The following is a 52,367-nucleotide window of genomic DNA, read 5'->3' on the forward strand; positions in this document are numbered from 1 at the left end:
GATGGGCGGCGACCTGTGCCCGCCGATCCCCCCGGGCACAGGTCGCCGCCCATCGGCTGAACAAGACCAGCTGAACAAGACCAAGGGGCACGTGGGACCCCCGGTCTGTCGGCTCGACGTACGCGGTCGCGTACGGGTGCCGCCTTCGCCTCGGCGGGGCGCGGGCTGCTCCGCCGCGCTCGTCGGAATTGACCTAAAGTTGGCGTTGACATATTGATGTGCCTGACATAACTTTCGCCCCCGTCAGCGCCGGTGCGGCGTGCCGACCGTGAAGGAGCCCCTGCTTGACGACCGATCCGAAGACCATCGACGCGACGGCCGAATTCGACCGGCAGGTCGCGAACCTGGAGCCCGCGGTACCGGACGCCGGACGGCTCGGCGCGCTCGTCGCCCCGCTGCGGGACGTCGCCGCGGGGCTCGGCGCCGTCGAGGTGGACGCGGCGGCCGGACGGATCCCGTTTGTCCTCGTCGTGACGCGGAACGTCGTCCCGATCGAGGAGTCGATGCCGCGCACGACCCTGCACGGGAAGAAGAAGCCCGGGTTCGTGGACCGCTCCTTCGAGCCGGGCTCCCTCGAGCGGTTCACCGCCGTCGAGGAACTCCCGGACCCGGACGCCTACCTGCTGCTCGACGTCGAGCGGGGCGAGGAGTTCTGCGGCGAGGTGCCGAACGACGCCATGGACGTCATCGCGAAGCGCGAGCGGACCCTGCTGACGATCGAGGAGGGCATCGCGCTGGTCACGCACTTTCCGGAGGTGCTCGTGAAGAACAAGTGCTTCTCGCTGGGCGGCTCCCGGTGCGGCGACCGCCGGGTCCCCGCGATCTGGATCAGCCAGAACGCGCCGAAGCTCGGCTGGTGCTGGGCCGGGAACCCGCACACGTGGCTCGGCATGGCCTCCGGGGGCGCGCGCCGCGCGTGACGGGCGCTCCCGCGCAGGTGGACGGGGTGGGCCGGGTCCGATCCCTGTTCTAAGGTGGTGTGATGGCCAGCACATCGTCGCGTCGGCTGCCGCGGGGGCGCCACGCGCTCGCCCCGGAGGAAGTGGCCCGGATCCAGCGGGAGCGGCTGTGCCGCGCGATGGCTGAGGTCATGTCCGAGAAAGGCTACGCCGCGACCGCCGTCGAGGACGTGCTGAAGCACGCGGGGGTGTCGCGGCAGACCTTCTACCGGCTCTTCTCCTCGAAGCAGGACTGCTTCATGGCGTCGTTCGACACGGCCTGGGCGTCGCTGACCCGGAAGCCGGTCCCGGCGGACGGCGAGAACCCCCTGGAGCGGTGCGAGCGCGCCCTCGACCACTACCTGCGGACGGTCGCCGCGGAACTGCCCTTCGCGCGGCTGTTCCTGGTCGAGGCGTTCGCGGCGGGCGCGGAGGCCATCCGGCGGCGGGCCGAGCGGGAGGCCGCCATGGCCGCCGCGCTGGCCGGGCTGCTGGGCGTCGCGGACGACGCCGGCCGGTTCACCTGCCGGACGGTGGTGTCGGCGGTCTGCGCCATGGTCGCCCCGCCGGTGGCCCGCAAGGACCTGGACGCCCTGTACGCGGTCGGGCCCGCGATGACCGCGCACATCCGGCGCCTGTGGAACGCCGGCGCGTTCGGCGCGGGCACCGGCCCGCGGGAGTGAAGCGCTCGGCGTCCGTTTGTTACCCGGGTCACAAAGCGGGGCCGCCGGATCCGCCGTCCCGCCTATTGGAGTAAGAGTCTACTTGCTTTAAGGTCGGGAGGCCGTCACCCGGACGGCCAGGCCCGTCGGGGGCTCTGGGGGCGATCCAGAGGGGCCGGAGCACGACGAAGGGTAGCTCCATGTCCACCACAGTCCGCCGGCTCCTGCGCACGGCGGTCGCCTGCGGGATGGGGATCGCGCTGACCGCGACCGCCCTCCAAGCGCCCGCCGCGGCCGCTCCGCCGGCGTTCGCGCCTCCCGCCGAGGACCCGTTCTACACGCCGCCGCGGCCGCTCCCCGACGGGCGGCCCGGCGACGTCATCCGCTCCCGCCCATCGCTGTTCACCCTCGACCCGTTCGGCCGCGCGCCCGTCGACGGCGTCACCTCCACGCAGGTCCTCTACCGGACGCAGGACGCGCAGGGCGACCCGATCGCCGTGTCCGGCACCGTGCTCGTCCCCGAGAAGGAGTGGGGCGGGCCGGGCGAGCGCCCGCTCGTCACCTACGGCGTCGGGACCCGCGGGCTCGGCGACGCGTGCGCGCCGTCGTACACCCTCACGCAGGGCCTCGACTACGAGATGTTCTTCATCTCGGACGCGCTCAACAAGGGCTGGGCCGTCGCGGTCACCGACATGCAGGGCCTCGGCACGCCCGGCCTGCACACCTACGAGGTCGGCCGGGCCCAGGGCGCGGCGGCCCTCGACATGGCGCGGGCCGCGCAGCGCCTCCCCGGGACGGGCCTCGCCGGGAGCCCCGTCGCCGCGATGGGCTACTCGCAGGGCGGCACGACCGCGGGCTGGGCCGCCGAACTGGCCGCGACCTACGCGCCCGAACTCGACCTGAAGGGCGTCGTCGCGGGCGGCGTCCCCGCCGACCTGCGGGCGGTCGCCGCGAACCTCGACGGCAACCTGTTCGCCGCGTTCATGTTCATGTCCGCCGCCGGCTACGACGCCGCCTACCCCGAGCTCGACCTCGCGTCGTTCCTCAACGACGCGGGCCGGACCCTGATGGAGACGGCGTCCGACACCTGCATCGCCAGCGTCGACGGCATCGCCACCTTCGGCGAGACGGCGTTCAAGAACGTCGGCGACTTCACCACCAGCGACCCGCTGGCCACGCCGCAGTGGCAGGCGCGCCTGGACGGCAACAGGCTCGGCTCGACCGCGCCGGGCGTCCCCGTGCTCCAGACGCAGGCCGTCTACGACCAGATCATCCCGTTCGAGCAGGCGGACACGCTGCACAAGGCGTGGTGCGCGAAGGGCGCCAACGTCACCTGGAAGACCTACACGATCGCCGAGCACGCCACCGGCATGCTGTGGTCGTGGCCCGACGCGGTGGCCTTCCTGACCGACCGGTTCGCCGGGAAGCCCGCGCAGGGCAACTGCGCGGCCTGACCCGCCGGACGCGCCGGGACCTGGGCCCCCGCCGGGGGCTCAGGTCTCGCGCCGCCACGCCTCGGTGATCAGCCGCCGGACCTCCGGCTGCGTGACGGGGGAGAGGCCGCGCCGCTCCCGCTCCCGGCACACCGACGTCATCTCCACGTCCGGCATGCCGCACGGGACCGCCCACGTCCACGGCTCCGGGTCGGCGTCGACGTCCATCGCGAAACCGTGCGCGCTGACGCCCCGCGAGATGTACATCCCCAGCGAGACGATCTTGCGGCCCTCGGCCGTCCAGACGCCGGTCAGCAGCGGGCTGCCCTTCGGGGTGTCGCGCCGCTCCGCGGGGATCCCCAGCTCGCCCAGCACCGCCACCAGGATGTGCTCGATGTCGCGGATCAGCCCGACCACGTCGGCCGGCTCCGCCAGCTTCAGCACCGGATACCCGACGACCTGCTCCGGCGAGTGGTACGTGAGCTTCCCGCCGCGCCGCGTCTCCACGACCGGGATACCGTGCGCCGGATCGGGGCGCTCGTGCGGCGGCGTCCGCCGGCCCACCGTGTAGACGCGGGGGTGCGACAGGAGCCAGAGGGTGTCGTCGATCCGGTCCTCCTGCCGGTCGCGCACCATCTGATCCATCGTGGCGATGGCCTCGGTGTACTCGACGGCTTCGCTCTCGATCACGCGCAGCGGGTGGTCGTCCCGCCGCCGCGCCGCCAGCCCGCTTACCAGTTGTCCGTGCACGCCGGGAAGCCTATCCGCGGGAACGGGCGATGGAATGCCCCCTGGGACCGCCGGGAAAGCCGGGGCCGGACTGACAGACCGGCGTGTCGCGCGGTACTGTCGATGTCAGGCCGAGAGGCGCTGCAACGGGTGGACGCCCGCCACGCTCGGCCCCACCGGATTCCGGTTGAAACAAGGGCGCCTCCCACGAACGACCGGGAGGTGGCAGTGAAGACGGTCCCGACGACGAGCGAAGCCCTGCGGAAGCTGCTCGACGAACGCATCGCCGTTCTCGACGGAGCCTGGGGCACGATGCTGCAGGGGGCCGGCCTCACCCCCGAGGACTACCGCGGCGACCGCTTCGGCGGGCACCCGCGCGACGTCACCGGCGACCCCGACCTGCTGAACCTGACCCGCCCGGACGTCATCCTGGACGTCCACCGGCAGTACCTCGCGGCGGGCGCCGACATCACCACCACCAACACCTTCACCGCGACGAGCATCGGCCAGGCCGACTACGGTCTCGAGTCGCACGTCCGCGAGATGAACGTGCAGGGCGCCCGGCTCGCTCGGCAGGCCGCCGACGAGGCGGGCGGGCGGTTCGTCGCCGGCTCGGTCGGCCCGCTGAACGTGACGCTGTCGCTGTCGCCCCGCGTCGAGGACCCGTCCTACCGGGCCGTCACGTTCGACCAGGTCCGCGAGTCCTACGCCGAGCAGATCGCGGGCCTCGCCGAGGGCGGCGTCGACCTGCTGCTGATCGAGACGATCTTCGACACGCTGAACGCGAAGGCCGCGATCGCCGCGGCCCGCGAGGTCGCCCCCGAGCTGCCGCTGTGGATCTCGGTGACGATCGTCGACCTGTCCGGGCGGACGCTGTCCGGGCAGACCGTCGAGGCGTTCTGGCGGTCGGTCGAGCACGCCGACCCGCTCGTCGTCGGGCTGAACTGCTCGCTGGGCGCCGAGGAGATGCGCCCCCACGTCGAGGAACTCGCCCGGATCGCCCCCACCTACACCGCGTCGTATCCGAACGCGGGCCTGCCGAACGCGTTCGGCGGCTACGACCAGACGCCCGAGGAGATGGGCGGGCTGCTCGGCGGGTTCGCCGGGGAGAGCCTGGTCAACGCGGTCGGCGGCTGCTGCGGGACGGGCCCCGACCACATCGCCCGGATCGCCGAGGCCGTCCGCGGCACCGCGCCCCGCGCCGTCCCGGACGTCCCGTCCGCGCCCCGGTTCAGCGGCCTCGAACCGTTCCAGATCGGCGCGGACACCGGCTTCGTCATGATCGGCGAGCGGACGAACGTGACCGGCTCGGCCCGCTTCCGCAAGCTGATCGAGGCGGGCGACCACCAGGCCGCCGTGGACGTCGCGCTCGACCAGGTGCGCGGCGGCGCGAACCTCCTCGACGTCAACATGGACGCCGACCTGCTCGACAGCGAGCGGGAGATGACGACGTTCCTCAACCTGATCGCGACCGAGCCGGAGGCGGCCCGCATCCCGATCATGGTGGACAGCTCGCGGTGGAGCGTCATCGAGGCCGGGCTGAAGACCATCCAGGGCAAGGGCGTCGTCAACTCGATCAGCCTGAAGGAGGGCGAGGAGGCTTTCCTGGAGCAGGCCCGCCGGATCCGCGACTTCGGCGCCGGCGTCGTCGTCATGGCGTTCGACGAGGTCGGGCAGGCCGACACCGCCGACCGCAAGGTCGAGATCTGCGGCCGCGCCTACGACCTGCTGACGCAGCGGGCGGGGTTCCCCGCCGAGGACATCATCTTCGACCCGAACGTCCTCGCCGTCGCCACCGGCATCGAGGAGCACAACGGGTACGCGAAGGCGTTCATCGAGGCGCTCCCGCGGATCAAGGAGCGCTGCCCCGGCGCCCGCACCAGCGGCGGCATCTCCAACCTGTCGTTCTCCTTCCGCGGCAACGAGATCGTCCGCGAGGCGATGCACTCGGCGTTCCTGCTCCACGCGATCCGCGCCGGGCTCGACATGGGCATCGTCAACGCCGGCCAGCTCGCCGTCTACGAGGACATCCCCGCCGACCTGCTCGAACACGTCGAGGACGTGCTGTTCGACCGGCGCCCCGACGCCACCGACCGGCTCGTGTCGTTCGCCGAGACCGTCAAGGGCAGCGGGACGAAGCGCACCGTCGACCTGTCGTGGCGCGAGGGCCCGGTCGAGAAGCGGCTCGCGCACTCGCTCGTCCACGGCATCGTCGACTTCGTCGAGGAGGACACCGAGGAGGCCCGGCAGAAGGCCGCCCGCCCCCTCGACGTCATCGAGGGCCCGCTGATGGACGGCATGAAGGTCGTCGGCGACCTGTTCGGCGCCGGGAAGATGTTCCTGCCGCAGGTCGTCAAGAGCGCCCGCGTGATGAAGCGGTCCGTCGCGTACCTCGAGCCGTTCATGGAGCAGGAGAAGGAGGAGGCGCGCAAGGCGGGCCTGCTCGACACCTCCCGCGGCAACGGCAAGGTCGTCATGGCGACCGTCAAGGGCGACGTCCACGACATCGGCAAGAACATCGTCGGCGTCGTGCTCGGCTGCAACAACTACGACGTGGTCGACCTCGGCGTCATGGTGCCCGCCGCGAAGATCCTCGACACGGCCGTCGAGGAGAACGCCGACGCCGTCGGGCTGTCCGGGCTGATCACCCCGTCGCTCGACGAGATGGTGTCGGTCGCGGCCGAGATGCAGCGCCGCGGGATGGACCTGCCGCTGCTGATCGGCGGCGCGACCACGTCCCGGCAGCACACCGCCGTGAAGATCGCACCGGCCTACGGCGCGACGACCGTGCACGTGCTGGACGCGTCCCGCGTCGTCGGCGTCGTCTCCGACCTGCTCGACCCGGAGCGGGCCGCGGCGCTCGCCGAGTCCAACCGCACCGAGCAGGACCGGCTGCGCGCCGAGCACGAGACGAAGCAGCGGCGGCCGATGCTGACCATCGAGCAGGCCCGCGCGAACCCGGAGCGGGTGTCCTTCGACGACCTGCCGACCCCCGAGTTCACGGGCGTCCGGGTCGTCGCGCCCGACCTGGCGACGCTCCGCGAGATGATCGACTGGCAGTTCTTCTTCCTCGCGTGGGAGCTGAAGGGCAAGTACCCGGCGATCCTCGACCAGCCCGTCGCCCGCGAACTGTTCGACGAGGGCAACGAACTGCTCGACGACATCGTCAAGAACGACTTGCTGAAGCCGCGCGGCCTCTACGGGTTCTGGCCGGCGCACTCCAGCGGCGACGACATCGTCGTGACCGCCGGCCCCCGGTTCCCGATGCTGCGGCAGCAGACGCAGAAGCCCACCGGGCGCCCGAACCGCTGCCTCGCCGACTACGTCGCCCCGTCCGGCGACCACATCGGCGGGTTCGCGGTGACGATCCTCGGCGCGGAGGAGCTCGCCGCCCAGTACGAGGCCGACCACGACGACTACAAGTCGATCATGGTGAAGGCGCTGGCGGACCGGCTCGCCGAGGCGTTCGCCGAGTACATCCACCTGCAGGCCCGCCGCGACTGGTTCGAGCCCGACGCCGACCCCGCCCTGGAGGACCTGCACGCCGAGCGGTTCCGCGGCATCCGCCCCGCCCTCGGCTACCCGGCGAGCCCCGACCACAGCGAGAAGCGCGACCTGTTCGGGCTGCTGAATGCCGAGCGCATCGGCATCGGCCTCACCGAGTCGTACGCGATGACGCCCGCCGCCAGCGTCAGCGGGCTGATCTTCGCGCACCCCGACTCGCGGTACTTCACCGTGGGCCGGATCGGCCGCGACCAGGTCGAGGACTACGCCGCCCGCCGCGGCCTGCCCCTCGCCGAGGTCGAGCGCTGGCTCGCCCCGAACCTCGCCTACGACCCGTCCTGACCGGCGGCCGGCGCCCGTCCCCGTGCGGGACGGGCGCCGGCCGTGCGGCATCAGAGGAGCCCGGCGGCGTCCAGGAGCCGCGTCCAGGAGTCGCGGGGGCGGCCCTTCCGGTCCCGCTCGGTGACGGCGCGGGGGCCGAGGACGCCCTCCACCAGCTCCGGGTAGCGGGGGCCGAGCACGAACGAGTCGAAGAACTCGACGGCGTTCGGGGCGAAGTCGACCGTGTCGATCTCTTCGACCTCGACGTGCTTGTAGAAGAAGATGTACTCGTCGGGGTCGCGGTAGTAGACCTCCCCCGTCAGCAGGTCCAGGCAGATGGGTGCGCCGCCCTCAAGGTCCTCCAGCACTTCCGGGGGCATGCCGTACCGCTCGTAGCCGATCTCCAGCGGCGCGCCGAGCGGGCAGTCCGGGTCGGCGCCGCGCTTCTCCCAGGCGTCCGGGCCGGCGATCTCGGCGGGCTGCACGAAGCTGAAGTAGTTCCCCGCGAGCTTGGAGAAGAGGCCGAACACCTCGGTCACCCCGTCCGGTAGGCCGGGGACAGGCTCCAGCGCGTTCGGCTCGCGGATGTCGACACCGAAGCGGTGCTCGTCCTCGACCCGGCGGATCAGGTCCAGTTTGGCCCGCAACGTCTCCATGCCCGCACCTTAGAGCCCGCGTCGGACACGCCGGCGCCGGACGCGCACCGCGTTCGGCTCCCGCAGGAGGCGGGCGAGGACCCGCAGCTCCGTGCCGATCCGCGGGTCGGGGACGTCCAGGTCGTCCGGGACGTCCGGTGGGGCGCCCGTGCCCGCGGCGGCCGCCGCCAGCCCGGCGAAGCACGCCGCGGCCCCCGCGCCCGCCCGCCCGGAGGCGTCCGGCGGGAGCGCGAGGATCAGGTACCCGAGCCGCTCGGTCGCGATGAGCTCCGGCCACAGCGTCTCGACCTCCGGGTGGTCGCCGACCGCCCGCCCGTAAACGTCCCGCAGGTCGAGCAGGGCCGACTGCGCGGCGCGGCGCGCGCGGACCACCTCGTGCCGCGGCCGTCCGGCCGTGACGGCGGCCAGCAGCCGGCCCTCGGACCGGAGCGCCGCGGCGAGCGCCGCGGGCAGCCGGCGGCCCGCCGCGCGCCGCCACAGCAGGTACCCGCCGAGGACGCCGAACGCGCAGCCGAGCAGCGTGTTGCCGAGCCGCGCCGCCACGAACGGCAGCGGCGACGCGCCCGGGTGCCCGGCCTCCACCAGCAGCAGCGTCAGCGGCGTGATGAACACGACGGCCAGCGCGTAGTTCCGGGCGACCAGCAGCTCGACGGCGAACTGCAGGACGCCCACGATGACCGCGACCGCCGCGCCGTGCGGGTGCAGCGGCAGCAGCAGCCCGGCCAGGGCGATCCCGACGACGGTGCCGGCCGACCGGTTCAGGGCCCGCTGCCACGTCCCGGCGAGGTTCTGCCCCATCAGCACCGCGCACACCGCGATCGCCACCCAGTACGGCTGCGCCAGCCCGGCCGCGTACGCGACGGCGAGGGCGGCGGCGGTGCAGACCGCCGTGCGCGCGGACGACGCCAGGACGAGCGAGTGCCGCGCCCCCGCCAGCGCGGTCGTCAGCGCCCGGACCGGTGAACCGGGCGGCGCGTCCGCGGGACGCTCGGCGCGGGCCGCCTCCACGGTCGCCCGCAGCGCCCGGAACGTCCAGTCCGTGCCGGTCCGGTCGGCCGGGTCCGGCTCGGGCCACGGGCCCGCCGCGGCGCCCGGATCGTCCACGGCGGCGGCGAGGCCGCGCAGCGTCGCGGCGACGGACGCGGGCGGCGGCCGGTGCGCGCCCGCCGCGACCAGCGCGCCGAACATCTCGCTCAGCCGCATCACCAGCGCCCGCAGCCGCCGGACGTGCGCGGTGCCGCCCCGGTCGCCGACGCGGCGCGCGGCCTCGTCCAGCGCCCGGGCCGCGTCGTGCCGCGCCTCGTCCTGGCGGCCGGTGCCCGCGGCGTCCGCCAGGTCCGCCACCGCGTGGAACGCCGCGGCCACCGCCGTGTTCTCCGGGCGCCGCGGGTGCAGCGGGAACCCCGACATCATCACCAGCCAGGTGAACGCGCCCCCGGCCAGCACCAGCCCGCTCCGCAGCGCCCACGCGCGCGGGTCGTGCGGCAGCCCGGTCGCCGACGCCGCCACCAGCATGATCAGCAGGGCGCCCGGCGGCCGCGACGTCACGACCCCCACGACGTAAGCGCTGAGCCCGGCGAACGCCCCGAGCGTGAGCACCACCGCCCACGCGTGCGGTGCGGCGAGCGTCCCGGCGGCCATCCCGAGCGCCAGCGCGACGACCGCGGCGGCGAGCGCGGCCGCGCGGCGCCGGTACGGGACGCCCCGCGCGTACGGCCCCGCGAACGCCCCCATCGACGCGAGCATGCCCAGGTCGGGACGTCCGGCGAGGGCGCCCGCGAGGAACGGCAGCCCCATCGCGAGCCCGACCGCGGCCGCCGACCCGGCGGGCACGCCGCCGCGCCGGACGGTGAACGCGGCCCGCATCCCCGGCGCCCGGATCGCGGGCGGCTCCGCCGGCCGCGCCCCCGGCTCCCGGCCCCGCGTGCCGTCGTCCCGGTCGGTCATCGCGCGCACGGCCCCCTCCGGGCGGCCGCCCCCGGACCGCCCCGTCCTGGATATCAGGAGGTCAGAGCGGCCTCACGCACCGACCGGCAGGTCAATCCTCGAGGGTCTCGCCGTCGATACCGAGGACGAGCGCCTCGAGCCCGTCCCGGTTCGCGCCCTTGACCTTGGTGAAGCCGGCGAAGAGGTAGATCAGCCCGTCCTCGTCCATGCCGAACGTGCTCATCTCTCGTTCGAGGCCGCCCAGCGGGACGATGTTCTTCCCGAGGTCCCGGGCCCACGCCTCGATGAGTTCGTCCTCGCCGCCCGTCCGGGTCGGGTCGACGAAGAACGGCTGCCGCGCCACGGAGACGCCGGGGCCCGACCCGTCGAAGCGCAGCCCGCCGAACTCCTCGAGGAACGCCTCGCCCGCGGCGTGCGGCTCGTACCCTTCGGCCGCGTACCAGGCGCGGTACGCGGAGATGTCGACCTTGCGGCCGGGACGCCATCCGGCGCGGCGGAGCGCCCGGTCAAGATCCTGGGCGGACGACGGTGACACCGGACTGCTCACGGAGGTCCGGGATCCTTCTGCTGCTTGGGTGGCGAGGAAAGCGAGGAAGCTGGAGTGTAAGAAGGGTGAGAAGGAAGCCTCCTCATGGCCTCGCCGAAGCGATCGTAACAGCCGAGCGGGAAGCTGTTCTCGCCATTTTCCAGCCGGACCCGGCCATCCAGGGCGACGAACTTCCCTCGGTATGTAAACCGAAGCAACATGTATAGGCGTCGTGTATTCAGGCGTCGTAAAGTGTTCTCCGGTCCCGACCCGTCCCCATCGGCGAGTCCCCGGCACCGTTCCGGTGTGCTAACAAGTATCGCCAGCTCATCACTGCAATAAGGAGTGCCCTCCCGGTGACTGCGACCGTTGAGCGACCCACCCCCGGCGCCCTCGTGCAGGTCCGCGGCCAGCGCTGGGTGGTGGGCACCGTGGACGAGCGTGCCGGCAACACCCTCGTCACGCTGCAAAGTGTCGAGGAGGGCCGGTACGGCGACACCCTCTCGGTCATCTGGGAGATCGAGCCCGGCGGCCGCACCCTCCCGTCCGGGTCCCTCCCCGAGGTCGCCAAGGACCGCTTCGACCCCCCGGGCCGGCTCGCCGCGTTCCTGGACGCCGTCCGCTGGGGCGCCGTCGCGTCCGCCGACGTCCGCACCCTCCAGGCGCCGTTCCGCTCCGGCGTCGCCACCGAGGACTACCAGCTCGAACCCGTCGCCCGCGCCCTGGACGCCCCGCGCGTCAACCTGCTGCTCGCCGACGACGTCGGCCTCGGCAAGACCATCGAGGCGGGCCTGGTCGCGCAGGAACTGCTGCTCCGCCAGCGGGGCCGCCGCATGATGATCGTCTGCCCGGCGGGCCTCACCGTGAAGTGGCGCGACGAGATGGCCGAGAAGTTCGGCCTGGACTTCACCGTCATCGACTCCGAGCGCTGCGCGGAGGTCCGCCGCACGCACGGCAGCGCCGCCAACCCGTTCGAGGTGTTCCCCCTCGCGATCGTGTCGCTGCCGTGGCTGCGCGGCGCGAAGGCGCAGCGGCTGCTGGACGAGGTGCTGCCCGCCGACGGCCCCGCCTACCCGCGCACGTTCGACCTGCTGATCCTGGACGAGGCGCACCACGTCGCCCCGGCCGCGCCCAAGCAGGTGTACGCGATCGACTCGCAGCAGACGAAGCTGATCCGCCGCCTCGCCCCGCACTTCACGCACCGGCTGTTCCTGTCGGCGACCCCGCACAACGGCTACCAGGCGAGCTTCACCGCCCTCCTGGAGATCCTGGACGACCAGCGCTTCGCCCGCGGCGTCCCGCCGGACGACTCCGCGGTCCGCGACACGGTCGTCCGCCGCCTCAAGCGCCAGATCGTCGACGCCGACGGCAACGCCCGGTTCGCGGCCCGCGACGCGTCCGCGATCCCCGTCGCCTACCCCGAGGACGAGCGCGAGATCCACGCCCTGCTGCGCCGGTTCGCCGACGTCCGCCGCGCCCGCCTCAACAAGACCCGCGGGCGCCGCGCCGCCGACCTGGTGACGCTGCTGCTGAAGAAGCGCCTGTTCTCCAGCCCCGCCGCGTTCGCGCACACCGTCGCCGTCTACACCGACACCCTGAAGTCGCGGGGCAGGGGCGCCCTTCCGCCCGAGGACGCCTGGATGGAGGACTTCTTCGACGACACCGCCACCCTCGACGACGAAGCCCTGGACGAGGCCGAGACCGACGCCCTCGCCCGCACCGAGCCGCTCGTCCAGAGCCAGGAGGAGGAGCTGGACCTGCTGCGCCGCATGCACGACTGGGCGGCGGCGCACGAGGCCCAGCCGGACGCCAAGGCCGCGAAGCTCATCGAGTACCTGACGTCCGTCTGCCGCCCCGACGGCACAACGTGGACGGACGACCGCGTCATCGTCTTCACCGAGTACCGCGACACCAAGGACTGGCTCCTCGGCCTCCTGCGCGACCAGGGCATGGGCGGCGACCGCGTCGCCGAGCTGGACGGCACGATGAGCACCGACGACCGGGAAAAGCTCCGTCTCGCGTTCCAGAAGGCGCCCGGCGAGCACCCGGTGCGGATCCTGCTCGCCACCGACGCCGCCAGCGAGGGCATCGACCTGCAGAACCACTGCCACCGGCTCGTCAACTACGACATCCCGTTCAACCCGAACAAGCTCGAGCAGCGCATCGGCCGCATCGACCGCTACGGGCAGAAGCACACCCCGCAGATCCGGCACTTCGTCGGCACCGGCTGGGACAAGACCGTCGATTCCTACGAGGCCGACCTGGAGTTCCTGTCCCGCGTCGCGCACAAGGTGTCGCAGATGGAGGCCGACCTCGGCTCCGTCAACGCGGTCCTCGCCGACGCCGTCCAGCGCCGCCTCCTCGGCGAGCACATCGACGTGGACGCCGAGACCGCGAAGGCCGCCGGCCGCGAGCGCGTCCCGTCCGAGTCCGACGTCGGCGACCAGGTCCGCAAGCTCCGCGAACGCGTCGACACGACCGTCAAGAACCTGCACATCACCCCCGGCAACGTGAAGCGCGTCGTCGACACCGCTCTCGAACTGGCCCGCCAGCAGCCGTTGCAGCCCACCGCCGACCCGGGCGTGCACGACGTGCCCGTCCTCACCGGCTCCTGGGAGCGCGCGTCCGCCGGGCTGCTGGAGAAGCTGCCCAAGGACGGCGGCCCGCCCCGGCAGCTCCCCGTCACCTTCGACCGGGAGGTCGCGCGGGGACGCGACGACGTGGTCCTCGCCCACCTCGGGCACCCCCTCGTCGCCATGTCGACCCGCCTGCTGCGCGCCGCCGTCTCCAACGAGGGCATCGACCTGCACCGCGTCGCCGCCGTCGTCTCCGACGACCCCGAACTGGAGACGACGCTCGTCGCCGCGTTCTCCCGCTTCGTCCTCGTCGGCGCGGACGGCGTCCGCCTGCACGAGGAGGTCCTGCACGCGGGCGGCTGGGCGCCCGACACGGGACGGTTCCGCCGGTGGGAGAGCGTCGGACGCCTCGGCGACCTCCTCGACCGCGCCCTCACCTCCGGGACGTCCGCCCCGCCCCGCATCCAGGCCCGGCTCGCCGGCCGCTTCGACGAGCTGCGCCTCGGCCTGGAGGGCGCCGTCAAGTGGCGGACCGACACCCGCCACGAGTCCCTGCAGAAGCAGCTCGTCCAGCGCAAGGACGCCGAGACCCGCCGCATCACCGCCAGCCTGGAGCAGTTCGCCGAAACCCTCCGCCGCCAGCTCGCCCGCGGTGACGAGGAGGGCGCGCTGTTCTCCCAGGCCGCCGTGGCGTCCGCGGAGGAACGCCGCCAGTACCAGAACGACCGCAAATCCTGGGAGGAACGCCTCGCCCGCCTGTCGGACGAGCGGGACCTGGAGCTGCGCCAGATCGAGGCCCGTTACGCGGACCCCCGGCCGCACTCCTTCCCCGTCGCGGTGATCTTCGTCGTGCCGAAGCGAGAGGCGATCTGACATGGCCCCCGTGAACAAGCGTTTCCCCAAGCACAAGGACGGCACCGACCACGCCGACTGGCTCGACCTCATCGACGTGTCCGGGCCGTTCCTCAGCGTGCCCGTCCTCCGCCGCATCTGGCCGACCCTCGACACGCTCGACAAGCCCGCCCGCGAGCGCCTCCGCCGCGAGCACGCCGCACTGCCCGGACGCCCCTGGATCGACTACATCCTCGGCGACCTCCTCGGCTGGGGCGACCTCCTGCAGACCGAGGGCCTGGACGCCCTCGCCATGGACGTCCCCGAGCACGACACCACGGTCACGCCCTCGTTCGTCCTCCGCGAGCCCGGCGCCCCCGCCGACGACGGCCCCAAGACCGTCCACGTCCTCGGCCTCATCTGCGACGACCGGCCCACCCAGCGCGTCCCCGGCTCCGGCTGGGCCGCCACCCCCGCCGACCGCCTCGCCCAGCTCTGCCGGCATCACGACGTGCAGCTCGGCCTCGCCACCGACGGCCGCTGGTTCACGCTCGTCTGGGCACCCCGCGGCGGCGTCACCACGACCGCCTCGTTCGACTCCGTCAACTGGCACGAGGCCGCCGAACGCGACGTCGTCCGCGCCTTCCTGTCGATTCTCCATCGGTCCCGGTTCTTCGCCGTCCCCGACGACGAGACCCCGGTCGCGCTGCTGAAGGCCAGCCTGGACAACCAGGAGGACATCACCGAGGCCCTCGGCGTCCAGGTCCGCCAGGCCGTGGAACTGCTCGTCGCCGCCATCGGCCGCGCCCACACCCTTGATATCGCCCGCGGCGGCCCCGGCATCGGCGACGTCCCGGCGTCCGAGGTGTACCGGGCGTCGGTCGCCGTCATGATGCGGATCGTCTTCCTGCTGTTCGCCGAAGAGCGCGGACTCCTCCCCGCCGACAAGGAGCTGTACCGGACGGCCTACTCCGCCGGACGCCTCTGCGCCGAACTCGAACAGCGCGCCCTCGACGGCAGCGAGGACGACCTCGAGCACACCTACCACGGCTGGAACCGGCTCCTCGCCCTGTTCAACGCGGTCTACTACGGCGTGGACCACCCGGACATGCCGATGCACCCCCACGACGGCTCCATCTTCGACCCGTCCCGCTTCGAGTGGCTGCCCCTCAACATCGAGGACCGGACCGTTCTTCACATGCTGAAGGCCGTCCAGTACGTCGAAATCGGGACAGGAAAGAGCCGCGAGCGCCGCAAGCTGTCCTTCCGCGCGCTGGACGTCGAACAGATCGGCTACGTCTACGAGGGCCTACTGTCCTTCGAGGGCCTGTACGCGGAGGACACGGTCGTCGGCCTCATCGGAAAGGCCGGCCTCGAGGAAGAGGTACCCCTCAGCGTCCTTGAGGGTTTCGCCGCCTCCTGCCCGGACGTGCCCGCGCTCGCGTCCAAGCTCGCCACCGAGTACAAGGACTCCCGGATCGGCTCCGCCAAGGCCCTGGAGAAGCGCCTCGCGAAGTTGACCGGTGCAGGCGAGAAGGAGGCCCGCCGCAAGCTCCTCGCCGTCACCAATGGGAATGCCCAGCTCACCGAACGCCTGCTGCCCTTCTATGGGGTCATCCGGACGGACCTGCGCGACCTCCCCGTCGTGATCCTGCAGGACGGCCTGTACGTGACGGAGTCGTCCCTCCGAAAGAACACCGGCACCCACTACACGCCCAAGTTCCTGGCGGAACAGGTCGTCGAGGGCGCGCTGGAGCCGCTCGTCTACTCGCCCGGCCCCCTCCAGACGGCGAACAAGAACGAGTGGAAGCCGAAGTCGTCGGACGAGATCCTCTCGCTGAAGGTCGCCGACATCGCCATGGGCTCGGCGGCGTTCCTCGTGGCCGCCTGCCGCTACCTCGCGGAGCATCTTGTTGCCGCCTGGCTCCGCGAGGACGACCCCCGCGCCACGGGCTACGAGGAGCAGACCACCGACCAGTCGATTGACGCTGACGCGGACCCGGTGGTTATCAACGCCCGCCGCCACATCATCGAGCACTGCCTCTATGGTGCGGACATCAACGAGATGGCCGTCGAGATGGCCAAGCTCTCGCTGTGGCTGGTGTCGATGGACCCGCACCGCCCGTTCACGTTCCTGGACGACCGGCTGATTGTTGGCGACTCGCTCCTTGGCATCACCTCGATCGACCAGCTTGAAGTGTTGCACATGGACGCCAAGCGTGGCCGTCAGATCCACGAGCGCTTGGACGTGAGGCTCACGGCCGGCGTCCGTGAACTCGTCTCCCGCGTCGCCGAAGACCGCCGCCGACTCGTGGAAATGGACGGCTCGACCTTGGAGGGGCTGGAGGCTAAGCGGGATGCTCTGGCGGCGACGGAGCTGCAAACCAAACGCGCCCGCTTCATCGCCGACCTCACCGTGGGTGCCACCCTTGCCCATGTGCGAGGAGGCGATACCAGCCTTCGGGAGGGCTCGATCCAGGTCGGCGACTTGGCCATGCGCATGTTCGATGGTGATGCACGGGTCGAACTTCAAGCCACTGACCAACTAAAGACGTGGCTCCGCACGGACCTGCCCTCCGGAAACTTCGACCGGAATCCGATTCACTGGCCTCTGGCCTTTCCTGAGGTCTTCGATAATGGTGGATTCGATGCCATAATCGGGAACCCGCCCTTTCTGGGAGGTCAGAAGCTCACTGGTGCTCTCGGGACGGCTTACCGTGAGTACGCGGTCGACGTTATTGGATGTGGAGTTCGGGGGAGCGCTGACCTGGTCGCCTACTTCCTTCTGCGTGCCCATGCCATCCTGAATCAGGCTGGCCAGAGTGCCCTCATCACGACCAACACCATCGCACAGGGAGATACTCGCGAGGTTGGTCTTGAAAAACTGGTGGACCACGGTGTCACGATTCGGCAAGCTGTAAAGTCGCAGCCCTGGCCATCGAAGAGCGCCGTGTTGGAGTATAGTGCTGTTTGGACTAGCAAGGCTGCTCTGGGCGAGGGGATCAGTCGTATAGCTGATGGTGTCAAGGTTTCGGGGATCACCTCATCGCTCGACCCAGAATCTCGGGTGACGGGCCCTGCTCGGAGACTCGTGGCTAACGGAGGAATCTCATTTATTGGATCCTATGTGCTTGGCATGGGATTCACGATGGATCCGCGTAAAGCGGAGAAGCTTATCGAGAAAGATCCGCGCTACTCTGAAGTCTTGTTCCCGTATTTGAATAGCCAGGACTTGAATAATAGTTCAGATTTCTCGGCTAGTCGTTTTGTTATAAACTTTCATGACTGGCCAGAAGAGAAGGCTAAAACTTATGTTGACTGTTATGGGCAAGTCCTTCGTCTGGTAAAGCCTGAGCGGGACGCCAATAATCGGAAAGTATATCGGGATCATTGGTGGCAATTTGCAGAAAAACGCCCAGCGATGCTCGAAGCCACTGCTGGCTTGGATCGCGTCATTGTACTCGGTCGTGTCAGTAAAACTGTAATGCCTGCCATGATATCTGCTGGCTGCGTGCTCAGTGAGGCTGTCGTGGTGTTCGCTATTGACGATCTGGCGATGCTCGCACTCCTTAGTAGTGCCCCCCACTATTGGTGGACGTTCTCGCGGGCATCGACAATGAAGACCGATATTCGGTACACGCCATCCGATGTGTTCGAGACGTTGTCGTTGCCGCGGTTGACGCAAGAGATGCGCGAGCTAGGGGAGCGGCTAGACAGCTTCCGGCGGAACGTGATGCTGACGCGGCAGTTGGGTCTGACGAAGACGTACAACCTGCTCCATGACCCGATCTGCAAGGACGACGATATCGTCGAACTACGTGCCATCCACAAGGCTGTTGATGAGGCGACATGTCGGGCGTATGGGTGGAATGACTTGATCCCGCAACTCGACCACGGGTATCACCCAGTCGGCAGGGAGGTTCGGTACACCGTGGGCTCTGCCATACAACGCGAGTTGGTCGACCGGCTGCTTGAACTCAACCATGAGCGGTATGCGGCCGAGGTTGCTGCTGGCCTGCACGACAAAAAGGCCAAAAAGGGGCAAGCCAGGCCGGTCGGTGAACAGGGCGGCCTCTTTTAAGATGAAAGCTTGCGGCGTGCCCTCTTCGCGCACGCCGCAAGCCAATGTATCGGGTTCGGCTACGGACTGAGCCTGGCCCAAACCCATTTTCCCCCGTGCGGGTCCCTTGTGACGCCGCATGTGGTTGAGAGCGTCTGAATGATGGGCAGGCCCCGGCCGCCGCTGTTGTCGAACGTGTCCTCGTCCATGTCGAGGTCTTCGAGGGTGAGTTCGAAGAGGGGCTTCGGCTTCGGGATCTCGGGGCTGGAGTCCCAGACCGCGATGATGACCCCGGCGGCGTCCCGGCTGATCTGGAACCGGAGTTCCTCGTGCGGCGTCTGCCGGGCCGCGTTGGTGACGAGTTCCGAGACGATAAGAAGTGCATCGTCCAGAATGCGGTAACAGTCCCATTTGCGCAGCCGTGCGCCCGCGAGTGTGCGTGCGATCCCTACTGCGGCCGGCGTCCCCAGTAGGGAAATGATCAAGTCTCCTGTCGCGGTGATCGGCATCGTCCCGTCCTTGCCTCGGTTTCCGAATTCCTGTGACAAGGGTCACCGGTCGACGTACCGTTGACCTGTACAGGAATAAAAACCAAACAGGAGGCTCCGATGCCCATCGTCCGCGACCCGATCGAGCCGAAGCTGTCCATGTACCACTTCCTGGCCTTCTACCTGCGGTTTCTTCGGGAGAAGGAGGGGCTTTCGCTGACTCAGATCGGCAAGATCATTGGTGTTTCGCGATCATCGGTTTGCAACATGGAGGCAGGCCGTCAGCGCCCGCAGGAATACCAGATGGCGAAGCTGGACGAGACTTACCGGACGGGACGGCTATTGCAGCTTTTGCTCTGGTTTGCCCGAATGATGCACAATCCGGACTGGGGGCGGCAACTCGTCAAGTACGAGGAGGAAGCGCATCTGATCAAGACCTATCACGGGCAGGTGATCCCGCTGGTCCTCCAGACAGACGACTACACATGGGAGTACGTCAAGGAGGGTTCGCGTAAGGAGCGGGAGGCCGAGATGGCTGAGCGCGTGGCGAGGAAGGATGCCCTCTTCGCGCGGGGTGAAGACGTCGAACTGTGGGCGGTGATCGACGAGAGTGTGCTGGCTCGTGTGGTCGGCAGCACTGCGATCATGAGAGCCCAGTTGGAGCACCTGAAGAAGATGATCGACCTCCCGCAGGTCAGCGTTCGTGTCGTCCCGTTCTCGTCGGGGGCGCACGTTGGTGTTGACGGCGCCATGCAGGTCCTCAGCCTGGAAAGCCGTGATATCGCATACTCGGCTGCCCAGAACGGAGGGCGCCTGATCGAATCGCCTGGCGAAGTCCGCGAGGTGTCGGTTATGTTCGACCGTGTCGGCGCGAAGGCCGTATCTGAAGGCCTCTCGCGCGAGATCATCAATCAGTACTTGGAGCGCTTGTCATGATGGTGCAGTGGCGGAAGAGTTCTCACAGCGGCGGTGCGAACGACCAGCACTGCGTTGAGCTGGGGCGTCTTACGCAGGGCATCGGGGTTCGGGACTCGAAAGCTCCTGAGGCTGGTCACCTCAACCTGACCGTGTCCGAGTTCGCGGGGCTCGTGAACGAGATCAAGCGACTCCCGACGGAGTAGCCGTGGTCGTCCAGTGGCGCAAGAGCTCCCACAGCGGGGGAGTGGACGACAAAGCCTGCGTTGAGCTGGGACGACTCGACAACGGAGCCGGGGTTGGGGTTCGGGATTCGAAGCGGACGTCCGGTGGGTCCATCCGACTGACACCGGCGGAGTCCGGGGCGCTGGTGGCAGGGCTCAAGGCGCGTCCCGTCAGGTAGTTCGCGCCCGGCCCGTCGCCTCGCCCGGCGCCCGTGTCCGCGCCGGATGCCGCACGCCGGTGAGGCAGCCGATGTGGGCGCCATGCTCCGTACGGCAGGGGGCGCGGCGGTTCGCCCGGGGCTGGGCGCGCAGCCGGCCGCGCTCCGCCGCCGGTGCCCGCGCCGCGCTGGGCACGCCGTCCGTCCACCGCCGTCGACCGTCCCGCCGGGTCCCGCTGATCTCCGGGGCGCCACGCGGGTCCGGTCAGCGCCCGTCACCGGTCCGCGCTCTGCCTCCGGCCGGTCGCATGGCCCGGCGCCGCGCTTGTCCGCGCGGACCGTGTGCCCGCGCCCGCCCGTCCCGCGTCCGCCCCATACCTCGGACGCGGGACGGACGAACAGGGCACATCACGCGCCCGCCGTGCCACGTCCCGCACGCCGGACGGACACGCCCGTCCCGCCCTGCATACAGGCGACTATTTACCCTCGCCGATCAAGGGGTCGACAAGGTGAGCCCTCGCATCGACTCGACGAAGTCGATCATCTCCGTGTGGAGGTCGCCTTTGGCGGGGTCGGGAAAACGGACGTTGTGCCGGTAGTAGCGGTGGAACGCGATGATCAGGGCGGCGTGCTCGATCTCTTGGGGAAGCGCGACAAGCTGCTCGGCGGACAGAGGCCGGTGCTTGTTGTAGCCGGTGACGATGAGGTCCGCCCGGTGGCGGTCCAGGGCGCCGTTCACGTTCGCGAGCCCCAGGATCGTCATGCCGAGATCCAGCAGCGCGCCGTCCAGCGACACCGTCTCCCAGTCGATGACGGCCAGCGTATCGTCGGGGCGCACGATCAGGTTGTCGGTGAATACGTCACCATGGCAGACGACCTGGTCATCGTGGAGCCGCCGCTCGCGGGCCTCCACTCCCGCGAGACCGTGCGTGAGCCAGTCGGCGAACGCCTTGTCAGGGAATTCCTCGATGGTGGCCCGATGTGCGGGTGAGAGACGGCGGGTGCCGGTCGGCAGGTCGGGTACCTGCGCGGGCGGCACGCCATGCAGGTGTGCGAGCAGTTCGCCGGCCGCTGTCAGCAACTCGTCGGGAAGCCGGTCTACGACCTGGCCCGGGATCCAGCGCTTGAGCAGGACGGGACGGCCGGTGATGATCGAGACGTCCGCGCCTTCCACGTTGCGGACGACCTCCGCCGTGGGGACACCCAGGCGGAACATCGCCTCGGTATGGGCGGCGAGCGCATGAGCGCTCGCCTGATCGTGATTGTCCAGGATGGTCAAGACGAACGACCCCTGGTCGGCGGTCGCTTTGAAACTCGAATTTGCCGCGCCGCCCTCCAGCGGCCGGAGCGTCAGCCCCTCCAGGCCGTAGAGGTCTGCGACCGCCGCTGTGTCGACGTCGTGAACCTTCGTGTACGTGGCCATCCGCTCAACCCTCCCCGCCTATGTCCCGGCGCCGCTCCGCCACAAGCCCGCTCCACTGTGCTCGCACACGCGCTTCCCCGCCGATCCAGTGTGCGCGGGGCAAGCCGTCGGGAACGTCCTCACCGGTCAAGAAGTACGTGATCTCCATGAGGTAGGCGAATTCTTCACCGCGGACGCTCTCGTCGAGCCGTCGGCGGGCCGAGCTCATCAGCTCGGGCGACTCGCGTGCCGCCGCGTGGAAGCAGAGCGCGAGCCGGGCGTAGGCGGCGCAGGACGAGACCCCGTTCGCCGCCGCGAGCGCGGCGACGTCGTCGACGCGTTCGGCCATGTCGTCAGCGCGCCCGGCGGCCAGGAGGAGGCGGGCGTTGCGGACCTGCAGGTCAGCAAAGCCGACGTTCACGCCATCGAGCATCCGTTCCGCGCGGGCTATCTGCTCGAGCGAGCGGCCGCGGTCCTGGAAGGCCGAAGTGAACGCCAGGTATGCCTGACAGAGGGCGGCTTCGCCGTGCTGTCCGGCGGCCAGGGCGTCTTCACGCGCTCGGGTGAGGGCCGCGCACGCCGACGTGACGTCCGCCTGTGTCCAGAGGATCTCGCCGATGGTCCGGTGCTTCTTGCCGCCCGGAGGCAGTTCCTCGGCTCTGGCGAGCGCGCCGGTGAAGTGGCCGAGTCTGCGTTCCAGATGCAGGAGGCCGCGGGCGGCGTCCGGGGCGAGGGCACCGCCTCCGGCGGAGACGCGGCGCATGCCGTCCATCGAGGCGGTGAGGTTGCCCAGGTCGCGTTCGCATTCCGCGAGAAAGTAGCGCGGGAGTTCGTCGAGCTCCGGGGGCAGCAGCCCGGCGGACAGGACGGCCCGGAGCCGATCGGCGGTGCGTCCGCGATGCTGACGCTGCCGTCGGGCCACCGCCGTGAGCGTCTCGCCCAACGCGGCGGCGGGACTGTCGATGTCGCCGGTACCGTCCTCGACGGGCTCCCAGACGAAGTCGCGGACATAGTCGAGTGCGGCGTCCCCCAGCCAGCCGAGGGGGAGATCATGCTCCCTGGCGAGCCGCAGGCCTTGCCGAAGGCATCCGAGCAGGACCCGACGGTCGCCTCTGTGCCGGGTGAACTCGTTGCCGATCGCGTCGAACGCGCGCTCGGCGGCGCGCCGCCGGTCCTGCGGTGTCCAGCGGTCGTCACCGGTGGTGTCGGTGTCCCGGATCGCCGTGCGAACGAGGTCATGCAGCCGGTACGGCCATTGCGCGCCCGGGGTGACGTCCACGAAGGGACGGTCGGCGAGCCGCAGCGCGGCGGCGTCGTAGTCCAGCCCTGCCGCCGCCGTGGCCAGTTCCACGGAGAACGAGTCCAGCAGGCTGACGGCTCGGAGCACGGTGCGCTCCTCCGCCGACAGGTCGCGGAAGGTCCGGGCGACCAGTGCCGGGAACTCGAGATCGAACTCGCTCATATCGGGAGCCTGCCCGGCCCGCTCGTAAAGGTCCAGGAACCTCATCACGGCCATGTCGAGGTAGAGCGGCAGACCTTTGGAGTGGCTGATCAGCACGCGCCGGGTCGGTGCGTCCATGAGCGGCTGTTCCTCGATCAGCAGGCGCCGCCGCAGATAGTCCTCGCAGTCGGTCTGGGAAAGGTAGCCGACCCGATGCTGGCGCGGGTCGTCGCCCGCGCCCGGCACCAGTTGGGGCCATGCCGTCGGCCCCACCCAGTCGAGCTGGCCCTCCAACCGGGCGTCGTCCCACTGCAGCCGGTTCCGTCCGGTGACGACGAACAACGCGTTGGGCATCAGCCAGACCATGCGCTGGATCAGTCGCTCGACGTCACGGTGCACGCGGTCGCCGACGTCCTCGAACGTGTCGAGCAGGACGACGGGGGTGGCGGTCTTCTCTTCGGGAAGCTGCGCCAGGTCCCAGGCCAGGAGATGCGGGTAGAAGGACAGTGCGTCCTGGTCGGGTTCGGCTTCCAGCAGGTCCGGCAACCGTCGACAGCCCGACACCGCGCGCGCCGCCCGCCGCCGCTCCCGCAGTGCCCGCACGGTGGACGCGAGCCCCTGCCCGACGAGCATGCCCGCCGTCCCGGGCAGACCCGCCGCCGAGGCGACGTCACCCATTGCGGCGTCCATCTGCGAACGGAGCCGGCCCGCCCCGCCGAAGCGGTTGAGCATCGTGTGCCGACGCAGGAACTCGTCCAGCGGATCGCCGGGATGGTGATGTTCCCAGTACCGCAGGAAGGCGAGATCGAACGCGGTCAGCGGCCTGCCGAGCTCGGTGAGCGCGACGCGAACAGCCAAGACCACGGATTCGAAGCTCACGCCGTTCTGCCGGGCCAGGTCGATCCGCACCGGGATCAGCCGGCCGAGCTGTCCGTCCACGGGCGGCCAATGCTCGGGACCGGCGCCCGAGTCCGTGAGCACTTCACCGATTTGCCGGGAAAGAGTGGACTTGCCAACGCCGCCGACGCCATAGAACACGAGGACGTTGCGTCGGGGACGCTGCACGTCCTCGACATCGAACGCCCGATCGCGTCGCGTCTCGACCACGCGCACGAGGCTGCGCTGCAGCGCGGCCCATTCGTCGGCACGGTTGGCGAACACGTCCGTCGCGACGAGGGCGCGGGTGTTGGTTCGGAACAATGCGCGCAAATCCGGGCGGGACAGAGCAGCCTCCTCCATAGCTCATCCCCCCAGAAGCATGGTACCGCCCGTTTGTGTGCAGCCTCGGCAGTGATTGTGAGAGTAGTGCGGCCGTGTGTTATGCGAATGTCGCTGGCGATTGTGGCCGTTGCATTGATTGTCCGATGTGCGAGAATCGCGCTATTCGTAACGCGCGGCCGTAGTTCGCGGGGCCGGTAGACGAGATCAAGCAGTGCTCGGAGGGGCGGGCACGGGCCGTCCCATGGGCGCGAGAGTTCCCACAGTGGGGCCGTGGACGAGGAGCGCCGCGTTGAGCCGGGGCGACTCGAGAGAAGCGCCGGGGTTGCTGGGGTCCGGGTCGGGCCTCGACGGTGCCGTAAGGCGGGTTCAATCGGCTGACGCCAGCGGAGTTCCCTGGGTTCAAAGCGAGTCCCGTCTGGTAGTTCGCGCCTGGTCTGTCCCCACCCCACGCCCGTCTGCCGGTTCGTGCGCGGGCCGTCCGTCCGTTGGCGTGTCCGCTGGACGCGGTCGTCGTGCGGGCATGCGCTCGTTCGGCTTCGGGGAAGATGTCTGTCAACTGACAATTGATGCGGCTTGCAATCACGAGCCGATCGCCACAGATCCACGGGCGCACGCCACTAGTGTGACTTCCCTTGGTACGCGAGGACATCATCAGACGGCCACAGGCGCACATCGACCGGAAGCCTCACGTCCTGCCCATGAAGATCCGCGGCGATGCGCTTATCTGCGTCAGTCCATCTTTGGCTAGGTACCTTAGCGTGGTGACACACGATTCGCCGGTCAATTGAGATGCCGAGGATCCCGTTGTCGAATAGCGCGTGATGAGTGGAGCACAGCAGCAAGCCGTTGACAGGCGATATGCGTTGCTCGGCGTTTGCGTCGTTCCACGGGATGATGTGGGCTGCTTGGAGCGCGGCTTTTAGTGAAAGCCCGCAAAAGGCACACTGCTGTCGGTAGGCATCCAGGAGCGCGAGGCGGAAGATGACCTGGGCGATGCCTCGATCTCTGACCTTCCGGTACACCTCTCCCGCATCGTGGGGGTTATTGATGACGGCGCGAGCTAGCTCCGCAGGGGTGGAGTCTTGCGCCGCGAACTGGAACGGATTGGGGAGAGTGAGCCACGGATATGCGAAGACCTCTTCGTAGCCTTCATCGAGGCGGGTGGCATCCCACGCAATGAACCCCTGTCCGGGCTGTCCACGGCTCTGGTTGACAACGAGGATGGTTAGTGGCGGCTTATGCTCGTGCAAGCACCAGTCCTGGATCACGGCCAGCACATAGCGAAGCGGCCGCGGATGAATACCCAGATGCTCCGCCAGCTCGGTGTAGGTGACCTTCGACCGTTGCGACGCCCTCGTAGTCAAGAACGGCCATGTGCGAAACGCGCGCTCGTACTGGTTAACAGACACAGAAACCCTCCTCGCGCACAAGCTAGGCGGACGACGCGACTGCGGCAGCGGTAGCCGTGACTCACGCTGTTCAGTACCCTAGTGGGGAGGATACTTACCTGTCAGTGACCAACGTGACCACGGTCACCATTTCCTATGCACGCGCCCGACCATCCAACAGTGAACCTTTTCGGCACTGATATCGAAGGTCGTCGGGCATCGCGGGAGTTGTGGTCACGGTCTGTCGGACGTATACGCCCGACAGCGGCAACCGGACGCTTCGGCGCTGCCGGTAGGGGAGATCCTCGGTGGCCTGGCGCAGCATACGGAGGAGGCTCAGGAGCGCTTCGGGCAACGGATCGGCTTCGAGAGTGGGGCGTGGCCGGGCTGCGGGGCGGCCGCCCCTTTTCCTGCATCGTTCCCGTTGCGCCTCGTCCAAGAGGCCTTCCCACTCCGTGCGGGTGCGGAGGGGGTGGCCGTCGGCTCGTCCTTGGAGGTAGGTGACGAGGAAGTGGACCGCCGCCGGGTTGGACGGGGTGCTCTTGCCGGAGAGCCAGTCGCTCAGTGAGGCGTCGCGGAGCCGGATCGGCGGCTTCTGTGCCTGTCCCTGCCGGATGAGTTCGGCGTAGATCGGACGGCCCGCCGCGTCGTACAGGTCGCGCAGTGCGGCGGCGAAGCGCTCGGCGGCCCCCGGTTCCGGACTGCCCATCCCGCGTCCCCTCACCTTCGGACTCCGGATCCGGACTGAACGTCCACCGGAAAACCCGTCCATCCCCCGTCGCGCCAGGCGACGCCGTGTACAAGCCTGCCGCATCTCGCCGTGCTGATCGCCGGAAATCGGCTGAACCATTCGGATCAGGTTCACCGGCCCGGAGGAGGTCGGGCGACGGGAGGACTTCATCATCATGCTCATCAAGTGCCGGGACAATGCGCGTCGGCTTTGGGACGCGATTCGGCGGGATGTCTCGACGTGGGGGCCTTACGTGGAGCTGGCCGCCCTGCTCCTCGCCACGGTGCAGATCGTGCTCGAACTCTTCTGACGACGGTCGGCCCGTCCCGGGCCGCGGCGGCGGCGAGCTCGGGACGGGGCGGTCAACGGAACAGGTCGTCCATCTCCGCTTTGCCGGCGCGGCGGCGGAGCCACTAGTCGAAGATCAATCGAATCCCAGTGCCATGAGCGGGCTGAACACCGCGATCGTGGTCCAGGACTCTTCCGGGTCGCCGATCTTCACCAGGGCGTCCCACAGCAGTCCGAAAGCCAAATAAAAGCCGATCCGAATTGCCGGGTGGGGCAGCCTGGCCGTTCGCTTCTCGGGCATGGCCGAAGTATGGCACCGGCTGAGTGGAATCGAGAGGGCGATTCCCCAGGGGGTAGCTTTGCTGTCTCAGGTCGGTGGGGCGAAAGGAAACGCGGTGTCGCTGGAGATCGGGCTGTGGCGTGTCGATGGTGCGCCGGAACGGGTCGCTTTGTCGTCCATGCCGCTGGAGGCGCGGCTCGAGGAGCTCATCGAGGCCGATCCGGGGATCCTGGGGACGCCGCTGCTGCTCATCGGCCGCCAGGTGCGGACCGAGTACGGCAAGTTCATCGACCTGCTCGGACTGGACGCCGAGGGGACGCTCCACATACTCGAACTCAAACGGGATCGAACGCCGCGCGAGGTCATGGCGCAGCTCCTGGATTACGGCTCGTGGGTGCAGGACCTCTCCAACGAGGACATTCGCGAGATCTTCGCCGGGTACATCAGGACGAGCGGTGCCGGCACGGACCTGGATCAGGCGTTCGCGGAGCGGTTCGGTGCGAGCCCTCCCGAAGCCCTGAACACCGCGCACACGCTGACCGTGGTCGCCGGAGAGGTGGACGCGTCCACGGAGCGCATCGTGACCTACCTGGCGCGGCGGAACGTGCCGATCAACGTGATGTTCTTCCGCTACTTCGAGGACCAGGGGCGCAAGTACCTGGCGCGGACGTGGTTGATGGACGAGGCCGTCGTCACCGCGTCGGCGGCGGAGTCCAAGGGCCAGGGCAAGAAGGAGCCGTGGAACGGGCAGGACTGGTACGTCTCGTTCGGCGAGGAGGGCGGCGTCCGCAGTTGGCTGGACGCGCGGCGGTACGGGTTCGTGTCGGCCGGGGGTGGCGACTGGTTCTCGCGGACGCTCCGGGCCCTCCCGGTCGGGGACCGGGTCTTCGTGCACATCCCCAAGGTCGGGTATGTCGGGGTCGGCACGGTGTCGCGGGAGGCGCGGCCGTTCGACGAGGCGGAGCTGGTCGTCGACGGCTCGGTGCGGAAGATGACGGATCTGGAGCTCGCCGCCGCCTACCGGCACGACCACCAGCCCCAGGACGGGCAGGATCGCCGGGAGTGGGTCGTCGCCGTGGACTGGCTCAAGACCGTCCCGCACGAGGATGCGCTGTGGACGGCGGGCATGTTCGCCAACCAGAACTCCGCGTGCAAGCTCCGTGCGCGGTTCACCATCGACGTGGCCACTCGGTACTTCGGCCTTGACTGATATGGGACCTTGTTGGCGTTGAACCGCTGGCCGGGTAGCGGCGGCGGCAGGGTGTGAACACGCGATGTCATAGGTATGTGCTTGTGTATCGTGTACACGACATCGACCCCCGTAGGTGGAGGCGCACCGTGAACGAGAGCAGCGAGGGGTTGTTCCCCAACCCCGCCGACGAGCAGCTCACGCTGGTGAAGGGCGACGACGGCCCGCCGGTGCCGCCGCTGGACGTCCCGCAGTCATTCGCCGACGGCTCGTCGTTCGAGGTGCGCGACGAGCTGGAGGAACTGGTCCGCCGAGACCTGCTGGGGCCGTGGGACGGGCCGAGGGAGGAGTTCGCGCCGAAAGCGATGGGGCCGCGGGAGCGGTACCTGGTCGGGATGCTCGGCCCGAAGAACGAGCCCCTGTCGGTGCTGGAGAACGCCGACGAGGTGCCCGACACCGAGGCCGGGGTCCAGGGCGACGCGCGGGAGGGGGAGCTGCCCGACGTCGTCACCCCGCAGGCACTCGGGCGCATCTGGGCGTCGTCCATGGGCCTGTCGTTCTGCGTCCCCGAGGACGTCGACGCGGTCGTCGTCACTGCCAAATGGGGGCGGTACGACCGGCAGGAGCGGGAGGACGAGGACGGCAAGAAGCCGCGCGTCTGGGTCCGCGAGCCGGTGGAGCGCGAGAAGGAGGTGCGGCTGGACGCCGATGGCGCCTACCGGATCCCGCTCACGGCGGAACGGGACAGCGACCCCGGCGTCCTGCTCGCGGTCACGGTGCGGGCGCGCGACGGGCGGCGCGTCGCGGAGATCGCGCTCGTGAACCAGCAGTCGGAGCCGGCGAGCGGCAAGGACACCGCGTGGCTGTTCCAGCCGGAGCTGACGGTGACCGCGCTGGACGGCGCGAAAGCCGTGTTCCTCCCCGTGGACGACCCGGCCGACGGCCTCGCCGCCGTCGCCGACGACCCCGAGGAGATGCACCTGCGGCTCCTCTACCGGCACGAACGCCGGTACGCCAGCGGACGGAACGTGGCCGTGCACGCCGACGTCGCGCCGGGAGAGCGGGTCGCGCACCGGCTCACGACCACCTGGCTGCCGGTGTACGACGTGCCGATGACGACGACGCCGAAGGCCGGGCTCGAGGACGTCGAGCTGCGGATGGACGCCCTCGCCGAGGCCACCGCGGAGCAGCTCGGGGCGGGGCTGCGGCCCCTCGTCGACGGCTACCGTGCGTGGCTCGACGAGCGGGACGCCGAGATCCCGGGGCTGCCCGAGCCCCTGCGGCCCACGGCGCAGCGGGCCGTCCACGACGCGCGCCGGGCCGCGCAGCGCATCGCCGCGGGCGTCGAGCTGCTGTCCGACCCCGCGAGCCCCCGGCACGACGAGGCCGTCCGGGCCTTCCGGTTCACGAACGAGGCGATGGCCCTGCAGCGCCGCCGCACCGCGCTCGTCCCGCTGCGCGAGGAGGGGTGGAGCTTCGCGGAGGCCATGGCGGAGATCGATGCGAGGGGGTCGGCGGCCGCGAGCTGGCGCCCGTTCCAGCTCGCGTTCGTCCTGCTGAACCTGCCGTCCCTCACCGACCCGGCGCACGCCGAGCGCGCCGCCGACCACACCGCCCTGGTCGACCTGCTGTTCTTCCCGACCGGCGGCGGCAAGACGGAGGCGTACCTCGGCCTGACCGCGTACACGTTCGCGATCCGGCGGCTGCAACGCACCCTCGGCACCGGGGAGGACGCCCGCGACGGCCTCGCCGGCGTCGCCGTCCTCATGCGGTACACGCTGCGGCTGCTCACCGCGCAGCAGTTCCAGCGGGCCGCCGCGCTGGTGTGCGCGGCGGAGACGCTGCGCGCCCGCGACCCGGACGTGTGGGGCGACGAGCGGTTCCGGATCGGTCTGTGGGTGGGGGCGGGCGTGTCCCCGAACTGGTACGAGCAGGCGAAGGACCAGGTCATCGAGGCCCGCGACTCCGGGAACTCGAACCGCGCGAACGTCCTGCAGACGCTCGCCTGCCCGTGGTGCGGGGAGAAGCTGCAGGCACACCGAGATCTGGACCTCGACGAGGAGCGGCGGCGCGTCCTGCTGTACTGCCCGCGCGGCGAGGGGACGGACGCGTGCCCGTTCTCGAAGCGGCTCGCGAGCGGTGAGGGCCTGCCGATCCTGACGGTCGACGAGGAGATCTACCGGTACGCGCCGAGCCTGGTCATCGCCACCGTCGACAAGCTCGCGCAGCTCCCGTGGCAGGGTTACGCCGGAATCCTGTTCGGGCGGGTGCATAGCCACTGCCCGCGGCACGGCTACCGCCACGGCGATCTGGACGACAGGACGAACTGCGCCAGTCGGCACAACCCGAGCAAGGGCGGGCTGCCCGCGGTGACCGCGAACCCCGTCCCCCGGCTCCGCCCGCCGGACCTGATCATCCAGGACGAGCTGCACCTCATCTCCGGCGCGCTCGGCACGACGGTCGGGCTGTTCGAGTCGGCCGTCGCGGAGCTGACCGCGTGGCCGTACGCGCAAGGCCGGACGGGGCCGAAGATCGTGGCGTCCACGGCGACGACGAAGCGGGCGCGCGAGCAGGTCAGCGGCGTGTTCGGCCGGGAGCTGGCGGTGTTCCCGCCGCAGGTCACCGACGTCGCCGACACGTTCTTCTCCCGGCGCGAGCCGCTCACGCCGCAGACGCCGGGCCGCCGCTACCTGGGCGTCTGCGCGCACGGTGTGCGGATCAAGTCGGCGGAGATCCGGCTGGCGGAGATCCTGCTGCTGGCCGGGCAGACGCTGTACGACCGGTACGGGAAGCCCGCCGACCCGTACATGACGATGGTCGGCTACTTCAACGCGACCCGGGAGCTGGCGGGGATGCGCCGCTACCTGGACGACGACGTGACGACGCGCGTCCGCCGGGGCGGCAAGCCGAGGGGCCTGTCGGACCGGATCGTCACCCGCAGCGGCATGCTCACCGTCCAGGAACTGACGTCGCGGATCTCGTCCGGCGACATCAGCGACGTGCTGAAACGGCTGGAGCACGGCTTCGACCCCGAACTCGACACGTCCGCGCGCCGCTACGACGCGCCCGCCGAACAGGCGCGCTACTACCGGGAGAGCCGGGACTCCAAGGCCCGCAAGACGGCCGCGCCGATGCACTTCCTCGCGAAGCGGTTCGCCGACCGCAAGGACGCCGGGCTGCAGCCGGTGGACGTGGTGCTGGCGACGTCCATGCTCCAGGTCGGGGTGGACGTCTCCAGGTTCGGGCTGATGGTGATGGTCGGGCAGCCGAAGAACACCGCCGAGTACATCCAGGCGTCGTCGCGCGTCGGTCGCGACGCGGCACGCCCGGGCCTCGTCGTCACCCTCTACAACTGGTCCCGGCCCCGCGACCTGGCCCACTACGAGGATTTCGAGCACTACCACGCCACCTTCTACCGGCAGGTGGAGGCGCTGTCGGTCACCCCGTACACGCGCAGGTCGCTGGACCGCGGGACGGCCGCCGCGCTGGTCGCCGCTATCCGGCACAGCGCGGAGGAGCACTCCCGCAACGGGGATGCGCAGGTCGTCGACAGGTACGACCCGCGCGTCCAGGTGATCATCGAGCGGATGCTGCACCGCGCCGAGGCCGTCGCCCACGAGCGCGGGCGCAGCTACCTGGAGGAGCGGATCCAGACGGTCCTGGACACGTGGGAGCGGGAGCAGGGGCACGGCTCGGTCCGGCTCGGCTACCGGGATACCACCAGGAACAAGCAGACGACGCGGGCGCTGCTCCGGCCCGCCGGGAACGGCAGCTGGCAGACGATGACGGTCGGCATGTCCATGCGGGAGACCGAGAACGAGATCAACCTGCTGTTCCCGGGCGTCGACGCCGTGTTCGCCCCCACGTTCCACGAGCCTCCGTGGACGTTCGGGGCGGCGGAATCCGACACGGACGCCGCGACCGAAGCCCCCCAGAGCGGCGAGGAAGGCTGACCATGACCGGGAGCGCGCTGTTCCACCGCCGGGTCGGCACCGTCCGTCCGAGCCACCTGATGTTCACCAGTGGCGTCGGCGCCCTCGTCGACCTGCCGAACTTCTCCGCCCTGGTCAAGGGGCTGGACGACTGGAGCCACAAGAACGTCCCGAACTCGCAGGCGATCAACGAGCCGCGCCTGCTGGCGGCCGTCCAGTACACCATCGGCAAGAGCGTCCAGAAGCTCATGCCGGCGCCCTGGATGGAGCCGAGCCAGAAGGACCCGACCGGGCAGGCCGCGAAAGTCGGGGTGCCGGTCACACCGTTCCCGAGCTGGCTCCGCTGTACGGCGTGCAACGAGCTCGGCGCCCTCGACTCGGGCGTGTTCGGGTTCGAGAACACCAACATCCACCGGCCGCACGAGGCGCGGTTCTACCACGCCAAGTGCAAGCGGAAGAAGCCGCTCGCGGTCGCCGCCCGGTTCGTCCTGTCCTGCACCAACGGGCACCTCGACGAGTTCCCGTACGGGTTCTTCGTGCACCACGGCGACGCGTGCCCGAAGGCGAGCCACCCGCGGCTGCGGATGGACGACCGGGGCGGCAACCTCGGCGCGAACGTCGAGCTGTCGTGCGTCAACTGCGGGGAGCGCCGCAACATCCGGGAGGCGCAGGGCAAGCGCGGCGAGGAGAACCTGCCGCGCTGCCGGGGCCGCCACCCGCACCTGGCGACGTTCGACACAGGCGGCTGCGGCCGTCCGCCGAAGCTGCTGGTCGTCGGCGCGTCCAACCAGTGGTTCGCGAACACGCTGTCCGCGCTGTTCGTCCCGCGGGCCGGCGCGAGCGCGCTGGACGCGAAAGTCGAGAAGTACTGGACGGTCATCAGCCCGTTCGCCGTGGAAATGTACCCGTTGCTGCGGGAGAACATGCCGGTGTTCAAGGAGTTCGACCAGTGGGACGATGACGAGCTCGCCGAGGCGGTCGAAAGGCACAAGGCCCGCCTTGAGAAGAAGAGCGACGCCAAGGAGGAGACCAAGGGATATCCGGACCTGCGCACCGCCGAATGGGAGATGTTCTCCGGCCCGACCCCCGACCCGGACGCCGACCTCACCCTCCGCCGCGACCCCGCGGGGGTACCGGACGAGTTGGGCGGTGTCTTCTCGGACGTCGTGCAGGCCGAGCGGCTCCGCGAGGTGCGGGCGCTGATCGGCTTCACCCGGCTGGACGCCCCCGACCCCGACGACCCGGACCTGGTGGAGCTCGTCAAGCTCGCCCGTGGCAACCCGGAATGGGTGCCCGCCAGCGAGGTGCGCGGCGAGGGGATCTTCCTGCGGGTCCCCGAGGAGCTGCTGCAGGACTGGGAGAAGCGCGTCGCCGACTCCGACGCGCTCAGGGCGCACCACGAGGCGTACGCGCGGCACCGCCGCAACCGATACTCCGACCGGATCGCGTCCATGGCCGACTTCGACGAGACCGCGCACTGGCCCGGCGCCCGCTTCATCGCGCTGCACACCCTCTCCCACCTGCTGATCCGCACCATCTCGCTGGAGTGCGGGTACAGCTCGGCGAGCCTGTCGGAACGGATCTACTCCGGCACCGAGGACGACCCGCACCGCGGCGGCATCCTCATCTACACGGCCGTGCCGGACGCCGAGGGCACCCTCGGCGGGCTGGTGTCGCTCGCGGAACCGGAGCAGCTCGTCCGGCTCACCCGGCGGGCCCTCACCGACGCGCGGCACTGCTCGTCCGACCCGCTGTGCGCCGAGCGGCTCCCGCGGCACCCGGCGGACTTCCTGCACGGCGCGGCCTGCCACGTCTGCCTGTTCGTCTCCGAGACGACCTGCGAGCGCGGCAACAAGTTCCTCGACCGACGCTTCCTCGTGCCCGTCGACGACAGCGGCCTCGCCCTCTACCCGGACGTGCCGTGACGACCCCGCTCGACCGGTTCGACGCGGCCGTCGGGGACGACGCCGCCCGGCTCGGACCGTCCCGGCTGCGGACCCTCGCCGCCCGCTTCGAGCGGGACGGCGCCGGGCTCGGCCCCGCCGGGTTCGGCGCCGAGTTCGCCGACGCGGCCGCGCGCATCACCGACGCCGCCCGCCGCCTCCCCGCCGGGGACGTCGCCGCGTACCTGCGGGGCATGGCGACGGCGCTCGCGCACCGGGAGGCGGCGGTCCGGGTGGACATGGTGTGGAGCGGGCCTACCGGCCACGCCGTTCCGGTCCGCGCCACCGCGCAGGTCCTCGCCCAGGTCGTGGGCCGTGCCCGGCACGAGCTGCTGCTGATGACGTACTCCGCGCGCCGCTACGCCCCGCTGCGCGCCGCCCTCGCCGCCGCCGTCGCGCGAAACGTCCGGGTCCGCGTCGTCGTGGAGACCCTGCAGGGCGCCGGGAGCGCGATCTCCGGTGCGGAGCCCGCCGCCGCCTTCCACGGGCTCGGCGTTGAGCTGTGGCACTGGCCGGTCGACCGCCGTCCCGACGACACCGGCCGGCTGCACGCGAAGATCGCCGTGGCGGACCGCCGCGAACTGCTCGTCTCCAGTGCGAACCTCACCCAGTCGGGCGTCCACGACAACATCGAGGCGGGCCTCCTCGTCCGCGGCGGCACCGCGCCGGTGCGCGCCGCCGAGCACGTCGACGCGCTCTGCTCCGCGGGCACCCTGCAGCGCATGCACCGTCCCCGACCATGAGAGTCGGGAACGCGGACCCCGCTGGTCAAAGAGCCCGTCGGGACGATTGAATACCGGCGTGACGACGATCGCCGGCAGGTACGAACTCGATCACGTCCACATCGGCAAGGGCGGGATGGGGGAGGTGTGGGGGGCCACCGACACCCGGCTGGGGCGGCGTGTCGCCGTCAAGTTCGTCCGCGTCGACGGCGATGACGAACTGATCAGGCGGTTCCGTCGCGAGTACCGCCTCACCGCGCGGATGGCGCACCCGGGCGTGCCCGTCCTCTACGACGCGGACAAGGTGGAGTCAGGCCCGTTCGAGGGGCGCCTCTACCTGGTGATGGAACTGGTGGACGGCGTCAACGTCGCCGACCTCGTCGCCGAGCACGACCCGCTGCCGATCGGCTGGGCCGCCGCGATCGCCGCGCAGGTCTGCGCCGTCCTCGGTTACGCGCACGGTAAGACGCTCGTGCACCGCGACCTGAAACCGGCCAACCTCATGGTCGACGGGGACGGTGCGGTGAAGGTCCTGGACTTCGGCCTGGCCGTCGCCCTGGACGCCGACGAGCGGTCCCGCCTCACCAGCACCGACCAGATGCTCGGCACCCTCGCGTACATGGCGCCCGAACAGTTCCGTGGGCGTTCCGGACCGTCGAGCGACCTGTACTCGCTCGGCTGCGTCCTGTACCAGATGCTCGGCGGCCGGGGCCCGTTCGAAGGCCCCGACAACGTGTCGTTCATGCACGCCCACGTCTACGAGAAGCCGAAGCCCGTCCGGAGCCTCCGCGCGGACGTCCCGCCGGACCTGGACGCCCTGGTCCAGCGCCTCCTCGCCAAGCAGCCCGAGGCCCGCCCCGCGTCCGCCGAGGAAGTGTACGACGCTCTGCTCCCGCACGCCTTGATGCGGGAGCTTCCCGGGGCGGTCCGCGCCGGGCGCAGCCCCGCCCGCATGTACGCCGACGTCCTCGGCCGCACCTCGGACGCGCCGGCCCCGGCCGTCCTGCCCGTCCCGAGACCGGCGCCGGCCGGCGGCGACTTGGACCTCGGCGACGTCGCCCGCGCCCGGCGGCGCGCCGATCGGCTCGCCCGCGACTCCCGGTTCGGCGAGGCGGCGAGCATGCTCGGCGAGGCCCGCGACCGGGCGGAGAGCGCCCTCGGCACCGGCCACCCCGAGGTCATGGCGTTGCGCCGAGACCACGCGGACGCCCTGTTCCAGGGCGGGGACTACCGGTCGGCGGCCGCGGCGTTCCGCTCCCTCTCCGAGGACGTGGCCCGCCGCGAGGGCGCCGACGCCGAGAACGTCCTGTCGCTGCGGCTGCAGGAGGCCACCTGCCACGCGCTCGGCGGCGACGCCGACCGCGCTCTCGCCCAGCTCCACGACCTGGTCGCCGACCAGACCCGGCTGCACGGCGCCGACGACGCCCGCGTGCTGGACCTGCGCCGCAAGATCGGCCTGCTGCTGCACGGTGCGGGCCGCACCGACGGCGCCGTCGAGGTGCTGGACGGCCTCGCCGACGACCTCGAGCGCCTGCACGGGCCGGACGATCCGGCGCTGCGGACCGTCCGGCAGCACCTCGCCCGGATCGGCGGCTGACCGGCCGCGGAAGAGCGAGACGGGCGCCGCCCTTTCGGGGGGCAAGGAAAGCGGGGAGGGTGAGGATCAGAGCGGTGTGGGAAGAAATCTTTCCCATGGCCTCACCGAAAAGCATGTGGGCATATATCTGGGAGAAAAAGGGAACGGGCGCCGCGGTGTGCGGTGCCCGTTCGCCGAGGGGAGTGAAGGAACTGGGGGAAACGGTGGTCCTCTGGACCATGCTTCAGAAGGAAGTTCCTTCGTGGCCTCGGTCGCGGGAGGAAAGCGAAAGGGCTGGGTTAACTTTTGCAGAGTTGTGAGAAGGAAGCCCTTTCATGGCCTCGCCGCGACGATTCTAACAGTCACGCCGGGATCAGGTCGCGCAGATTTCGCAGCGTGAACGCCTCCGAGCCCTCGGGGAGGCCGTCGGGACGGTCGAGGCCGACGAAGGTCACGGGCTCGTCCGGCAGCGGAACCCCGTCGAGCACCGTGAGCTGCCGCGGCTCCATGAGATCGACCAGGTATCGGACGGTGAGGTAGCGGCGCTCGATGACCGCGCGGGTCAGCGTCGCCGTCGTCACCCGGTTGCCCTCGACGGCGTTGAACGCGAACCCGCCGCGCAGGTGCAGGTGCATCCACTTGGCGTGCCAGTCGCCCTCCTTGCCGCGGACGAACGCGAGCGGAAGGGCCACCCGGGCGGGCCCGTGCAGGTCGGACTTCATCCGGACGGTCCGCGGCTCGAACGGACGGCCCGCCTGCTCGCCGTCGCGCACCATGAACCCGAAGAACGATTCCTCGACGTCGTCGAACCCTTCACCCGAATAGACGTTGACCTGCGGGATGACGAACGATGCTTTGACCTTTCGCAGCGACAGGTTGATGAACTCCGACGCGCCGTCCGGCGCCTCGGTGATGTCGCCGGAATGCTCGCCGCCGACCTTGCGGAGCGACGTGTACGACAGCCACTGCGGGTTCCCGTAGTCGCGGTCGAGCATGAGCGCGGAAAGGTCGTAGTCGGTGCGGTATTCGCGCTGCTTCCAGTAGACGAAGAACCGCAGCAGCTCCCCGTCGACCGGCGAGAGCGAGCCGCGGGGCAGCACGCCCAGGCCGCTCGCGGTCGCCTTCCCGCTGAGGGGCAGCGCGACGTCGAGGACGGCCGGGTCCACGACGAGGTGCGCGGGCGCGGGCAGCCGCCTGCGGACCTCGTCGTCGAGCAGGTCCTTGAGCCGCCGGAACGCGGCGGGGTCGAGCGGCGGCCGGGTGTCGGGGAGGGCGACGCCGCGGCCCGTGCGGTTCGCGAAGACGCGCGTGCCCTTCGCCTTCCTCGTCCGGTTGAGCAGGTGCTCGCGGACCGACAGCAGCACCCGGCCGGACACCTGCCCGGCGGCGCCCTCGGCGGCGTCGAGCACCGCGCCGGACGCGTCCGGGTCGGTGCGCAGCAGCCGGTCCAGCGACCGGAACAGCACGCCGGGCGCGTTCGCGGCGAGCTTCGCGGCGCCGGGGACGTCGCCCGCGCCGAGCAGGGCCTCGACCCGGCCGGCGAACGACGGCGCCTTCTTCTCCCCGCGCGCCACCGCGAAGACGTCCCGCGCGTGCGGCCACCGCGGGTACTCGTGCGGGTGCAGGCGCTCGCCGAGGCGCTTCCACCGCTCGCGGTGCGCGGCCACGTCGCCGAGCTTCGCCGGGCTGTCGCGGACGACCGCGTCCAGGCCCGCGAGGAGCGCGCGGCGCTCGCGGCGGGTCAGCAGGAACTCCGTCGGCTCCGCCAGCGTGACGTCGCCGAGCGACAGCGCGCACGCGAGCCGCAGGACGTCGGTGACCGTGTCGAGCAGGAGGTCGCCGCCCTCGGCCACCCGCACCCGGTTGATCAGGGCGCGGTTCTCCCGCACGGGGATCGCGTCCGGGACCGCGTCGGTGCAGTGCGCGGCGAGCTCGCGCAGGACGTCGAGCTCCTCCTCGGTGAGCGGGGTGGCGCTCCCGGCCAGCGCCAGGAACAGCCGCTCGGCCTCCGCGGCCACCGGGCGCCCCGCGTGCAGGACGGTCAGCCGGTCCCCGGCGCCCGCGACCAGCTCGTCGTGCGCCGCCAGCATCTCCTCGTAGGTGTGGAGGTACTTCCCGTACTTCGGCAGCGACAGGAGGTTGAGCGACCCGTTCACGATCTCGACGTCCGCTTCGGGGTCGGCGAGCGCGCCCACCAGGCAGGACACCCAGAAGTCGAGGGTGTCGGGCACGCCGTGCGGGAAGTCCCGGAAGTAGACGTTGTGCCGGACGTGGTCGCCGACCATCTCCCGCACGACGGGCAGCACCCGCCCGGCGAGGCCGTCGACGGCGTCCCCGGCGAGGCCCGACAGCGCGTCGAGCAGGTCGCCCGACAGCTTGAACCCGGCGGACATGAGCGCGGCGTCGAACCGCCGCGCGGCCGTGCCGCCCGCGCCCGCCGGGCCGTCCGGAACGGGCACCCGGTGCGCATGCCGCACGACGAGACGCTCAAGAGTGTTGGTCACCCGGGAATAGTCGCAATGTTCGCGTTCCTCGCCTACCGGTTTTTGTGGACGCGCCCGCCCCGGCCCCTACCAAAGTCGGGGGCGGGGGAGTCCGGGGGCGGATGTGCGGACGGCCGTCCGGGCGCGACAGTCGTCGCGCAGGCCGCGCCGGAGAACCGGCCCGCGGCACGGACAGTCGGGAGTTGATGCGCCGGTGACCTTCGGATACCTGATCACGCTGGTCGTCGTGGGGGTGCCCGCCCTGCTGGCCCTGTGGCCGCTGCGGCGCCCCGCCGGGCTCGCCGAGGCGGGCTTCGTCCTCAATCTGGGGATCAACGAGATCCCCCAGCTCGGCCTGGCGCTGCTGGCGTCGGCCACGGCGATGACGGCCGCGTCCGGCGATCTCGGCGCGTCCGGCTGGACGGCGGCGGCGCTGGTCGCGATCGGCCTCGTCGCCATCGCCGTGCGCGGCCACCGCTCCGCCCCGGTCCTCCGGCGGGCCCTGGACGACGGCCTCGGGGACGGGTGGCGCGCCGCCGTCGCCCCCGACCTCGCCGCGGCGCTGCGCCGGCGCCGGCCGTACGCGCGGATCCTGGCGATGCCGTTCCGGGTGCGCCCCCGCTCGGTGGCGAAGGCGCGCAACATCGCGTACGGCGATGCCGGGCGGCGCAACCTCCTCGACGTCTACCATCACCGCTCGCGTCCGGGCGGCGCGCCGGTCCTGATCCACCTGCACGGCGGCAAGTACCGGCAGGGGAGGAAGAGCACGCAGTCGATGCCGCTGGTCCACCGGCTCGCGAGCCAGGGCTGGGTGGTCGTCAGCGCGAACTACCGGCTGCGCCCGGCCGCGGGCCACCCCGACCACCTGGTCGACCTGAAGAAGGTGATCGCGTGGGTGCGCCGCCACGGGCGGGAGTACGGCGCGGACCCGGCGACCCTCTTCGTCTCGGGCAGCTCGGCGGGCGGGCACCTGTCCCTCCTGGCCGGCCTCACGCCCGGCGACGCCGCCTTCCAGCCCGGATTCGAGGACGCGGACACGTCGGTCACCGGGGTCATCGTGCTCAACGGCTACTACGGCCCCTACTTCGGCAAAGGCGAGGAGTCGTCGCCGACGGGCCACCTGAGGCCGGACGCGCCGCCGGTCCTGGTGGTGCACGGCGACCGGGACACGATCGTCCCGGTGGAGAGCGCCCGGGACTTCACCGCGCGGTTGCGCGAGGCCAGCACCCGTCCGGTCGTCTACGCCGAACTGCCGTGGGCGCAGCACGCGTTCGACCTGTTCCACTCGCTGCGCTTCGAGGCGGTCGTGGACACGGTCGAGGCGTTCGCCGCCTGGGTGCGCTCGCCCGCGGCGGGTGCGGGCCGACCGGCCGGGGCGGCCAGTGACGGCGTCCGGGCGGCCGGACGGGCCGGCGCGGGGCGTATGCCGTAAATGGGTTGTTGGGGGAGTGGCGGGTTGCCATTCTTGGCCCGGAAAACGGGAAAGGGGAATGCCGATGTCGACGCTGCGCGTGACGGCCGAACGGCTGACCGTCCTTCCGCACGACAACGCCGACGCACTGGAACTCGCGCAGGTGGGGCTGTACAGGGCGGTCGTGCAGAAGGGCCGGTACGCGACCGGCGACTGGGCCGTCTATATCCCCGAGGGGTCGGTGCTCCCGGACGAACTGATCGGCGAGCTCGGGCTCACCGGGAAGCTCGCCGGTTCGGTCCGGAACCGCGTGAAGGCGGTGCGGCTGCGCGGCGAGCTGTCGCAGGGCATCGTCTGCCGGCCGCGCGCCCTCGACGGGACGGACCTCGCCGCGGCCCACGCCGAGGGGCGGAACTTCGCCGACGAACTCGGCATCGTCAAGTGGGTGCCGCCGATCCCCGTGCACATGGCGGGCGAGGTGGTGCCCGCCCCCGACCTCATCCGCTGGATCGAGATCGAAGACGTCAAGCGGTACCCGACGATCTTCGAGCCTGGCGAGGCCGTCGTGGCGACGGAGAAGATCCACGGAACGGCGTGCCTGCTCACGCTCGCGGACGGCGAGCCGTTCGTGTCCTCGAAGGGGTTCGGCGGCAAGTCGCTGGCGCTCGTCCGCGACGGCGAGAACCTGTACTGGCGGACGCTCGAGGCGCACGGGGCCGTCGAGGCCGCGGCGAAGATCGCGGAGCGGTTCGGCGCGTCCCGGGTGGGCCTGTTCGGGGAGGTGTACGGCCGCCGCGTGCAGGACCTGCACTACGGCGCCGCCGAGCCCGGGTACGCGGCGTTCGACGTCGCGGTGGCGGGCGAGGACGGCGCGGTGCGCTGGCTCGACCCGGCGGAGCTGGCCGGGGTGCTGGCCGACGCGGGCCTGCCCGCCGCGCCCGTCCTGTACGAGGGCGGGTACGACGAGGCGCTGCTGATGGAGCTGGCGAGCGGGCGCGAGACGGTGTCGGGGAAGGCGGAGCACCTGCGGGAGGGACTGGTCGTGCGGCCCGCCGCGGGGCGCCGCAGCCCGGTGACCGGCGGGCGGGCGATCGCGAAGTTCGTCTCGCCCGGCTACCTCACCCGCAAGGGCGGCACGGAGTTCGAGTGAGCGGGCCCCCGGCGGCGCGCCGCCGGGGTCACCGCCGCAGCACGCGGCCGGTGCGGGCGTCGATCTCGACGGTGCGGCGGGCGCCGTCGGGGCCGACGGCGTCCCCCTCCCAGACGAGCGCGCCGCGCCGCTCGTCGAGCTCCAGCTCGGTGACGCGGGCGCCGGGGACCGTCGCGCGCATCGCGTCGGCGGCGTCCCGGTAGTCCAGCTTCGCGCGCCGGACGCGCCGCAGGTTCTCCTCCCGGTCGGCCCGGTCCTCCGGCTCGGGCTCGTCGCGGACGACCTCGGTGCCCGCGCCGTCCACGGTGAGCTCGCGCTCGGCGCCGTCCGGGGCGACGAGCCGCACCTCCCAGCCGTCGCCCTCGCGTTCCACGGAGGTCAGCACGGTGCCCGGGGCGGCCTTCAGCGCGGTCGCGGCCGCCCGGTCGAGGGCGCCGCTGGCGGGGGTGGTGACGGGCAGGGGCGTGGTGCCGGGCGCGGTGAGGGTCTCCGCGGTGCCGGACGCGCCGGGGGCGTCCGGGCCGTCCGGGCCGTCCCCGCCGCAGGCCCCCAGGGCGAGCGTCGCGGCGAGCAGCGCGGCCGGTGCCGCGGCGGGTCCTCTCACGACCGCCCTCTACCCCGCGACCACGGTCCGTACGCGGGCGGGTGCGGTCGGGCAGGGTTGCCGGAGATCGCGGCGGCGGTCCCGGACGTGTGCGTGGTCGTGGCGGGGGAGGGCGACCGGGCGGGCGTCCGCCGGATCGCCGCGCGCGCCGGACTGAGCGCGCGCGTCCGCACCCTGGGCTTCGCCGTGCACGCCGTGCTCGTCACCGGCCTGGCCGCGGGCGCGCTGCGCCTGCTCGCCCGGCGGCTCCGCCTCCGCGGCGCGGCGGGCGCATGACGTGGGGGACCTAGGGCGACACCCGGCCGATCTCGGCGGCGACGAACTCGGCGTGCGGGCGCAGCCGGGCGCGCAGGTCGTCCCAGCGCTCGTCCTCCTCGCCCAGGTAGACCGCGCGCGCCCGGTCCAGGACGGGGCGGTGCTCCGCGGGCAGCCGGGGCAGCGCCCACGCGGCCGCCGCGTCCTTCGGCATGATCTCCCCGGTGGCGGCCGTCGCCCACACGCGCGCCAGCGTCAGGACGACGTTGCGGGCGTCGCCGTCGAGCTCGCCGAGCAGCCCGGGGACGCTCCCGGTGATCGCCCGGACGACGTCCGCGTGCGGCACCGGGGCGAACACCCGGGACGGCGGCGGGCCGAACAGCGGCGCGTCCCCGGCCAGCGCCATCGTGATCAGCGGCGCCAGGTCGGGGCTCGGCTCCGGCGCCGGGACCGCGCCGCGCTCGTACTCGTCCCGCAGCCACTCGCCGTACTGGAACTCGCACACCGGCGGGTACCGCCACGGCCGGACGGCCGTCTCCACGACCACCGTCAGCTCCACCGGCCGCGCGGCGCCCCCGGAGACCGGCAGCAGCCCCGCGACCAGCGCCCGCCGCTCCGCCCGCGCCGCGGGCCGCCGGACGACCGCCAGGACGTCCACGTCGCTGTGCGGCCGCAGCCCGCCGAGCACGGCCGATCCGTGCAGGTACGCGCCGACGAGGTCGGCGCCGAAAACGTCGTGCAGGAGTTCCAGAACGAGGTCCGTCTGTTCCATCGCCACCATGCTGACACAGCCGATCATGAGGGCGGGACGGAGAAGGCGGCGCGGTCGGGCTCCGGCAGCCACTCGCGGCCGGGCCGGAACGGGCGGAAGCCCTCGCGGGCGAACGCGAGCAGCGGCGGCAGCACCGGGTGCCGGTTCCGCGGGTGCCACAGCAGCGACCACGGGTACACCGGGGCGGGGTCGACGACCGGGAGCTGCACGACGCCGGGATGCCACGGCACGCGGATCTTCTCGCCGACGCCGAACGTGATCAGCTCCCGGGACGCGGCGGTCCGCTCCACCATGGCGTCCAGCCCGAAGTCGGGACCGGACGTGTCGATGCGCACGCCGAACTCGGCGGTGAGGGCGCGGTAGAAGTCGGCCCACTCGGTGTCGGCCCGCGCGGCGCCCGGGACCCACAGCGGCGGGCCGACCAGCTCCGCGATCGGCACCCGGTCGCGCGCGGCGAGCGGGTGCCCGCGCCCGACCAGGACGTGGATCGGCTCCAGCAGGACGGGCCGCGCCTCGACGCCGCCGAGGTCCCCGACCGCGCGGCCGAAGAACGCGTCGAGCGTCCCGCGGGCGAGCGCGGGCAGCGCGCCCGCCAGCCCGCCGGACCGCAGGATCTCGATGCCCACGTCCGGCACGGTCTCGTGGAACGCCCGGACGATCTCGACGGGGGCGAGCCGCGTCCCGAGCACGTCCACCCGCAGCGCCCGGTGCCGGCTGCGCACCAGCTCCACCGCCCGGTCGGCGAGCGCGAGCACCGCGCGGGCGTGCACGAGGAAGGACGCGCCGTCGTCGGTCGGCTCGGCGCCGTTCGGCGTGCGGCGCAGCAGGGCCGTGCCGAGGTCGGACTCCAGCCTGGCGATCCGCTTCGACACCGCCTGCTGGCTGATGCCGAGCCGGGCGGCCGCGTCGCCGAAGTACCGGTCGTCCGCGACGGCCACGAAGGCGCGCACCGCGCCGAGGTCCAGGTCCACGAGCTCCTCCGACAACCGTTGGGTGTGATCGCCGCGCGTGTCGATTGTTGGACGGGCGACTCTACCAGCGGGTCGAATGTCGGCGGCGGGGAATCGTCGACAACCGGGAGGCGTAGTGGGCGGGGGAAGGGCAGCGGACTCGTTCGTCCATCTGCACGTGCACACCGAGTACTCGATGCTGGACGGCGCCGCGAAGGTCGGGCCGCTGATGGACGAGGTCGCGCGGCAGGGGATGCCCGCGGTCGCGATGAGCGACCACGGCAACGTACACGGCGCCTACGAGTTCTTCCATGCCGCGAACCGCGCCGGGGTGAAGCCGGTCATCGGCATCGAGGCGTACGTGGCGCCCGCGTCCCGGCACCACCGGGCGCCCGTGTTCTGGAGCGACGACCCGTCCCTGCGGAAGTCGGACGAGACGACCGGCGCGGGCGGCGACGTATCCGGGCGCGGCCTCTACACGCACATGACGATGTGGGCGGTGGACGCGGACGGCCTGCGGAACCTGTTCCGCCTGCAGTCCCGCGCCTGGCTGGAGGGGCACGTCCAGAAGTATCCGCGGATGGACGCGGAACTGCTCGCCGAGCACGCGGCGGGCATCGTCGCCACCACCGGCTGCCCGTCCGGCGAGGTGCAGACGCGGCTGCGGCTCGGCCAGTACGCGGAGGCGGTCGAGGCCGCCGCCCGGTACCGGGACGTGTTCGGCCCCGGGAACTACTTCCTCGAACTGATGGACCACGGCCTGCCGATCGAACGCCGCGTCCGCGAGGACCTGATCCGGCTCGGCCGCGAGCTGGACCTGCCGCCCCTCGCCACGAACGACTCCCACTACGTCACCGAGGACCAGGCCGAGGCGCACGACGCGCTGCTGTGCATCGGCACCGGCAAGCGGCTCGCCGACGAGAACCGCTTCCGGTTCGGCGGCAGCGGCTACTTCATCAAGCCCGCCGCCGAGATGCGCGCGATGTGGGACGCCGAAGTGCCCGGGGCCTGCGACAACACGCTCCGCGTCGCGGAACGCGTCGGCGACTACGGCGCGGTGTTCGCGCACCGCGACCTGATGCCGCGCTTCCCCGTCCCCGACGGCGAGACCGAGGCGTCCTGGCTGCGCGCCGAGACGCTCCGGGGCGCCCGCCGCCGCTTCGGCGACGACCCGCCGCGGGACGTCCTCGACCGCATCGACTACGAGCTGTCCGTCATCACCGACATGGGGTTCCCCGGGTACTTCCTCGTCGTCGCCGACATCTGCCGGTACGCCCGCGAGAACGGCATCGGCCTCGGCCCCGGCCGCGGCTCGGCGACCGGCTCGATGGTCGCGTACTGCGTCGGCATCACCGAGCTGGACCCGATCGAGCACCGGCTCATCTTCGAGCGGTTCCTCAACCCCGAGCGGATCACGATGCCGGACGTCGACCTCGACTTCGACGACCGCCGCCGCGAGGAGATGATCGACTACGTCACCCGCACGTACGGCGACGACCGGGTGTGCCAGATCGTCACGTTCGGCACCATCAAGGCGAAGGCGGCGGTGAAGGACGCCTGCCGCGTCCTCGGCTACCCGTACGCGCTCGGCGACCGCATCACCAAGGCGTTCCCGGCCGCCGAGGGCGGCAAGGAGATCCCGCTCGCCGCCATCCACGACGCGTCCCACCGGCGGCACGGCGAGGCCGCCGAACTGCGCCGGATGTACGCGGACGAACCGGACGTCAAGCGCGTCATCGACACGGCCGTCGGCGTCGAGGGCCTCACCCGCGGCACCGGCGTGCACGCCGCCGGGGTGATCCTGTCGTCCGAGCCGCTGCTCGACGTGCTGCCGCTCGTCCGCCCGAAGGCCGCCGGCCCGGTCGTCACCGGCTTCCCGTTCACGCAGGCCGAGGACATGGGCCTGCTCAAGATGGACTTCCTCGGCCTGCGCAACCTCACCGTCATCCACGACGCCGTCGCGGGCGTGAAGGCGAACCGGGGCCTGGACGTCGACGTCCGCACCGCGCCCCTCGACGACCCGAAGACCTACGCGCTGCTCGCCCGCGGCGACACCCTCGGCGTCTTCCAGCTCGACAGCGGCGGCATGCGCGTCCTGCTGCGGATGATGCGGCCGACGACGTTCACCGACATCGCCGCCGTCAACGCCCTCTACCGGCCCGGCCCGATGGAGATGGACGCCCACACCAACTACGCGCTCCGCAAGACGGGCCGCCAGAAGGTCGAGCCGATCCACCCGGAACTGGAGGAGGCGCTCGAACCGATCCTCGGCGACACCTACCACCTGGTCGTCTTCCAGGAGCAGGTGATGGCCATCGCGCAGCAGCTCGCCGGGTACTCGCTCGGCGCCGCCGACATGCTGCGCCGCGCCATGGGCAAGAAGAAGAAAGAAGTCCTGGACGCCGAGTGGGAGCGGTTCTCGTCCGGCATGCGGGAACGCGGCTACTCCGCCGAGGCGGTCAGGGCGGTGTGGGACGTCCTCGTCCCGTTCAGCGGCTACGGCTTCAACAAGTCGCACACCGCCGGGTACGGGCTCGTCTCCTACTGGACCGCCTACCTCAAGGCGAACTTCCCCGCCGAGTACATGGCCGCCCTGCTCAGCTCGGTCGGCGACGACAAGGACAAGACGGGCGTCTACCTGTCCGACTGCCGCCGCCTCGGCATCCGCGTCCTGCCGCCCGACGTCAACGAGAGCGTCCTCGACTTCGCCGCCGTCGGGGACGACGTCCGGTTCGGCCTCGGCGCCGTCCGCAACGTCGGCGCGGGCGTCGTCGACGCGATCGTCCGGACGCGCGCGGAGAAGGGCGCGTACACCTCGTTCGACGACTTCCTCGCCAAGGTGCCCGCGCAGGTCTGCAACAAGCGGGTGCTGGAGTCGCTCGCGAAGGCGGGCGCGTTCGACGGCCTCGGCCACCCCCGCAAGGGCCTCGTCGCGGTCCACGAGCAGGCCGCCGACGCCGTCGTGGACGTCAAGCGGCACGAGGCGCACGGCCAGGACGCCCTGTTCGGCGCGGCCGCCGGGCCCGGCGCGGGGGACGCCGCCCTCACCGTCCCGATCCCCGACGGCGAGTGGGACCGGGCGACGCTCCTCGCCCACGAGCGGGAGATGCTCGGCCTGTACGTGTCGAGCCACCCGCTGGACGGCACCGAGCCGATCCTCGAACGGCACCGCGACCGGACGATCGCCGAACTGCTCGCGTCCGGCCGGGCGGACGGGCGCGTCCGGCTCAGCGGCATCGTCTCCGGCCTCCAGCGCAAGGTCACCAAGCAGGGCAGCCCGTGGGCGATCGTCGCGCTGGAGGACCACGACGCGTCCGTCGAATGCCTGGTCTTCCCGAAGAGCTACATGTTGTACGGGGACGCCCTCGCCGAGGATCGCGTCGTGTCCGTGCGGGGAAGGATCAACCTGCGGGACGACACGGTCAGCGTGTACGCCGAGGAGGTGACCGTCCTGGACGTGACCGGACCCGGCGACGCCGAACCCCCCGTCGTCATCACGGTGGCGGAGGCGCGGGTGACGCCGCGGCTCGTCGGCGACCTGAAGCGGATCCTCCTCGCGCATCCGGGCGCCGCGCCGGTGCACCTGCTGCTCCGGCGCGGCGGCCCGGCGAGCGTCCTGTTCGACCTCGCCCCCTTCCGGGTCGCCCCGGACGCGGCCCTGTTCGGCGACGTGAAGTCGCTGCTCGGCCCCGGCTCGGTCACCCGCTCCTGACCGGGTGGCCGACCAGGACGAGCATCCGGTCGATCTGCGCCGACCGCGACCGCTCCACCCTCCCGGCCAGCTCCCGCGTCCACGGGTCCCGGCCGCGGTGCAGCTCCATGCGGGCGAGCTGGACGGCGTCGTCCTGGTGGGCGATCAGCAGGTTGAGGAACGCCCGTTCGAACCGGGTGGCCGGGAGCCGCTCCAGCGCCGCGAGCTCGGCGTCGGTCGTCTCCGGGACGACGCCGCCGTGCGCGTGGTGCGCGTCGGCGGGCGCCCGCAGCGGCCGCTCCCACCCGCGCAGCCGCGCCACGATCCGGCCGGCCTCGGCGCGCTGCGTCGTCTCGATCGCCGCGGCGAGCGTCCGCACCTCGGGCCGGACGGGACGCTCGCGGGCGAGCGCCGCCAGCTTCACCGCCTGCCCCTGGTGCGGCACCATCATCTGCAGGAACATCACGTCGGTCGAGTTGAAGCCCGCGCCGCCGCGGGTCGCGGCGGCGGGGCCGGCGGGCGGGCCGCCGGCCCCGCAGCGCGCGAACAGCAGCAGGCCGCAGGCCGCGAGCAGCGCGAGCGCGGCGTACTTCATCGCGTCGGTCCCGGCGTCAGGCGGCCCGCCACAGCGCGGGCGTCGCGTCCGGTTCCCACCCGGCGATGGCGGTGTGCGGCTGGAGGCACTCGTACGCCGTGCCCCCGTAGACGACGGTGTCGCCCGTGGCGTAGGACGTCCCGGCGGCCCACGTGCCGGACGGCGGGTCGGTCGGCGGGTCGGTCGGCGGGTCGGTCGGGGGATCGGTGGGCGGGTCGGTCGGGGTGGTGGACCCGCCGAAGTCCACGTCGGAGCAGGTGTAGAACGCCTCGTCGCTGTACTCCATCCGCTGCCAGATCGAGTAGACGAGGTGCCGGCCCGTCCGCTGCGGCAGGTCCAGCGTCCACTTCGTGTAGGTGGTCGGGTCGACGTCGTCGAACGTCCGCAGGTGCACCAGGTCGGACCAGCGCAGCGGCTGCGTCGGGTCCCAGCCGTCCCGGGTGATGTAGAACTCGAAGCGGCTGCCCCGGTGCGGCGCGGTCGCGTGGTAGGTGACCTCGAACGGGCCGGGCGCCACGCGCGTCGCGGGCCAGTCGGCGCGCTGCAGGTCGAGGCCCCGGTACTTCGCGCGCCCGGCACTGCACAGCTGCCCGTCCGGGATCATCTCGCGGTGCCGTCCGTCCACGGTGAGCAGCGACACCTCGTTCCAGTCGTAGAACGCCTGCGTGCCGCTCGCCGCGACCGCCGCCTTGCAGGCGTCCGAGTCGGGGGTCTCCGGCCCCTCGTTCTTGCAGACGTACACGCGGCTCGGCGGGTCCGACATCGTGCCGTGCGCGCTCGCCGGCGCCGCCGACGCGAGCACGACCGCGACCGACGCGGCCGGCAGGGTGACGGCCGCGAGCGCGGCCTTCGAGCGGGGGGATCGCATGGATCTCCTTCCGGGATCGGTGGACGGCCTACGGGAGCGAGTTCAGGAAGGGCTCGTGGGCGTTCATGAACTCCCAGCCGTAGTAGCGGTCCCAGTTGATGGACCACGTCATGAGGCCGCGCAGCGCCGGGGACGGCCCGCCGCGCAGCTCGTACGAACCGCACTGCTGCCCCTTGACCAGGCAGGTCAGCGCCTGCTGCACCTGCGCGGGCGGGGTGTGCCCGTTCCCCGCGCTGACGGCGGCGGGCACCCCGAACGCGATCTGCTCGGGCCGCAGCCCCGGGAACGTGCGTCCGGTGTTCGCGACGGGGAAGCCGGCCTTGAGCATGTCGGTCATCGCGATGTGGAAGTCGGCGCCGCCCATGGAGTGGTACTGACCGTCGAGCCCCATCACGGGCCCCGAGTTGTAGTCCTGGACGTGCAGGACCGTCAGCTCGTCGCGCAGCGCGTGGATCACCGGCAGGTACGCGCCCGTCCGGTTGTCGCCGGAACTCGTCCCGCCGTAGAACTGGTGCCCGACCTGGACGAAGAACGTCTCCGGCGCCATCGTCAGGACGAAGCCGTCGCCGTACCTCGCCGTCAGCTCCTCCAGCGCGGAGACGAGGTTGACGACCACCGGCGTCGTCGGGTTCCGGAAGTCGGCGTCGCCCCGGTCGAGGTAGAGCGAGTGCCCCTCGAAGTCGATGTCGAGGCCGTCCAGCCCGTACCGGTCGATGATCGCCGACACCGACCGGACGAACGCGTCCCGCGCGGCCGCCGTCGTGAGCTGCACCTGCCCGTTCTGGCCGCCGATCGACAGCAGCACCTTCGTCCCCCGCGCCTGCTTCGCCCGGACCGCCGCGGTGAACTCCTCCTCGCTCTCCACGTTCGGGCACTCGCCCGCCGGGCACCGCTCGAACCGGATGTCGCCGGACGTCGGCGTCGTCGGCTCCCCGAACGCGAGGTTCACGACGTCCCACGCGTCCGGGACGTCCGCCATCCGCACGTAGCCGGACCCGTTCGCGAAGCTCGCGTGCAGGTACCCGATGAGCGCGTGCTTCGGCAGGCCCACGTCCGCGCATCCCTCCGTCGTCCCGGTCGCGGTCGCCGACCGCGCCGACTCGCCCGCGTCGTTGTACGCGACCACCGCGTACGTGTGGGTGCTGCAGGCGTCCAGGCCGGTGAGCGTCGCGGACGTCCCGGTCGCGCTCGCCCGCACGTCCGCCCCCTCGTACACGCGGTAGCCGGCGGCGCCGTCGACGGCGTCCCAGGCCAGCGCGATCGAGCCGCCGGTGACGGCGCCGACCCGCGGCGCGCCCGGCGCGGCCGGGACGCCCGGGAGCGGGCCGCCCGGACCGTCCAGCTCGACGTCGTCCGCGCGGTAGGCCCCGGCCCCGTACCAGCCGTGCAGGTAGACCTCGGCCTCCGTCTGCCCGGGCCCGGTCGTGAACGAGACCGACAGCTTCGTGTACTCGGCCGCGGAGGGCGTCCACGTGTACGGGCCGCCGGCAACGCCCAGATGCACGTAGTCGCCGCGCACCCACGCCGACAGCGTGTACGCCGTTTCCGGCAGCACCCGCACCTTCTGCGCGCACCGCCCGTTGTCGCCCGCCGTCACGCCGCCCGCCAGCCCGGCCGCGCCCGTCCGCGCCGCACCGGCGGCCGCCGCGTCGCCCGAGCACGTCCAGCCGGCCAGCCCCTGCTCGAACCCGCCGTTCGCCAGGACGTTCGCGGCGCGCGCCGGCGGCGCCGCGACCAGCAGGCCCGCGACCAGTACGGCCGCGAAGAGAATGCTCCGCACGACGTCCCCCTACGGCAGCGTGTCGAGGTGGGCGCCGACCGTCCGGGCGAACCCGCCGCCGTTGGTGACGTCCCAGTTGATCGACCAGGTCATCGCGCCCCGGATGTCCGGGTACGTCCGCGCGGGCCGGAACGAGCCGCAGTTCGCGCCCCGGGCGAGGCAGTCGAGCGCGTCCGTCACCGCCGACGGCGCGACCACCCCGCCGCCCGCCGCGCCCGGCCCGGCGGGCAGCCCGAGCGCGACCTGGTCCGCGCGCAGCCCGTTCTCCAACTGGATGCAGGCCAGCGCCGTCATGAAGTCCACCGACCCCTGCGCGTACACGCCCTGGTCGCAGCCCAGCATCGAGCCCGAGTTGTAGTACTGCATGTGGACGACGGTCAGGATGTCCTTGATGGCGAGCGCGAGCTGGAAGTACGACCGGCCCGTCGACTGCATGTCGATCGTCTGCGGCGCCATCGTGATGATGAGGCCGGCGCCCGCCTTCGCGCGCAGCGCCCGCAGCGCCTGCGCCATGTACGTCGCGTTCAGCCCGTTCTCCAGGTCGATGTCGACGCCGTCGAACCCGTACTCGGTCATCACGCCGTACACCGAGTCCGCGAACAGCGCCGCCGCGGCCGCGCTGTCGACCCGCACCGTGCCCTTCTCGCCGCCGACCGACAGGATCACCTTCGTCCCCCGTGCCCGCAGCGCCGCGACGTCCGCCTTGAACTGCGCGTCCGTGTACCCCCCGACGGCCTGCGCCAGCCCCGGGTCGACCCCGAAGACCACCTCGCCGGCCCGCGCCGTGGCCTCACCGAACGCCACCGCCACGAGGTCGTACTCGTCCGGCGTCTCCGACAGCTTCAGCTCCCGCGCGGGGTTCTCGAAGTTGTGCCAGTAGCCGGTCAGGAAGTGCTTCGGCAGCGGCCCGGTCGCGCACCCCGCCGTCGTCCCGGTGACCTCGCTCCCGGCCGACTCGCCCGCGGCGCCGAACGCCTTGACGGTGAACGTGTGCGTGCTGCAGGGCTCGAGCCCGCCGACCGTCGCGGACGTCCCGGTCACGCTCGCCCGCACGTCCGTCCCCGCGTACACCCGGTACCCGTCGGGCGCCCCGGCGCTCGCCGTCCACGACAGCGTCAGCGAGGTGTCGGTGCGCCCGGTGACCTGCGGCGACCCCGGCGCCCCGAGTCCGCCGCCGGGCCCGCCCGTGCACGGGCTCCCGTTGACCGTGCAGTTCTCGGGGGCGCCCGGCCCGCTCCCGAGGAACCCGAACGCCACCGTCCCGCCCGGCGGGATCGCCGCGTTCCAGCCCCGGTCGGTGAACGTGTGGTGGTTCCCGTCCCTGGTCAGCGACGCGTCCCAGAACGAGCCGACGCTCGTCCCGGCGGGCAGGTCGAACTCGACCCGCCACCCGTCGATCGCGGTGGCGGACCCGTTCGTCAGGGTGAACCGGGCCTGCCAGCCCGATCCCCAGTCGGCGGTCTTCTCGAACGTCGCGGCCGGCGCGGCGGCGGCGGCCAGCGCGGGCGGCGGAACCAGCAGGACGAGCAGCAGCGCGGCGAGGGCGCCGACGAACGAACGCGTGCGCAAGAGACACTCCAAGGCGCGGATAGGGAGCTGACGGACGTTCCCCCGAACCCCGAAGCGATCGCGATCTATTAGGAAGGTTTCCTAATTGGTGGCACGTTAACCTCGACATCGTCCCCCGGCAACCCCCGTCTCCCGCACTCGCCGCGCTGCTGCTCGTCC

The 52,367-nt window shown here is 71.5% G+C and carries 37 protein-coding genes and 1 riboswitch; of the genes, 19 read left to right on the forward strand and 18 right to left on the reverse strand.

The annotated features are described in order from the left end of the window. The first annotated feature begins 284 nt into the window (after window positions 1-284). The 3 genes from DMH08_RS13825 to DMH08_RS13835 all read left to right on the forward strand — a co-directional run bounded on the left by DMH08_RS13825 (window position 285) and on the right by DMH08_RS13835 (window position 3,054). Window positions 285-920: a DUF5701 family protein gene (locus tag DMH08_RS13825; RefSeq protein WP_034516476.1), complete on the forward strand. Its 636-nt coding sequence runs from the start codon at window positions 285-287 to the stop codon at window positions 918-920. Window positions 921-982: 62 nt separating this feature from the next. Next, entirely contained in the window at window positions 983-1,621 is a 639-nt protein-coding gene (locus DMH08_RS13830; protein WP_125614361.1) for a TetR/AcrR family transcriptional regulator, read from the forward strand. Between the two features lie 179 nt (window positions 1,622-1,800). Beyond that, entirely contained in the window at window positions 1,801-3,054 is a 1,254-nt protein-coding gene (locus tag DMH08_RS13835) for a lipase family protein (RefSeq protein ID WP_125614364.1), read from the forward strand. A 39-nt stretch (window positions 3,055-3,093) separates the two neighbouring features. Here DMH08_RS13835 and lipB read toward each other — a convergent pair whose 3' ends face one another. Further along, complete coding sequence (gene lipB, locus DMH08_RS13840) at window positions 3,094-3,783, reverse strand: lipoyl(octanoyl) transferase LipB (protein WP_233617575.1); 690 nt, start codon at window positions 3,781-3,783, stop codon at window positions 3,094-3,096. Between the two features lie 106 nt (window positions 3,784-3,889). Beyond that, window positions 3,890-3,973: riboswitch (S-adenosyl-L-homocysteine riboswitch) on the forward strand. An 11-nt stretch (window positions 3,974-3,984) separates the two neighbouring features. Here lipB and metH point away from each other — a divergent pair. Continuing rightward, on the forward strand, window positions 3,985-7,608 hold the full coding sequence (metH, locus tag DMH08_RS13845; protein ID WP_233617576.1) for a methionine synthase: 3,624 nt from the start codon (window positions 3,985-3,987) through the stop codon (window positions 7,606-7,608). Between the two features lie 50 nt (window positions 7,609-7,658). Here the strand turns inward: metH and DMH08_RS13850 are convergent, their stop codons facing one another. The 3 genes from DMH08_RS13850 to DMH08_RS40110 form a co-directional block, all read right to left on the reverse strand. Further along, a complete protein-coding gene (locus DMH08_RS13850; protein ID WP_125614367.1) occupies window positions 7,659-8,243 on the reverse strand; it encodes a hypothetical protein in 585 nt (194 codons plus the stop codon). 9 nt (window positions 8,244-8,252) lie between these two features. Further along, entirely contained in the window at window positions 8,253-10,190 is a 1,938-nt protein-coding gene (locus DMH08_RS13855; RefSeq protein WP_233617580.1) for an FUSC family protein, read from the reverse strand. A 91-nt stretch (window positions 10,191-10,281) separates the two neighbouring features. Next, a complete protein-coding gene (locus DMH08_RS40110) occupies window positions 10,282-10,737 on the reverse strand; it encodes an SUKH-3 domain-containing protein (protein ID WP_158642302.1) in 456 nt (151 codons plus the stop codon). A gap of 335 nt (window positions 10,738-11,072) precedes the next feature. Here DMH08_RS40110 and drmD point away from each other — a divergent pair, with 335 nt between their 5' ends. Next, a complete protein-coding gene (drmD, locus tag DMH08_RS13865) occupies window positions 11,073-14,165 on the forward strand; it encodes a DISARM system SNF2-like helicase DrmD (RefSeq protein ID WP_199747779.1) in 3,093 nt (1,030 codons plus the stop codon). Window position 14,166: 1 nt separating this feature from the next. Further along, entirely contained in the window at window positions 14,167-18,204 is a 4,038-nt protein-coding gene (locus DMH08_RS13870) for an Eco57I restriction-modification methylase domain-containing protein (RefSeq protein WP_125614380.1), read from the forward strand. Between the two features lie 59 nt (window positions 18,205-18,263). Here DMH08_RS13870 and DMH08_RS13875 read toward each other — a convergent pair whose 3' ends face one another. Beyond that, window positions 18,264-18,692 carry an ATP-binding protein gene (locus DMH08_RS13875; RefSeq protein WP_125614383.1) on the reverse strand — a complete coding sequence of 143 codons (429 nt, stop codon included), beginning with the start codon at window positions 18,690-18,692 and terminating at the stop codon, window positions 18,264-18,266. A 99-nt stretch (window positions 18,693-18,791) separates the two neighbouring features. Between DMH08_RS13875 and DMH08_RS13880 the strand changes: the two genes are divergently transcribed. Genes DMH08_RS13880 through DMH08_RS13890 form a run of 3 tightly spaced genes read left to right on the forward strand, consistent with a single transcriptional unit; the run spans window position 18,792 to window position 19,989 of the window. Beyond that, entirely contained in the window at window positions 18,792-19,607 is an 816-nt protein-coding gene (locus DMH08_RS13880) for a helix-turn-helix domain-containing protein (protein WP_125614386.1), read from the forward strand. Beyond that, window positions 19,607-19,792 (forward strand): DUF397 domain-containing protein, encoded by a 186-nt coding sequence (locus tag DMH08_RS13885; RefSeq protein ID WP_125614473.1) that lies wholly within the window; start codon window positions 19,607-19,609, stop codon window positions 19,790-19,792. The genes DMH08_RS13880 and DMH08_RS13885 overlap by 1 nt, the downstream gene beginning before the upstream one ends. 2 nt (window positions 19,793-19,794) lie before the next feature. Continuing rightward, a complete protein-coding gene (locus tag DMH08_RS13890) occupies window positions 19,795-19,989 on the forward strand; it encodes a DUF397 domain-containing protein (protein WP_125614389.1) in 195 nt (64 codons plus the stop codon). Between the two features lie 472 nt (window positions 19,990-20,461). Here the strand turns inward: DMH08_RS13890 and DMH08_RS13895 are convergent, their stop codons facing one another. The 4 genes from DMH08_RS13895 to DMH08_RS13910 form a co-directional block, all read right to left on the reverse strand. Continuing rightward, window positions 20,462-21,391: a phosphotransferase gene (locus DMH08_RS13895; protein ID WP_125614392.1), complete on the reverse strand. Its 930-nt coding sequence runs from the start codon at window positions 21,389-21,391 to the stop codon at window positions 20,462-20,464. 4 nt (window positions 21,392-21,395) lie between these two features. Beyond that, entirely contained in the window at window positions 21,396-24,050 is a 2,655-nt protein-coding gene (locus tag DMH08_RS13900) for an ATP/GTP-binding protein (protein WP_125614395.1), read from the reverse strand. Window positions 24,051-24,649: 599 nt separating this feature from the next. After that, window positions 24,650-25,441, reverse strand: coding sequence for an HNH endonuclease (locus DMH08_RS13905; protein ID WP_158642303.1), 792 nt, complete (start codon window positions 25,439-25,441; stop codon window positions 24,650-24,652). A gap of 133 nt (window positions 25,442-25,574) precedes the next feature. Continuing rightward, window positions 25,575-26,333: a hypothetical protein gene (locus DMH08_RS13910; protein ID WP_125614401.1), complete on the reverse strand. Its 759-nt coding sequence runs from the start codon at window positions 26,331-26,333 to the stop codon at window positions 25,575-25,577. Here DMH08_RS13910 and DMH08_RS42370 point away from each other — a divergent pair. After that, on the forward strand, window positions 26,326-26,460 hold the full coding sequence (locus DMH08_RS42370) for a hypothetical protein (RefSeq protein WP_267898544.1): 135 nt from the start codon (window positions 26,326-26,328) through the stop codon (window positions 26,458-26,460). The two genes, DMH08_RS13910 and DMH08_RS42370, sit on opposite strands and share 8 nt — an antisense overlap. Before the next feature lie 114 nt (window positions 26,461-26,574). Here DMH08_RS42370 and DMH08_RS40115 read toward each other — a convergent pair whose 3' ends face one another. Then, window positions 26,575-26,739, reverse strand: a complete 165-nt coding sequence (locus DMH08_RS40115) for a hypothetical protein (RefSeq protein ID WP_157432880.1) — start codon at window positions 26,737-26,739, stop codon at window positions 26,575-26,577. 94 nt (window positions 26,740-26,833) lie between these two features. Between DMH08_RS40115 and DMH08_RS13915 the strand changes: the two genes are divergently transcribed. The 5 genes from DMH08_RS13915 (at window position 26,834) to DMH08_RS13935 (ending at window position 36,101) form a co-directional block, all read left to right on the forward strand. Then, complete coding sequence (locus DMH08_RS13915) at window positions 26,834-27,928, forward strand: endonuclease NucS domain-containing protein (protein WP_125614404.1); 1,095 nt, start codon at window positions 26,834-26,836, stop codon at window positions 27,926-27,928. A gap of 128 nt (window positions 27,929-28,056) precedes the next feature. Beyond that, window positions 28,057-31,860, forward strand: coding sequence for a DISARM system helicase DrmA (gene drmA, locus DMH08_RS13920; protein ID WP_125614438.1), 3,804 nt, complete (start codon window positions 28,057-28,059; stop codon window positions 31,858-31,860). A gap of 2 nt (window positions 31,861-31,862) precedes the next feature. Then, the gene (gene drmB, locus DMH08_RS13925) at window positions 31,863-33,764 is read left to right on the forward strand and encodes a DUF1998 domain-containing protein (protein WP_125614441.1); all 1,902 of its coding nucleotides are present in this window, start codon (window positions 31,863-31,865) and stop codon (window positions 33,762-33,764) included. Beyond that, a complete protein-coding gene (gene drmC / locus DMH08_RS13930; protein ID WP_125614444.1) occupies window positions 33,761-34,525 on the forward strand; it encodes a DISARM system phospholipase D-like protein DrmC in 765 nt (254 codons plus the stop codon). The genes drmB and drmC overlap by 4 nt, the downstream gene beginning before the upstream one ends. 58 nt (window positions 34,526-34,583) lie before the next feature. Continuing rightward, window positions 34,584-36,101, forward strand: a complete 1,518-nt coding sequence (locus tag DMH08_RS13935) for a serine/threonine-protein kinase (RefSeq protein WP_233617579.1) — start codon at window positions 34,584-34,586, stop codon at window positions 36,099-36,101. 341 nt (window positions 36,102-36,442) lie between these two features. On the opposite strand, the gene DMH08_RS13940 is transcribed toward DMH08_RS13935, so the two are convergent. Further along, a complete protein-coding gene (locus DMH08_RS13940; RefSeq protein ID WP_125614447.1) occupies window positions 36,443-38,584 on the reverse strand; it encodes a TerD family protein in 2,142 nt (713 codons plus the stop codon). Window positions 38,585-38,777: 193 nt separating this feature from the next. Between DMH08_RS13940 and DMH08_RS13945 the strand changes: the two genes are divergently transcribed. Both DMH08_RS13945 and DMH08_RS13950 read left to right on the forward strand, forming a co-directional pair. Continuing rightward, entirely contained in the window at window positions 38,778-39,995 is a 1,218-nt protein-coding gene (locus DMH08_RS13945) for an alpha/beta hydrolase (protein ID WP_199747780.1), read from the forward strand. 64 nt (window positions 39,996-40,059) lie between these two features. Then, window positions 40,060-41,124 (forward strand): RNA ligase (ATP), encoded by a 1,065-nt coding sequence (locus DMH08_RS13950; RefSeq protein ID WP_125614450.1) that lies wholly within the window; start codon window positions 40,060-40,062, stop codon window positions 41,122-41,124. A gap of 28 nt (window positions 41,125-41,152) precedes the next feature. Here DMH08_RS13950 and DMH08_RS13955 read toward each other — a convergent pair whose 3' ends face one another. Continuing rightward, on the reverse strand, window positions 41,153-41,728 hold the full coding sequence (locus DMH08_RS13955) for a PepSY domain-containing protein (protein ID WP_125614452.1): 576 nt from the start codon (window positions 41,726-41,728) through the stop codon (window positions 41,153-41,155). Between the two features lie 57 nt (window positions 41,729-41,785). On the opposite strand from DMH08_RS13955, the gene DMH08_RS13960 reads away from it, so the two are divergent. Next, window positions 41,786-42,004, forward strand: a complete 219-nt coding sequence (locus tag DMH08_RS13960) for a hypothetical protein (protein ID WP_125614455.1) — start codon at window positions 41,786-41,788, stop codon at window positions 42,002-42,004. Between the two features lie 10 nt (window positions 42,005-42,014). Here the strand turns inward: DMH08_RS13960 and DMH08_RS13965 are convergent, their stop codons facing one another. Both DMH08_RS13965 and DMH08_RS13970 read right to left on the reverse strand, forming a co-directional pair. After that, complete coding sequence (locus DMH08_RS13965; RefSeq protein WP_125614458.1) at window positions 42,015-42,755, reverse strand: aminoglycoside adenylyltransferase family protein; 741 nt, start codon at window positions 42,753-42,755, stop codon at window positions 42,015-42,017. Between the two features lie 23 nt (window positions 42,756-42,778). Then, window positions 42,779-43,741: a LysR family transcriptional regulator gene (locus DMH08_RS13970; protein ID WP_199747781.1), complete on the reverse strand. Its 963-nt coding sequence runs from the start codon at window positions 43,739-43,741 to the stop codon at window positions 42,779-42,781. A 100-nt stretch (window positions 43,742-43,841) separates the two neighbouring features. On the opposite strand from DMH08_RS13970, the gene dnaE reads away from it, so the two are divergent. Beyond that, window positions 43,842-47,417 (forward strand): DNA polymerase III subunit alpha, encoded by a 3,576-nt coding sequence (gene dnaE / locus DMH08_RS13975; RefSeq protein WP_034516464.1) that lies wholly within the window; start codon window positions 43,842-43,844, stop codon window positions 47,415-47,417. On the opposite strand, the gene DMH08_RS13980 is transcribed toward dnaE, so the two are convergent. From DMH08_RS13980 to DMH08_RS13995, 4 genes are read right to left on the reverse strand one after another with little or no spacing between them, the layout of a single operon-like run. After that, on the reverse strand, window positions 47,404-47,991 hold the full coding sequence (locus tag DMH08_RS13980; RefSeq protein ID WP_125614461.1) for a DUF305 domain-containing protein: 588 nt from the start codon (window positions 47,989-47,991) through the stop codon (window positions 47,404-47,406). The genes dnaE and DMH08_RS13980 overlap by 14 nt on opposite strands. Before the next feature lie 16 nt (window positions 47,992-48,007). Beyond that, on the reverse strand, window positions 48,008-48,859 hold the full coding sequence (locus DMH08_RS13985) for a lytic polysaccharide monooxygenase auxiliary activity family 9 protein (protein WP_125614464.1): 852 nt from the start codon (window positions 48,857-48,859) through the stop codon (window positions 48,008-48,010). Between the two features lie 28 nt (window positions 48,860-48,887). Then, entirely contained in the window at window positions 48,888-50,639 is a 1,752-nt protein-coding gene (locus DMH08_RS13990; RefSeq protein WP_125614467.1) for a chitinase, read from the reverse strand. 9 nt (window positions 50,640-50,648) lie between these two features. Further along, a complete protein-coding gene (locus tag DMH08_RS13995; RefSeq protein WP_026400764.1) occupies window positions 50,649-52,208 on the reverse strand; it encodes a chitinase in 1,560 nt (519 codons plus the stop codon). Between the last annotated feature and the right edge of the window lie 159 nt (window positions 52,209-52,367).

It is taken from the genome of Actinomadura sp. WAC 06369 (genome assembly GCF_003947565.1).
Lineage (GTDB): Bacteria > Actinomycetota > Actinomycetes > Streptosporangiales > Streptosporangiaceae > Spirillospora > Spirillospora rifamycini.

Bases quoted from the DNA above. Each gene is read 5' to 3' on its own strand.
- DMH08_RS13830 (WP_125614361.1), top strand. From the start codon at position 983: ATGGCCAGCACATCGTCGCGTCGGCTGCCGCGGGGGCGCCACGCGCTC.
- DMH08_RS13835 (WP_125614364.1), top strand. From the start codon at position 1,801: ATGTCCACCACAGTCCGCCGGCTCCTGCGCACGGCGGTCGCCTGCGGG.
- DMH08_RS13850 (WP_125614367.1), bottom strand. From the start codon at position 8,243: ATGGAGACGTTGCGGGCCAAACTGGACCTGATCCGCCGGGTCGAGGAC.
- DMH08_RS13855 (WP_233617580.1), bottom strand. From the start codon at position 10,190: ATGACCGACCGGGACGACGGCACGCGGGGCCGGGAGCCGGGGGCGCGG.
- DMH08_RS13870 (WP_125614380.1), top strand. From the start codon at position 14,167: ATGGCCCCCGTGAACAAGCGTTTCCCCAAGCACAAGGACGGCACCGAC.
- DMH08_RS13875 (WP_125614383.1), bottom strand. From the start codon at position 18,692: ATGCCGATCACCGCGACAGGAGACTTGATCATTTCCCTACTGGGGACG.
- DMH08_RS13880 (WP_125614386.1), top strand. From the start codon at position 18,792: ATGCCCATCGTCCGCGACCCGATCGAGCCGAAGCTGTCCATGTACCAC.
- DMH08_RS13885 (WP_125614473.1), top strand. From the start codon at position 19,607: ATGGTGCAGTGGCGGAAGAGTTCTCACAGCGGCGGTGCGAACGACCAG.
- DMH08_RS13895 (WP_125614392.1), bottom strand. From the start codon at position 21,391: ATGGCCACGTACACGAAGGTTCACGACGTCGACACAGCGGCGGTCGCA.
- DMH08_RS13900 (WP_125614395.1), bottom strand. From the start codon at position 24,050: ATGGAGGAGGCTGCTCTGTCCCGCCCGGATTTGCGCGCATTGTTCCGA.
- DMH08_RS42370 (WP_267898544.1), top strand. From the start codon at position 26,326: ATGCTCATCAAGTGCCGGGACAATGCGCGTCGGCTTTGGGACGCGATT.
- DMH08_RS13910 (WP_125614401.1), bottom strand. From the start codon at position 26,333: ATGAGCATGATGATGAAGTCCTCCCGTCGCCCGACCTCCTCCGGGCCG.
- DMH08_RS40115 (WP_157432880.1), bottom strand. From the start codon at position 26,739: ATGCCCGAGAAGCGAACGGCCAGGCTGCCCCACCCGGCAATTCGGATC.
- drmB (WP_125614441.1), top strand. From the start codon at position 31,863: ATGACCGGGAGCGCGCTGTTCCACCGCCGGGTCGGCACCGTCCGTCCG.
- DMH08_RS13950 (WP_125614450.1), top strand. From the start codon at position 40,060: ATGTCGACGCTGCGCGTGACGGCCGAACGGCTGACCGTCCTTCCGCAC.
- DMH08_RS13965 (WP_125614458.1), bottom strand. From the start codon at position 42,755: ATGGAACAGACGGACCTCGTTCTGGAACTCCTGCACGACGTTTTCGGC.
- DMH08_RS13980 (WP_125614461.1), bottom strand. From the start codon at position 47,991: ATGAAGTACGCCGCGCTCGCGCTGCTCGCGGCCTGCGGCCTGCTGCTG.
- DMH08_RS13985 (WP_125614464.1), bottom strand. From the start codon at position 48,859: ATGCGATCCCCCCGCTCGAAGGCCGCGCTCGCGGCCGTCACCCTGCCG.